Annotated in this window: 46 protein-coding genes; 28 read left to right on the top strand and 18 right to left on the bottom strand. The window is 73.7% G+C overall.

All coding sequences use genetic code 11. The features are described 5' to 3' along the window. The first annotated feature begins 31 nt into the window (after positions 1 to 31). A complete protein-coding gene (locus ACZ3IG_RS23380; protein ID WP_467434443.1) occupies positions 32 to 1,495 on the top strand; it encodes a hemolysin family protein in 1,464 nt (487 codons plus the stop codon). Then, positions 1,492 to 2,694, top strand: a complete 1,203-nt coding sequence (locus ACZ3IG_RS23375; RefSeq protein WP_467434441.1) for a hemolysin family protein — start codon at positions 1,492 to 1,494, stop codon at positions 2,692 to 2,694. Before ACZ3IG_RS23380 ends, ACZ3IG_RS23375 begins: the two co-directional genes overlap by 4 nt. Here the strand turns inward: ACZ3IG_RS23375 and ACZ3IG_RS23370 are convergent. Continuing rightward, positions 2,594 to 4,465: an AAA family ATPase gene (locus ACZ3IG_RS23370; protein WP_467434440.1), complete on the bottom strand. Its 1,872-nt coding sequence runs from the start codon at positions 4,463 to 4,465 to the stop codon at positions 2,594 to 2,596. The two genes, ACZ3IG_RS23375 and ACZ3IG_RS23370, sit on opposite strands and share 101 nt — an antisense overlap. A 457-nt stretch (positions 4,466 to 4,922) precedes the next feature. Then, positions 4,923 to 5,573 carry a uridine kinase family protein gene (locus ACZ3IG_RS23365; protein WP_467434438.1) on the bottom strand — a complete coding sequence of 217 codons (651 nt, stop codon included), beginning with the start codon at positions 5,571 to 5,573 and terminating at the stop codon, positions 4,923 to 4,925. A 166-nt stretch (positions 5,574 to 5,739) separates the two neighbouring features. Between ACZ3IG_RS23365 and ACZ3IG_RS23360 the strand changes: the two genes are divergently transcribed. From ACZ3IG_RS23360 to ACZ3IG_RS23350, 3 genes are all read left to right on the top strand, one after another. Beyond that, on the top strand, positions 5,740 to 7,131 hold the full coding sequence (locus ACZ3IG_RS23360) for a peptidase C39 family protein (RefSeq protein WP_467434437.1): 1,392 nt from the start codon (positions 5,740 to 5,742) through the stop codon (positions 7,129 to 7,131). 143 nt (positions 7,132 to 7,274) lie between these two features. After that, on the top strand, positions 7,275 to 7,415 hold the full coding sequence (locus ACZ3IG_RS23355; protein WP_462703777.1) for an SCO1431 family membrane protein: 141 nt from the start codon (positions 7,275 to 7,277) through the stop codon (positions 7,413 to 7,415). A gap of 64 nt (positions 7,416 to 7,479) precedes the next feature. Next, positions 7,480 to 8,178: a TetR/AcrR family transcriptional regulator gene (locus ACZ3IG_RS23350; protein WP_467434435.1), complete on the top strand. Its 699-nt coding sequence runs from the start codon at positions 7,480 to 7,482 to the stop codon at positions 8,176 to 8,178. 10 nt (positions 8,179 to 8,188) lie between these two features. Here ACZ3IG_RS23350 and ACZ3IG_RS23345 read toward each other — a convergent pair whose 3' ends face one another. Further along, complete coding sequence (locus ACZ3IG_RS23345) at positions 8,189 to 9,418, bottom strand: glycoside hydrolase family 18 protein (protein ID WP_467434433.1); 1,230 nt, start codon at positions 9,416 to 9,418, stop codon at positions 8,189 to 8,191. 349 nt (positions 9,419 to 9,767) lie between these two features. On the opposite strand from ACZ3IG_RS23345, the gene ACZ3IG_RS23340 reads away from it, so the two are divergent. Beyond that, on the top strand, positions 9,768 to 10,940 hold the full coding sequence (locus ACZ3IG_RS23340; RefSeq protein ID WP_467434431.1) for an acyl-CoA dehydrogenase family protein: 1,173 nt from the start codon (positions 9,768 to 9,770) through the stop codon (positions 10,938 to 10,940). Here the strand turns inward: ACZ3IG_RS23340 and ACZ3IG_RS23335 are convergent. Both ACZ3IG_RS23335 and ACZ3IG_RS23330 read right to left on the bottom strand, forming a co-directional pair. After that, complete coding sequence (locus ACZ3IG_RS23335) at positions 10,903 to 11,139, bottom strand: hypothetical protein (RefSeq protein WP_467434429.1); 237 nt, start codon at positions 11,137 to 11,139, stop codon at positions 10,903 to 10,905. The two genes, ACZ3IG_RS23340 and ACZ3IG_RS23335, sit on opposite strands and share 38 nt — an antisense overlap. A gap of 199 nt (positions 11,140 to 11,338) precedes the next feature. Continuing rightward, the gene (locus ACZ3IG_RS23330; RefSeq protein WP_467434427.1) at positions 11,339 to 11,776 is read right to left on the bottom strand and encodes a hypothetical protein; all 438 of its coding nucleotides are present in this window, start codon (positions 11,774 to 11,776) and stop codon (positions 11,339 to 11,341) included. A gap of 225 nt (positions 11,777 to 12,001) precedes the next feature. Here ACZ3IG_RS23330 and ACZ3IG_RS23325 point away from each other — a divergent pair, with 225 nt between their 5' ends. The 4 genes from ACZ3IG_RS23325 to fxsA all read left to right on the top strand — a co-directional run bounded on the left by ACZ3IG_RS23325 (position 12,002) and on the right by fxsA (position 16,120). Continuing rightward, entirely contained in the window at positions 12,002 to 12,442 is a 441-nt protein-coding gene (locus tag ACZ3IG_RS23325) for an Lrp/AsnC family transcriptional regulator (RefSeq protein WP_004002750.1), read from the top strand. 47 nt (positions 12,443 to 12,489) lie between these two features. Next, complete coding sequence (locus ACZ3IG_RS23320; RefSeq protein WP_467434425.1) at positions 12,490 to 14,094, top strand: amidohydrolase; 1,605 nt, start codon at positions 12,490 to 12,492, stop codon at positions 14,092 to 14,094. 558 nt (positions 14,095 to 14,652) lie between these two features. Further along, positions 14,653 to 15,495 carry a polyprenol monophosphomannose synthase gene (locus ACZ3IG_RS23315; RefSeq protein WP_467434424.1) on the top strand — a complete coding sequence of 281 codons (843 nt, stop codon included), beginning with the start codon at positions 14,653 to 14,655 and terminating at the stop codon, positions 15,493 to 15,495. Positions 15,496 to 15,541: 46 nt separating this feature from the next. After that, a complete protein-coding gene (gene fxsA / locus ACZ3IG_RS23310; RefSeq protein ID WP_467434422.1) occupies positions 15,542 to 16,120 on the top strand; it encodes an FxsA family membrane protein in 579 nt (192 codons plus the stop codon). Positions 16,121 to 16,264: 144 nt separating this feature from the next. On the opposite strand, the gene ACZ3IG_RS23305 is transcribed toward fxsA, so the two are convergent. From ACZ3IG_RS23305 to yczE, 4 genes are all read right to left on the bottom strand, one after another. Beyond that, positions 16,265 to 16,639, bottom strand: a complete 375-nt coding sequence (locus ACZ3IG_RS23305) for an RNA polymerase-binding protein RbpA (RefSeq protein ID WP_003977404.1) — start codon at positions 16,637 to 16,639, stop codon at positions 16,265 to 16,267. A gap of 280 nt (positions 16,640 to 16,919) precedes the next feature. Next, positions 16,920 to 18,266 (bottom strand): MFS transporter, encoded by a 1,347-nt coding sequence (locus ACZ3IG_RS23300; RefSeq protein WP_467434421.1) that lies wholly within the window; start codon positions 18,264 to 18,266, stop codon positions 16,920 to 16,922. Positions 18,267 to 18,318: 52 nt separating this feature from the next. Continuing rightward, a complete protein-coding gene (locus tag ACZ3IG_RS23295; protein ID WP_467434419.1) occupies positions 18,319 to 19,086 on the bottom strand; it encodes a glycerophosphodiester phosphodiesterase in 768 nt (255 codons plus the stop codon). Continuing rightward, positions 19,083 to 19,748 carry a membrane protein YczE gene (yczE, locus tag ACZ3IG_RS23290; RefSeq protein ID WP_467434418.1) on the bottom strand — a complete coding sequence of 222 codons (666 nt, stop codon included), beginning with the start codon at positions 19,746 to 19,748 and terminating at the stop codon, positions 19,083 to 19,085. The genes ACZ3IG_RS23295 and yczE overlap by 4 nt, the downstream gene beginning before the upstream one ends. Before the next feature lie 101 nt (positions 19,749 to 19,849). Here yczE and ACZ3IG_RS23285 point away from each other — a divergent pair, with 101 nt between their 5' ends. Continuing rightward, complete coding sequence (locus tag ACZ3IG_RS23285) at positions 19,850 to 21,349, top strand: SCO1417 family PLP biosynthesis transcription factor (RefSeq protein ID WP_467434416.1); 1,500 nt, start codon at positions 19,850 to 19,852, stop codon at positions 21,347 to 21,349. A gap of 72 nt (positions 21,350 to 21,421) precedes the next feature. Here the strand turns inward: ACZ3IG_RS23285 and ACZ3IG_RS23280 are convergent, their stop codons facing one another. Next, positions 21,422 to 23,194, bottom strand: coding sequence for a P-loop NTPase family protein (locus tag ACZ3IG_RS23280; protein WP_467434414.1), 1,773 nt, complete (start codon positions 23,192 to 23,194; stop codon positions 21,422 to 21,424). A gap of 37 nt (positions 23,195 to 23,231) precedes the next feature. After that, positions 23,232 to 23,426 (bottom strand): hypothetical protein, encoded by a 195-nt coding sequence (locus ACZ3IG_RS23275; RefSeq protein ID WP_215167995.1) that lies wholly within the window; start codon positions 23,424 to 23,426, stop codon positions 23,232 to 23,234. Between the two features lie 277 nt (positions 23,427 to 23,703). On the opposite strand from ACZ3IG_RS23275, the gene ACZ3IG_RS23270 reads away from it, so the two are divergent. The 5 genes from ACZ3IG_RS23270 to ACZ3IG_RS23250 all read left to right on the top strand — a co-directional run bounded on the left by ACZ3IG_RS23270 (position 23,704) and on the right by ACZ3IG_RS23250 (position 29,394). After that, positions 23,704 to 24,096, top strand: a complete 393-nt coding sequence (locus tag ACZ3IG_RS23270) for an ankyrin repeat domain-containing protein (protein ID WP_467434413.1) — start codon at positions 23,704 to 23,706, stop codon at positions 24,094 to 24,096. A gap of 328 nt (positions 24,097 to 24,424) precedes the next feature. Next, the gene (locus ACZ3IG_RS23265; RefSeq protein WP_467434411.1) at positions 24,425 to 25,843 is read left to right on the top strand and encodes a HEAT repeat domain-containing protein; all 1,419 of its coding nucleotides are present in this window, start codon (positions 24,425 to 24,427) and stop codon (positions 25,841 to 25,843) included. Positions 25,844 to 26,249: 406 nt separating this feature from the next. Next, positions 26,250 to 27,380 carry a glycosyltransferase family 4 protein gene (locus ACZ3IG_RS23260; RefSeq protein ID WP_467434409.1) on the top strand — a complete coding sequence of 377 codons (1,131 nt, stop codon included), beginning with the start codon at positions 26,250 to 26,252 and terminating at the stop codon, positions 27,378 to 27,380. Then, positions 27,377 to 28,540, top strand: a complete 1,164-nt coding sequence (locus ACZ3IG_RS23255) for a glycosyltransferase (RefSeq protein WP_467434407.1) — start codon at positions 27,377 to 27,379, stop codon at positions 28,538 to 28,540. Before ACZ3IG_RS23260 ends, ACZ3IG_RS23255 begins: the two co-directional genes overlap by 4 nt. Then, positions 28,537 to 29,394 (top strand): SGNH/GDSL hydrolase family protein, encoded by an 858-nt coding sequence (locus tag ACZ3IG_RS23250; protein ID WP_467434406.1) that lies wholly within the window; start codon positions 28,537 to 28,539, stop codon positions 29,392 to 29,394. Before ACZ3IG_RS23255 ends, ACZ3IG_RS23250 begins: the two co-directional genes overlap by 4 nt. A 56-nt stretch (positions 29,395 to 29,450) precedes the next feature. Here the strand turns inward: ACZ3IG_RS23250 and ACZ3IG_RS23245 are convergent, their stop codons facing one another. Beyond that, positions 29,451 to 30,284, bottom strand: coding sequence for a putative hydro-lyase (locus tag ACZ3IG_RS23245; protein ID WP_467434404.1), 834 nt, complete (start codon positions 30,282 to 30,284; stop codon positions 29,451 to 29,453). Then, a complete protein-coding gene (locus tag ACZ3IG_RS23240; protein WP_467434402.1) occupies positions 30,281 to 31,603 on the bottom strand; it encodes an MFS transporter in 1,323 nt (440 codons plus the stop codon). Before ACZ3IG_RS23240 ends, ACZ3IG_RS23245 begins: the two co-directional genes overlap by 4 nt. 128 nt (positions 31,604 to 31,731) lie before the next feature. Between ACZ3IG_RS23240 and ACZ3IG_RS23235 the strand changes: the two genes are divergently transcribed. The 4 genes from ACZ3IG_RS23235 to ACZ3IG_RS23220 all read left to right on the top strand — a co-directional run bounded on the left by ACZ3IG_RS23235 (position 31,732) and on the right by ACZ3IG_RS23220 (position 39,975). Further along, positions 31,732 to 32,427, top strand: coding sequence for a GntR family transcriptional regulator (locus ACZ3IG_RS23235; RefSeq protein WP_467434400.1), 696 nt, complete (start codon positions 31,732 to 31,734; stop codon positions 32,425 to 32,427). A gap of 263 nt (positions 32,428 to 32,690) precedes the next feature. Further along, complete coding sequence (locus tag ACZ3IG_RS23230; protein ID WP_467434398.1) at positions 32,691 to 34,220, top strand: hypothetical protein; 1,530 nt, start codon at positions 32,691 to 32,693, stop codon at positions 34,218 to 34,220. A 184-nt stretch (positions 34,221 to 34,404) separates the two neighbouring features. Next, positions 34,405 to 35,286, top strand: a complete 882-nt coding sequence (locus ACZ3IG_RS23225; protein ID WP_467434397.1) for a hypothetical protein — start codon at positions 34,405 to 34,407, stop codon at positions 35,284 to 35,286. Positions 35,287 to 35,328: 42 nt separating this feature from the next. Beyond that, positions 35,329 to 39,975, top strand: coding sequence for a hypothetical protein (locus ACZ3IG_RS23220; protein ID WP_467434396.1), 4,647 nt, complete (start codon positions 35,329 to 35,331; stop codon positions 39,973 to 39,975). Positions 39,976 to 39,982: 7 nt separating this feature from the next. On the opposite strand, the gene solA is transcribed toward ACZ3IG_RS23220, so the two are convergent. Both solA and ACZ3IG_RS23210 read right to left on the bottom strand, forming a co-directional pair. After that, entirely contained in the window at positions 39,983 to 41,140 is a 1,158-nt protein-coding gene (gene solA, locus ACZ3IG_RS23215) for an N-methyl-L-tryptophan oxidase (protein WP_467434394.1), read from the bottom strand. A 302-nt stretch (positions 41,141 to 41,442) separates the two neighbouring features. Further along, complete coding sequence (locus ACZ3IG_RS23210; RefSeq protein ID WP_467434393.1) at positions 41,443 to 42,045, bottom strand: hypothetical protein; 603 nt, start codon at positions 42,043 to 42,045, stop codon at positions 41,443 to 41,445. A 418-nt stretch (positions 42,046 to 42,463) separates the two neighbouring features. On the opposite strand from ACZ3IG_RS23210, the gene ACZ3IG_RS23205 reads away from it, so the two are divergent. From ACZ3IG_RS23205 to ACZ3IG_RS23180, 6 genes are all read left to right on the top strand, one after another. Beyond that, positions 42,464 to 45,268 (top strand): sensor histidine kinase, encoded by a 2,805-nt coding sequence (locus ACZ3IG_RS23205; RefSeq protein ID WP_467434391.1) that lies wholly within the window; start codon positions 42,464 to 42,466, stop codon positions 45,266 to 45,268. Continuing rightward, positions 45,265 to 45,699 (top strand): roadblock/LC7 domain-containing protein, encoded by a 435-nt coding sequence (locus ACZ3IG_RS23200; protein WP_215167494.1) that lies wholly within the window; start codon positions 45,265 to 45,267, stop codon positions 45,697 to 45,699. Before ACZ3IG_RS23205 ends, ACZ3IG_RS23200 begins: the two co-directional genes overlap by 4 nt. A gap of 9 nt (positions 45,700 to 45,708) precedes the next feature. Beyond that, positions 45,709 to 46,104, top strand: coding sequence for a DUF742 domain-containing protein (locus ACZ3IG_RS23195; protein WP_467434389.1), 396 nt, complete (start codon positions 45,709 to 45,711; stop codon positions 46,102 to 46,104). A gap of 52 nt (positions 46,105 to 46,156) precedes the next feature. After that, positions 46,157 to 46,762 (top strand): GTP-binding protein, encoded by a 606-nt coding sequence (locus ACZ3IG_RS23190; RefSeq protein ID WP_467434388.1) that lies wholly within the window; start codon positions 46,157 to 46,159, stop codon positions 46,760 to 46,762. Positions 46,763 to 46,883: 121 nt separating this feature from the next. Beyond that, positions 46,884 to 47,699, top strand: a complete 816-nt coding sequence (locus ACZ3IG_RS23185; RefSeq protein ID WP_467434387.1) for a M15 family metallopeptidase — start codon at positions 46,884 to 46,886, stop codon at positions 47,697 to 47,699. A gap of 47 nt (positions 47,700 to 47,746) precedes the next feature. Then, positions 47,747 to 48,283 carry an NUDIX domain-containing protein gene (locus ACZ3IG_RS23180; protein WP_467434385.1) on the top strand — a complete coding sequence of 179 codons (537 nt, stop codon included), beginning with the start codon at positions 47,747 to 47,749 and terminating at the stop codon, positions 48,281 to 48,283. Between the two features lie 373 nt (positions 48,284 to 48,656). On the opposite strand, the gene ACZ3IG_RS23175 is transcribed toward ACZ3IG_RS23180, so the two are convergent. Further along, entirely contained in the window at positions 48,657 to 51,041 is a 2,385-nt protein-coding gene (locus tag ACZ3IG_RS23175) for a glycoside hydrolase family 31 protein (RefSeq protein ID WP_467434384.1), read from the bottom strand. A 170-nt stretch (positions 51,042 to 51,211) separates the two neighbouring features. Between ACZ3IG_RS23175 and ACZ3IG_RS23170 the strand changes: the two genes are divergently transcribed. Together ACZ3IG_RS23170 and ACZ3IG_RS23165 are read left to right on the top strand one after the other, a co-directional pair. Beyond that, on the top strand, positions 51,212 to 53,191 hold the full coding sequence (locus tag ACZ3IG_RS23170; RefSeq protein WP_467434383.1) for an acetoacetate--CoA ligase: 1,980 nt from the start codon (positions 51,212 to 51,214) through the stop codon (positions 53,189 to 53,191). Positions 53,192 to 53,269: 78 nt separating this feature from the next. Further along, positions 53,270 to 54,160: a hypothetical protein gene (locus ACZ3IG_RS23165; protein WP_467434381.1), complete on the top strand. Its 891-nt coding sequence runs from the start codon at positions 53,270 to 53,272 to the stop codon at positions 54,158 to 54,160. 87 nt (positions 54,161 to 54,247) lie between these two features. Here ACZ3IG_RS23165 and ptsP read toward each other — a convergent pair whose 3' ends face one another. Together ptsP and ACZ3IG_RS23155 are read right to left on the bottom strand one after the other, a co-directional pair. After that, positions 54,248 to 55,918 (bottom strand): phosphoenolpyruvate--protein phosphotransferase, encoded by a 1,671-nt coding sequence (ptsP, locus tag ACZ3IG_RS23160; protein WP_467434379.1) that lies wholly within the window; start codon positions 55,916 to 55,918, stop codon positions 54,248 to 54,250. Between the two features lie 71 nt (positions 55,919 to 55,989). Next, positions 55,990 to 56,439 (bottom strand): PTS sugar transporter subunit IIA, encoded by a 450-nt coding sequence (locus tag ACZ3IG_RS23155; RefSeq protein ID WP_467434377.1) that lies wholly within the window; start codon positions 56,437 to 56,439, stop codon positions 55,990 to 55,992. Positions 56,440 to 56,851 lie beyond the last annotated feature (412 nt).

The following is a 56,851-nucleotide window of genomic DNA, read 5'->3' as shown; positions in this document are numbered from 1 at the left end:
CCGGTCGTGACACGACACAGGCGGCGGCATCATGACCATCCCCCTGCTGCTCCTGGCAGCCGCTCTCCTGCTGATCCTCGCCAACGGATTCTTCGTGGCGGCCGAGTTCGGCCTGGTGACCGTCGAGCGCGCGGACGCCGAGCGGGCCGCCGCCGACGGTGACCGGCGGGCCCACCGCGTCGTCGAGTCCCTGAAGGAGCTGTCCTTCCAGCTCTCCGGCACCCAGCTCGGCATCACCATCACCTCCCTCGTCGTCGGCATGCTCGCCGAACCGGCGCTCGCCCAGCTCCTGGACGGCCCGTTCACCGCCGTCGGCATACCCGAGGGCGCGGTGCCCGGCGTGGCCGTCGTCGTCGGCATGCTGCTCGCCTCGGCCGTGCAGATGGTGATCGGCGAGCTGGTGCCCAAGAACTGGGCGGTGTCCCGGCCGTTGCAGGTCGCCCGCTTCGTGGCCGGCCCGCAGCACGCCTTCGCCCGGCTGTTCCGCCCGGTCATCGCCGCGCTGAACACCGTCGCCAACCGGCTCGTGCGCACCCTCGGCGTCGAACCGGCCGAGGAACTGGCCTCCGCCCGCACCCCCGGCGAACTGGTCTCCCTGGCCCGGCACTCGGCGCGGGCCGGCGCCCTGGAACAGGACACCGCCGACCTGTTCGTGCGGACCCTGTCCCTGGGCGAGCTGACCGCGCAGCACGTCATGACCCCGCGCGTGAAGGTCAGCGCCCTGCACTCCTCGGCCACCGCCGAGGACGTGGTCAACCTGACCCGCGCCACCGGACTGTCCCGCTTCCCCGTCTACCGGCGGCGGATCGACGAGGTCGTCGGCATGGTCCACCTCAAGGACGCCCTCGCGGTACGGGCCCACGAACGGCTGCGCACCCCCGTCGCGAGCATCGCCCGCCCGGCGCTGCTGGTCCCCGAGACCCTGCCCGTGCGGCCACTGCTGGCCCGGCTGCGCAGCGAGCAGCCCATCGCGGTCGTCGTCGACGAGTACGGCGGCACGGCCGGCGTCGTGACCCTGGAGGACATCGTCGAGGAGATCGTCGGCGAGGTCCGCGACGAGCACGACGGGCAGGACCTGCCCGAACTCGCCGTGGCCCCGCCCGAGGACGGCCGGCCCGCCTGGGACGCCGACGGCAGCTGCCGCGTCGACGTCCTGCGCCGCGTCGGCCTGGAAGTGCCCGAGGGGCCGTACGAGACCGTCGCCGGCCTCGTCGCGGACCTGCTCGGCCGCATCCCCGCCGTCGGCGACCGCGCGGAACTGCCCGGCTGGCGGCTGTCCGTGCGCCGGGTCGGGCACTACCGCGCCGAACGGGTACGGCTCGTGCGCACGGCACCCGCCGCCGTACCGGCCGTGGAGACAGCGGAGACAGTGGAGACCACAAGGACCACGGAGAGCGCAAAGCCCCCAGTGACCCCAGAGACCCCAGAGATCGCGGAGATCGCGGAGATCACGGAGACCGTAGGGACAGTGGAGACCGCGGAGGCCGTCCGGTGAGCGTCCTCCAACTCCTGCTGGCCGCGCTGCTGGTGCTCGCCAACGGCTTCTTCGTGGGTGCCGAGTTCGCGCTGGTCTCGGTGCGCCGCAGCCAGATCGAGCCGCTCGGCACCGCCCGCGCCCGCCAGGTGCTGCACGGCCTGGAGCACCTGCCGCAGATGATGGCCGCCGCGCAGTTCGGCATCACCGTCTGCTCGCTCACCCTCGGCGCCGTCGCCGAACCGACCGTCGCCCACCTGCTGGAGCCGGTCTTCACCTGGATCCACCTCCCGCACGGCGTGATCCACCCGCTCGGTTACGTCATCGCGCTGGCCCTCGTGGTCTTCTGCCACCTGGTCATCGGCGAGATGGTCCCGAAGAACCTGGCGATGGCCGCCCCCGAGAAGGCCGCGCTGTGGCTCAGCCCCGGCCTGGTCGCCTTCGCCCGGCTCTGCCGGCCGGTCACGGCCGCCCTCGGCGCCTGCGCCCAAGGCGTCCTCCGGCTGTTCCGGGTCGAGCCCAAGGACGAGGTCGAGGCCGTCTTCACCAGCGAGCAGCTCAACCGGCTGGTCGAGGACGCGGGACAGGCCGGTCTCCTCGACCCCGAGGAGCAGGAGCGCCTGGAGGACGCCCTGGAACTGGGCTCCCGCCCGGTCACGGACGTGCTCCTCAAGGGCGAGTCCTGGGTGACGGTCAGCCCGTCGGTCACGCCGGGCAGGATCGTCGAGCTGACCGCGCGCACCGGGTACTCCCGCTTCCCGGTCGCCGCCGAGAACGGCGCCTTCATGGGCTATCTGCACGTCAAGGACGTCCTGGACCTGGAGGACTCCGACCGGGCCGTACCCCAGCAGGTCTGGCGCCCCATGACCACCCTGCGGCCCGAACTGCCGCTCGACGACGCGCTCACCGTGATGCGCCGGGCGGCCACCCACCTCGCCCAGGTGGTCGACACGGGCGGCCGGGTGCTCGGCCTGGTCGCCCTGGAGGACGTACTGGAGCTGCTGGTGGGCGAGGTGCGGGACCCGGCGCACCGGGAGACGGCCCAGGCGACCGAGGCGACGGTGGCCGAGCCGCGCGCCGGCGGGTCCCCCGAGGAGGTGCTCGCCCAGACCACGCGCGTCACAGCGCCGACGGGTCCTGGGGCCCGCGTCCGGAGAGCACCTCCCCGTACGCCTGCATCAGGTCCGGCAGCCGCAGCGTGGCCAGATCCTCGCGGGTGAGCGCACCGGGATAGGCGGACAGCCGCAGATCCCGGTACGCGCAGCTCTTCTCGTACAGCGTCCGCAGGAACCGCCCGTTGCCCAGCTCGTCGATCCACCCCTGCTCGACGACGTGCCCGGCGATCGAGCGCAGCTCGTCCAGGGCCTCCTCGTCCCACAGGTCGCCGTTCTCGGCGGCCAGCACCTCGCCGATCGCGGTCAGCTCGGAGGGGCGGTAGGACGGGAAGTCCACGCGGGTGGTGAACCGGGAGGAGAGCCCCGGGTTGGCGGCGAGCAGGCGGTCCATGCCCTCCGGGTAGCCGGCCAGGATCACCACGAGGTGGTCGCGGTTGTCCTCGGCCCGCTTCAGCAGCACCTGGAGGGCCTCGTCGCCGTAGGCGTCGCCCTTGCCGTAGCCGGAGTTGGACAGGGCGTACGCCTCGTCGACGAAGAGGACGCCGCCGAGCGCGGAGTCGATCAGCTCGTTGGCCTTCACGGCGGTCTGCCCGAGGTACTCGCCGACCAGGTCGGCCCGCTGCGCCTCCACCAGGTGGTCGCCGCCGAGCAGTCCGAGGGCGTAGAAGACGCGGCCCAGGATGCGGGCCACGGTGGTCTTGCCGGTGCCGGAGGGGCCGGAGAAGACGAAGTGCCGTTTCGGCGGCTGGACCGGCAGGCCCTGCCCGGCCCGCAGCCGCGCCATGTTCAGCTGTGCCGACAACGCCTTGACCTGCCGCTTCACCGGCTCCAGGCCCACCATCCGCTCCAGCTCGGCGAGCGCCTGCTCCAGTAAACGCGGATCGGTGGGACCGGTGGGCAGGGACGGGTCGGGCGCCGCGGTCTTGTGCCGCACCGAGGGGTCGGCCGCCGCGGGCGGGGCGGAGGCGGACGGTCCGAAGGCGGACAGTTTCAGATCCCGTTCCTCGGTGCCGAAGAGCGGGTCAATGCTGTCGGGGCCCTCGAGGCCGTCCGCGGAGTCCTGCCCGGCGCCGGACAGGGTCAGTGCCGCCAGGTCCCCGGCGTCCTCGTACTCGTCGCCCTCGGCGATCGCCGCCAGCCGCGCCGAGGTGTCCATGAACCCGGGATCGACCCGGTGCACCGCCCGGTACAGCGGCAGGGCGGCGGCGCTGCGGCCGGTGCCCTCGCGGGAGCGGGCCAGCCAGTAGCGCAGCTCCTTGCGCTGCGGCTGCTCGCTGCGGCACCGCATCAGCGCCCTGGCCAGCAGCGGTTCGGCCTGCCCATACATCTCCAGGCGGACCCGGGCCATGCCGCCGAACAGGCCCGCCTCGATGCCCAGCAGCGGGTCGCCGAGCAGCGGATCGGTGTGCCGGACGAGCTGCTCCCAGTCCTTGACGAGATAGGCCCGGCAGGCGTGCAGGAAACGGACGTGGTGGTCGGTGTCCACCGGCGGCAGCCCGGCCAGCGCCCGGTCCAGCTCCGGGACGTGGCGGCCGTCCAGCCAGTGCGAGGCGTGCGCGAGCAGGAGGTCGCGCGGGCTCTCCAGCACGGGCTGCACCCACCAGCCCAGCCAGTACCAGGAGTTGAGCGTACGGTCGTGCCGGGCGCGCTGTTCGCCGAAACGGTCCCGGTGCCGGAACATCCTGAGCAGCGCGGCCGTCGTGTCGACGCGCAGCGCGTGCAGTCCGAGCCATCCGTCGGCCATGCCCGGATCGATCCGCACCGCGGTCCGGAACTCCTCCTCCGCCTGCGGATAGGCGCCCATCGTGTAGGCGTCCACGCCTCGCAGCCAGGCGAGGTCGGCCGGGGCCGGCGGGCCCTGCGTGCCGAAGTCCATCACGTCCCCCACAAACCGTGCCCCCGTCGGTATGCCACCGGGCCGTGGCCCGCCTTGCTCCGACCGCTGAACCGCTGTGCCCCGGAACGGAGTTGCCAGGTGCCCGGGGCAGTCGTCCGCGGGCCGCACCGAGGGCATCGTACCCGCGGGGGTCTTCCCTCCGAAGAGGGCCGTGACATGCGGTTGCGCGGGGTGGGAGCAGACGGGGCGCAGGGGAGCGCGGTGACCGAGGGTAAGCGGTCGGCGCCACCGGGCACGCCGAAAAGGGGTGATGTGGACAGAACGAAGCCCCCGATCACGGGGGAACAACCGGGGGCTTCGTGTCTGTCGGCGACCCCGAAAGGCCGCACATTGAGAACGTAAGACCTGTACGGCCCTTGGGTCAAGCCGAGTTGGGACTTCCCGGGAACTTGCCAGGTGGGCGTCTTCACGAGTTCCACACAATGGTGGTGGCCGGTCACTGCGTGTGAGGGTTCGGCATCTGCGGCCCCGTCCCGGCAGGCCCAGGGAGTACCTCGTACCCCTCTTGTTCCTTTTGCCTCGAACGCACCAGCAGGTCGGCATGGGGGCGCGAAGGGTCACGGAGGAAGTGCTCGCGCTCGGCCGGGACCCACCCGTCCCAGAACTCCCGCTGTTCCTCGCCGTCGCGGGCCCGTCCCCTCGCCCACGCCTCCTCGGGCGGCAGCTCCAGCCACAGCAGCGCGGCGAGCCAGGGGCGCAGCGCCCGCCGGCCCGCGCCCACGCCTTCCATCAGGACCACCGGGGCCGGCGGCAGCGCGCGGGGCGGGCCGAAGCGCCGGGCGCGCCAGTCGTAGGGGGTGTAGTGGGCGGTTCCGCCCCGGCTGAGCGGCTCGATCACCTGGTCGAGGAGTCGGCCGGTCCAGTCGAACAGTTCCCCGTGGCTGGCGATGTCGTCGAGGTGCAGCACCGGCGCGTCACCGAGCGCCCGCGCCAGCCCCCCGGCGAACGTGGACTTCCCGGAGCCCGCGTGTCCGTCGACACCGATCAGACGGACCGGGCCGCAGGACGGGGGCAGCCGGCGCAGGCGGGAGGCTAGTGCGTGGATGACGGGTCCCGGGGGAGTGGGCGGCGGTCGGTCGCGCAGCACTCTAACCGCCGCCGTCCCGCATCCTCCGGGGCGCCTGCGGCGAAGGGCGGTACGGGCGGGCGTGGCGTGGGCGAAACGCTGGCAGCGGCGGGCGGCGGCGGGCCATAGTTGGCGCACAGCCGTGCAAGGACCTGCCCCGACTCGGACACCTGGGGGTCTTCCGCCCATGAGCAGAGCCGAACAGCCGTCCCGCAGAACCGTCCTGGCCGTCGCGGTCGCCGCCGCGGCAGCGGGCGCCGTCACCCCGGCCGCCGTCTCCCCGGCCGCGGCGGTCCCGGCCCCCGCCGGCCCCGCTGCCGACGCGGACACCGGCGGCGCGGACACCGCCCGCCGGGTCGACCACCGTTCCTGGACCACGTACCGCGACTGGCGCGGCGGAACCGCGCGGGGTACCCGTGCCGTCGCGGGCGACCGTCCCGGCCTCGTGCTCGGCAGCCCCGCCGGGACCGTGTCCTACACCGACCCGCACACCGGCCGGAGCGCCGACTGGGAGTACGCGACCTGGACCTCGCCCGTCCACCGGCTCGCCGTGCCCGCGACGGAGGCCGTCGTCTCCTGGAACGCCCACACCCCGGACGGCACCTGGCTCCAGGCCGAACTGCGGGGCACCTACTCCGACGGCACGGACACCCCCTGGTACGTGATGGGCCGCTGGGCCGCGGGCGACCAGGACATCCGGCGCACCTCGGTGGACGACCAGAGCGACGGCAGGAGCAGCGTCTGGACGGACACCTGCTCCATCGACGACGCCTCGACGGGCCTGCGCCTGGCCTCCTGCCGGCTCCGCCTGACGCTGTACCGCCGGCCCGGCACGCCCGCCACCCCCGCCGTCCGGCGGCTCGACGTGATGGGCTCGGACGTCCCCGACCGCTTCACCGTCCCCGCCTCCGCCCCGGGCCTCGCCCGGGAACTGGCGGTCCCGCGCTACTCGCAGGAGATCCACAAGGGCCAGTACCCCGAGTACGACAACGGCGGCGAGGCCTGGTGCAGCCCCACCTCCTCCCAGATGGTCATCGAGTACTGGGGCGGCCGGCTCACGGACGGACAACTGGCCTGGGTCGACCCCTCGTACGCCGACCCCCAGGTGTGCCACGCGGCCCGCCACACCTTCGACCACCAGTACGCCGGCTGTGGCAACTGGCCGTTCAACGCCGCCTACGCGGCCACCTTCGACGGCCTCCAAGGCGTGGTCACCCGGCTCGGCTCGCTCACCGACGTGGAGAAGCTGATCGCGGCCGGCATCCCGGTCATCACCTCCCAGTCGTTCCTGGCCGAGGAGCTGACCGGCGCCGGCTACGGCACCGCCGGGCACCTGATGACGGTGATCGGCTTCACCGCCGACGGCGACGTGATCGCCAACGACCCGGCCTCCGAGAGCAACGAGGCGGTGCGGCGCGTCTACCGGCGGCGCGAGTGGGAGAACATCTGGCTCAGGACCAAGCGGTACAACGCCTCCGGCAACGTCGCCTCGGGCACCGGCGGCGTCTGCTACCTGTTCTTCCCGGCCCAGCCGACCCCGCACCAGCGCGCGGCGCTCGCGGCGGTGGGCGTGCGCTGAGACCGTCCGGTGGCGGGCCCCGGCCGCACGGGCCGGGGCCCGCCCTGTGACCGACATCTCTGCCGCGACGGCGCTTTTCGGTGGCAAGGTGGAGGGATCGGTGGGGGGAAGCCACCCGGTAAGTCCGACCTCTGCGAGAAGCCATGACCGCACACAGCGCCACTGCCACCCGCGTCCGCACCGGCGGCCCCCAGGAGGACGGTCCCCAGATCCTGGAGCACGTCATGGGCTGGACCCTCGTCGTGGTCGTCGCCATGCTCGTGGTCCAGCTCGGCCTGCTGTGACCTGACCCACGTCCCGGCTGCCATACTGCCAAGGTCCGCAGCCCGCCGCAGACCAGGGTCGATCTTGGATACCAGCCAGCAGAGCGCCGAACCGCCCACCCCGGCTCCGCGAGCCGGACACGCCCCGTCCCGGGCCCGCGGTACCGAGCGCTCGCTGGCCCGCCGCGGCGAACTCATCGCCATCGGCCGGAGCCTGTTCGCCGACACCCCCTACGACGCGCTCTCGATGGACGACATCGCCCGCGAGGCACGTGTCGCCAAAGGGCTGATCTACTACTACTTCGGCTCCAAGCGCGGCTACTACCTGGCGATCGTCCAGGACGCGGTGGCCGACCTGGTGACCTTCGCGGCCGGCGGCCTCGATCTCGCGCCGGTGGACCGGGTGCATCGCACCGTCGACGGCTACCTGCGCTACGCCGAGCACAACCAGGCCGCGTACCGCACCATCGTCTCCGGCGGCGTCGGCTTCGACGCCGAGGTGCACGCCGTCCGGGACCAGGTGCGCGAGGCGATCGTCACCACCCTCGCCGAGGGCGCCTACGGCCGCGCCGACATCTCGCCGCCGGCCCGCATGGGCCTGCTCGCCTGGGTGTGCGGGGCGGAGGGCGCCACCCTGGACTGGATCGGCCGCCCCGAACTGTCCCGCGAGACCATGTGCGCCCTGCTGGTGAAGACCCTCGGCGGCGCCCTGCGCGCCATCGAGGAAGTGGACCCGGCCCATCCGGCACCGGAGCCCGCCCGCCGCGACGGAAGGGCTCCCTGAGGCACGAGGGTCAGCTGATCGCCTTGATCAGCTCACCGTCCGCCGTGTCTCCGCTCAGCTCCCAGAAGAACGTGCCGGCCAGGCCCTCCTGCTCCTTGTACGTCATCTTGCCCGCGACGGTCTCAGGGGTGTCGTAACTCCACCAGTCGGCGCCGCACTTGGCGTACGCCGTGCCGGCCACGGTGCCGGTCGCCGGGCACTTCTCCCTCAGCACCTTGTAGTCCTCGATGCCCTGCTCGTACGTCCCCGCCGCCGGGCCGGTCGCGCTGCCGCCCGGAGCCTCCTGGGTGACGCCGGTCCAGCCGCGTCCGTAGAAACCGATGCCGAGCAGCAGCTTGCCGGACGGGATGCCGAGGCCCTTGAGCTTCGCGATCGTCGCCAAGGTGTGGAAGTCCGCCTTCGGGATGCCGTCGTAGGAGGTGAGGGGGGAGTGCGGGGCGGTCGGCCCGGTGGCGTCCCAGGCGCCGAAGAAGTCGTACGTCATCGGGTTGTACCAGTCGACGTACTGCGCGGCGCCCGCGTAGTCGGTCGCGTCGATCCGCCCGCCGGAGGTCGCGTCGGCGGTGATCGCCGCGGTGACCAGGTACTCGCTGCCGAACTCGGCGCGCAGCGCCGCCATCAGCTCCCCGAACGCCTCCCGGCCGCTGGTGTCGCAGGTCAGGCCGCAGGCGTTGGGGTACTCCCAGTCGATGTCGATGCCGTCGAAGACATCGGCCCACTGCGAGTTCTCGACCAGGTCGTGGCAGGACTGGGCGAACGCGGCCGGGTCCTTCGCCGCCTCGGCGAAGCCGCCGGACCAGGTCCAGCCGCCGAAGGACCACAGGACCTTGAGGTCCGGGTGCTTCTGCTTCAGCTTGAGGAGCTGGTTGAAGTTCCCCTTCAGGGGCTGGTCCCAGGTGTCGGCGACCCCGTCGACCGACTCGTCCGCCGTGTACGCCCGGTCGGTCGCCGCGTAGGAGTCGCCCAGGGCGCACTTGCCGCCGGTGACGTTGCCGAAGGCGTAGTTGATGTGGGTGAGTTTCTCGGCCGAGCCGGAGGTCTCGATGTTCTTGACGTGGTACTTCCGGTCGTAGGTGCCCCATTCGGTGAAGTAGCCGACGGCCTTGGAGCCGGCGGCGGCCCGCTCGGCCGTGGGGGCGGCGCTCGCGGTGCCCGCGCCGGCCAGCAGCCCGGCGCCGAGCGCGGCGGTGCAGAGCGCGGAGACGACTCTCCTCAGGCGGGGGTGGTTCGGGAAGTGCATCGGGTTGGCTCCTCGTGGGGGGAGAGGGACGCGCCGATTGGCATGAACGCGGTAAGGCGTTGGGCGGTCACAGTAGGAGGACTAGACCAGTCCGGTCAATGGTTCGGACCATCTTCCGAATGGCCGCGTTCCGTTTGCGGTCCCCGCCGGGCGCCCTCAGCATTTCTTGAAGTGAGCGGTCGTTAACTGGTGACTGGCCGCCGCGGATCGGGCATACTCACCGCACAGTCGCTGGTCAGCGGCTTCCGAGACCCGGAAGCGCGCGCTCTGGCCACGGCTGACCGACCCGGCGAGCCGTCCACCCACGGCGCCGCCCGCCGGTGCGCCCCACAGGGAGGAGAGCGTCGCCATGCACGACCGCGCCCCGCAGCCGGTGGAACGTCACCTGCCCACGGACGAGGCCCGGGACCTGATCTCGCTCGTCCGCGACATCACCCAGCGCGAGATCGCGCCGCAGGCGGCCGAGGAGGAGGACGCCGGACGCTTCCCGCGCGAGGTCTTCACCCTGCTCTCCGCCTCCGGCCTGCTCGGCCTGCCGTACGACGCCGAACACGGCGGCGGCGACCAGCCGTACGAGGTCTACCTCCAGGTCCTGGAGGAACTCGCCGCCACCCGGCTCACCGTAGGCCTCGGCGTCAGCGTCCACACCCTCGCCTCCTACGCGCTGGCCGCCCACGGCACCAAGGAGCAGCGCGTCGAGCACCTGCCCGCGATGCTGGGCGGCGGCCTGCTCGGCGCCTACTGCCTCTCCGAGCCGTCCGCCGGCTCGGACGCGGCCTCGCTGCGCACCCGCGCCGTGCGCGACGGCGGTGACTGGCTGATCACCGGCACCAAGGCGTGGATCACCCACGGCGGCATCGCCGACTTCTACACCGTCATGGCGCGCACGGGAGAGGAGGGCCCGCGCGGGATCACCGCCTTCCTGGTCCCCGGCGACGCCGAGGGGCTGAGCGCGGCGGTGCCCGAGAAGAAGATGGGGCTCAAGGGCTCACCCACCGCGCAGGTCCACTTCGACGGCGTACGCGTGCCGGACGCGCGGCGGATCGGGGAGCCGGGCCAGGGCTTCGCGATCGCCCTGTCCGCGCTCGACTCGGGGCGCCTCGGCATCGCCGCCTGCGCGATCGGGGTGGCGCAGGCGGCGCTGGACGAGGCGGTGCGCTACGCCACCGAGCGGCGGCAGTTCGGCAGGCCGATCGCCGACTTCCAGGGGCTGCGCTTCATGCTCGCCGACATGGCGACCCAGATCGAGGCCGGCCGTGCCCTGTACCTGGCGGCGGCCCGGCTGCGCGACGCGGGACGGCCGTTCGCCCGGCAGTCGGCGATGGCCAAGCTGCACTGCACCGACACGGCGATGCGGGTGACCACCGACGCCGTGCAGATCCTCGGCGGCTACGGCTACACCGCGGACTTCCCGGCCGAGCGGTACATGCGCGAGGCGAAGGTCCTGCAGATCGTCGAGGGCACCAACCAGATCCAGCGCATGGTCATCGCCCGCCATCTCGCGGGGCCGGAGGAGCGCTGAGATCGCCCGGCGGCGCAGCGAGCTCGGCCCACTCGGGGTCGTGGCGCCCGGGCAGGGTGCGACCGCGGTCGGCCCAAGCGCGCATCAGCTCGCGGTAGATCGGCGGGTCCGGAGGCTGGGGCGCCGGCGGAAGCACTCCGGCGGGCACCGGGACGAACACGCGCCGCCGGCGCCCGGTCGCGGTGAACGTGGGGGTCATACCGGGGCAACGTGCGAAACCCCGGACAGGTCACCGGCGCGTGGAATCGCGCGTGAGTTCACCGGGGCCCGGGCGTGCGCCCCCGGTGACGGTGACGGTGACGGTGACGGTGACGGTGAACGGTGGCGTGGAGGTCCGGCGGCCGGACGGAGAGACCGGCCGGCCGTGTCCTCGGCCGGCCGCAGGCCGCGCGCGTCGCTCAGGCGGCCTCGCGCCGCATCACCGGCACGCGCATCGGACGCGAACCCGGGCCGCCGACGTGGGAGAAGGGCTGCATCCGCCAGTCCAGGCCCTGAGGGAGCGTCAACAGCAGGGCGGTGTCCTGCTCCTGGGGCCGGAAGGACTCGTCCGCGGGGCGGGCGTCGGTCGCCCGGCGGCCGGTGCCGGTGCAGACCGTGAGCCCGAACGGGTTCCACGGCGAGGCGCACAGCGCGTGCTCCGGCAGGACCTCCTCGTCCGCCAGCAGGGCGATGGGCTGCGCGCAGTCCGGGCAGATGACCCGGTACATCTCGAAGGTGTCGTAGGCGTCGAGTTCGTCCTCGTCGAAGGCGTCGGGTTCGACACCCTCCGGCGTGGGCTCGACCACCGGCTGCTGCCGCTTGGGCGTGGTACGACCAGGGCGCTGAAGACTCTGCATGGGATTCTCCCCCTCGGGCTGGGCCGTGAAGGCACTGCGGCCTCGACCACAGCAAGCACTTCCCGTCACCCATCGGCGGTAATCACGAGAACATCACGGAGACTGTTCGAGACCTGTGGCGTTCGTCACATGCCGCCCGCAGGTGCCCTCTGCCCCCGCGCACCGGGCGGGGCCGGGGGCATTCAGCTGTCCGGGGAGGTCAAGCGCACTGTAGGTTCTTGCGCCATGGAGGAGCTGGACCGACAGATCGTGCAGCTGCTCGTCAAGGACGGGCGGATGAGCTACACCGACCTGGGCAAGGCCACGGGCCTGTCCACGTCGGCCGTGCACCAGCGGGTGCGGCGGCTGGAGCAGCGTGGCGTCATCCGCGGGTACGCCGCGGTCGTCGACCCGGAGGCCGTCGGGCTGCCGATGACCGCGTTCATCTCGGTGAAACCGTTCGACCCCAGCGCCCCCGACGACATCGCGGACCGGCTGGCCGGCGTCCCCGAGATCGAGGCGTGCCACAGCGTGGCCGGCGACGAGAACTACATCCTCAAGGTGCGCGTCGCCACCCCGCACGAACTGGAGGAACTCCTCGCCCGGCTGCGCTCCCTGGCCGGGGTGTCCACGCGCACGACGGTGGTGCTGTCCACCCCGTACGAGGCACGGCCGCCCCGGATCTGACGGACCTGCGTGCGGGGTGACCCCGGCGAGGGGTGAGACTGGTGTCCATGAGTGAGTCCAGTGCCCCGACCGAGACCGTCCTGCTGCGCCGCGGCGAGGTCCACAGCCCCGCCGATCCCTTCGCCACCGCCATGGTCGTCGAACGCGGCCAGGTCGCCTGGGTCGGCTCCGAGGGGGCCGCGGACGCCTTCGCCGACGGCGTGGACGAGGTCGTCGACCTGGACGGCGCGCTGGTCGCCCCGGCGTTCACCGACGCACATGTGCACACGACCGCCACCGGCCTGGCCCTCACCGGCCTCGACCTGTCCGGCGCTCCCTCCCTGCCGGCGGCCCTCGCCCGGGTGCGCGAGTTCGCCGCCGCCCGCCCCGGCGACCGGGTCCTGCTCGGCCACGGCTGGGACTCGGCCGCCTGGCCTGAGGGCCGCCCGCCGACCCGCGCCGAACTGGACGAGGCCACCGGCGGCCGTCCCCTCTACCTCAGCCGTATCGACGTCCACTCGGCCGTCGTCACCACCGCCCTGCTCGACCTGACGCCGGGCGTCCCCGGGCGGGCGGACGCCCCCCTCACCGGTGACGCCCACCACGCCGTACGCGCCACCGCCCTCGGTGCCGTCACCCCGGCCCAGCGCGCCGACGCGCAGCGCGCCGCCCTCGCCCACGCCGCCTCGCTCGGCATCGGAACCGTTCACGAATGCGGGGGCCCGGAGATCTCCTCCGAGGACGACCTGACCGGCCTGCTGCGGCTGGCGGCCGGTGGGGACGGCCCCCGGGTGGTCGGCTACTGGGCCGAACAGGATGTCGACAAAGCGAGAGAGCTGGGCGCGTCCGGCGCCGCGGGCGACCTGTTCGTCGACGGCTCCCTCGGCTCCCACACCGCCTGCCTGCACCACCCCTACGCCGACGCCGACCACACCGGCCTCGCCCACCTCGACGCCGACGCGGTCGCCTCGCACGTCGTGGCCTGCACCGAGGCCGGGATCCAGGCGGGCTTCCACGCCATCGGCGACGCCGCCCTCACCGCGGTCGTCGAGGGCGTGCGCGCCGCCGCCGAGAAGCTCGGCCTCGCCCGCGTCCGCGCCGCCCGCCACCGCGTCGAGCACGCTGAGATGCTCACCCCGGAGACCATCGCCGCCTTCGCCGAACTGGGCCTGACCGCCTCCGTGCAGCCGGCCTTCGACGCGCTGTGGGGCGGCGCGGACGGCATGTACGCCCGCCGCCTGGACGCCGACCGGGCCCGCACCCTGAACCCCTTCGCGGCCCTGCTGCGCGCCGGTGTCCCGCTCGCCTTCGGCTCCGACAGCCCCGTCACCCCCCTGGACCCCTGGGGCACCGTCCGGGCCGCCGCCTTCCACCGCACACCGGAGCACCGGGTCTCGGTGCGCGCCGCGTTCACCGCCCACACGCGCGGCGGCTGGCGGGCGGTCGGCCGGGACGACGCGGGCGTCCTGGTCCCCGGCGCACCCGCCGACTACGCCGTCTGGCGCACCGGTGACCTGGTGGTCCAGGCCCCCGACGACCGGGTCGCCCGCTGGTCGACCGACCCGCGCTCCGGCACCCCCGGCCTGCCCGACCTCACCCCGGGCCGCGACCTGCCCGTCTGCCTGCGCACCGTCGTCGGCGGACGGACGGTGTTCGTACGGCCGGGCGAGTGATCCCCACCCCCGACGGGGCGACGATCTTTCCTCCGTCCCTGTGTCGCACCGCCCGGCCCGCCTCGCCGCTGACCAGGGCATTGATCCGATCACCGCAGGTCAAACGGCTGTTGACAGGCGACGGAGCCGGGCCGGTAGGTTCGGCGGCGTCCACCACCGGACGCCCGACCGGGGAACTACCGCGCACACGCCGCGGCGCCGCTGGGTCAGGGACGGTGTGCCACACCGGCGCACCGCCACTGTGAGCCAGGCCCAGCACTAGCGCCAGGCGAGGGAACGTTCCGGCCGGTCGGGAGGTGTGACCCGGGTGGGGCCCGGGCGCTCAGTAGACAACGGCTCCAGGTCGATCCGCAGCCGGCGGGTCCCGAGTCGGCCCGAAGGGCGCCGGGCCCCCATCCGCAGTCGAGTCCCGCGGACTTCCGCTGCGGGTCCTGCTCCAAAAGACCGATTACTACCCAGGTCTTGTGAAAACGACACCACCATACGAACGTCCTGTCACGTCATCGCAGGCCCCGGCCACTATGGTGGTGCTCTGCGTACGGACTCGAAGGGGCAGCAGTGAACGACGGTGACGGGACGCGAGCGGCAGCGGGCCAGGAGAGAAGGTTCGGCCCCCTCGGTACGCCCCTGGTGATCATCCCGACGTACAACGAGTCGGAGAACATCAAGGCGATCGTCGCCCGCGTGCGCGAGGCGGTCCCCGAGGCGCACGTCCTGGTGGCCGACGACAACAGCCCCGACGGCACCGGCAAGCTCGCCGACGAGCTGGCCGTCGCCGACGATCACGTCCACGTCCTGCACCGCAAGGGCAAGGAGGGTCTCGGCGCCGCCTACCTCGCCGGGTTCCGCTGGGGCCTGGAGCGCGACTACGGCGTCCTGATCGAGATGGACGCCGACGGCTCCCACCAGCCCGAGGAACTGCCGAGGCTGCTGACCGCGCTGAAGGGGGCCGATCTGGTGCTCGGCTCCCGCTGGGTGCCGGGCGGCCGGGTGGTGAACTGGCCCAAGTCCCGGGAGGTCATCTCGCGCGGCGGCAGCCTCTACTCGCGCCTCGCGCTGGACCTGCCGCTGCGCGACATCACGGGCGGCTACCGGGCCTTCCGGCGGGAGACACTGGAGGGCCTCGGCCTGGCGGACGTGTCCTCGCAGGGCTACTGCTTCCAGGTCGACCTGGCCCGCCGCGCGGTCAAGGCCGGCTACCACGTGGTCGAGGTGCCGATCACCTTCGTCGAGCGCGAGCTGGGCGACTCCAAGATGAGCAAGGACATCCTCGTCGAGGCGCTCTGGCGGGTCACCGCCTGGGGCGTCGGGGAGCGGGTCGGCAAGATCATGGACCGCGACAAGGTGGACCGCGACAAGGCCGACCGCGCGCCGCACCGGCCGTCCTCCCGGACCCCGTGACCGGGCCCTTATCCCGCGCTGAGCCGGGCCCGGGCACACTGGAGACATGACGACTGGCGCGCACACCCCCAGCCACCCCGCCACCCGGCCCCGCCGCTCCCGCCTGCGCACGTTCCTGCCGCTGGGCGTCGCCGCCTGGCTGGTGCTGGAGATCTGGCTGCTGACGCTGGTCGCGGGGGCGTCCAACGGCCTGGTGGTCTTCCTGGTCCTGCTGGCCGGCGTCGTCCTCGGCTCCGTGATCATCAAGCGGGCGGGGCGCCGCGCCTTCCGCAGCCTCCAGGAGACGCTGCGGCAGCAGCAGGGCGGGGTGACACCGGCGGCCCGGCCGAACAGCGAGGGCAACGGCCTGATGATGCTGGGCGGCCTGCTCGTCATGATCCCCGGCCTGGTCTCCGACGCGGCCGGTCTGCTCCTGCTGCTGCCCCCGGTCCAGAAAGCGGTGAGCCGGTACGCGGAGCGCACCTTCGAGCGCCGCCTGCGCGCGGCGGGCCCCGGCACCCTGGGCGACGCCTTCCGCCAGGCCCGTATGCACCGCCCGGACGGCAAGGTCGTCCCCGGCGAGGTCGTACGGGACGACGAGCGAGGCCCCGCGGACCAGGACCCGCGCCCGCCCCTGACCCGCTGACGCCCGGGGGCGGGCCCCGCCACCCGCCCCGTACAGCAAAGACTGCGGGCGCCGTACGTTGTGAAACGTACGGCGCCCGCAGTCATTCACTCACGTGCACAGTCACTCACACGCGCTGCGTCGGGCCCTCAGGCCCCGCAGGGACTACGCACTCTTGCGGCTGTCCCGCGGATGCACCGCGATGTTCATCGCGCCGGAGCGCAGAACCGCCAGCCGCTCCTCGAGGACCTCTTCGAGCTCCTCGCGGGTGCGTCGTTCCATCAGCATGTCCCAGTGCGTACGCGCGGGCTTGGCCTTCTTCTCCTCAGGGCCGTCGCCGTCCACGAGGAGTGCCTGGGCCCCGCAGACCTTGCACTCCCACTCCGGCGGAATCTCCGCCTCGACCGAGAAGGGCATCTCGAACCGGTGCCCCTTCTCGCATGCGTACTCCACGGCCTGGCGCGGGGCCAGGTCGATGCCGCGGTCCGTCTCGTAGCTGGTCACCACGAGGCGCGTGCCGCGAAGAGCTCGCTCACTCATGAATCGTGCCTCCCGGGCTTGTCGCCCACAGGACAGGTGTCGCTGTCGTCGTCATCCGGTCAACGTCCGGTCGGCGGTAAAGATTCCCGTCCCGAGTCCCGTTCCGGGGCCATGTGTCGCCGTCGTAGCCGCAGCCTTTGTCAACCAGTGCAGTACCCACAGGCGTCCGGTATGTCACCTCTCCTCGGAGATGTCACCCGACGTTTCGGCATCTTTGACGCGCAGTAACGGTACGCCTGGCAGGCCAAAGGCGTACACTACAGCCCTTTCCCGCCAAGTGCTAAATCCTTTCGGGAACGGGATTGCCCGCGTCGCGGATCGCCCGTGCGACCGGCACCCGCGCGAGCAGCACGAAGCCGATGACGAAGAACGCCACCAGCGAGATGATCGCGTCCCGGTAGCTCCCGGTCAGCTGGTAGGTCAGCCCGAACAGCAGGGGTCCCAGCCAGCTCATGCCGCGGTCGCTGATCTCGTACGCGGAGAAGTACTCGGCCTCCTTGCCGGGCGGCACGAGGTGGGAGAAGAGCGAGCGGGACAGGGCCTGGCTGCCGCCGAGGACCAGGCCGATCCCGGCGGCCAGGACGAAGAACCACACCGGGGCCCCGGCGGGCAGGAAGTACCCGGCCGCGAGGGTGACCGTCCAGGCCGCCAGCGAGCCGAGGATCGTGCGCTTGGCGCCGTACCGCCGGGCCAGCCGGCCCAGCAGCAGCGCCCCCGCCACGGCCAGCACCTGGACCAGCAGGACGGCCACGATGAGCGTGGACTGGCCCAGTCCCAGTTCCTCGGAGCCGTAGACCGACGCCTGGGAGATCACTGTCTGGATGCCGTCGTTGTAGACCAGGTACGCCAGCAGGAAGGCCAGCGTCAGCGGGTGGCGCCGCATGCCGCGCACCGTGGCCGCCAGTTGCCGCAGGCCCGGCAGGGCCGCCTCCCGCTCGGGGGCCCGGCGGTCCCGCAGCCGGCGCAGCGGGATCAGCGCGAAGGCGCCCCACCACAGGCCCGCCGACGCCAGGCAGATCCGGACCGCCGCGCTCTCGGTGAGGCCGAACGAGTCGTGCGCGGTGTACAGCACCAGGTCGACGACCAGGACCAGCGCCCCGGCCGCGTAGCCGAAGGCCCAGCCGCGGGAGGAGACGGCGTCGCGTTCCTCGGGTGGCGCGATCTGCGGCAGGTAGGAGTTGTACAGCATCATCGCGACCGACTGGGCCGCGTTGGCGATGACCAGGAGCGCGCCGCCGAGCAGATAGCGGTCGCCGTCCAGGAAGTACATGCCGGCCGTGGCCGCCGCGCCGACGTACGCCGCCGCGCCCAGCAGGGGCTTCTTGCGGCCCGTGCGGTCGGCGGCGGCACCCGCCAGGGGCATCACCAGCACCGCCACGATCACCGACAGGGAGACCGTGTACGCGAAGAACGACCCGGCGCGCACGGGTATGCCCAGCGGATGGACGAACCCGTCCCCATCCGCCGCCGACTCGGCGACCGAGGTGAGATAGGGGCCCAGGAACACGGTGAGCACGCTCGTCGAATAGACCGAGCAGGCCCAGTCGTAGAAATACCAGCCGCGCTGTTCGCGCCGGCGCCCGGCGGCCTCGTCGGCCGCCCGTGTCCGCACGGTGTCGGTGCCCACCCGTGCCCTCGCCTTCCCCGTGGACGCGCGACGGCCGGAGCGAACGCGGGTCTCAGACCCAGACGCCGCGGTCCTCCATGACCTTGCGCAGTGTGCCGATGTGATCGGTCATGATGCCATCCACGCCGAGGTCCAGGAGCCGGTGCATGCGCTCCGGCTCGTTCACCGTCCACACGTGCACCTGCAGCCCGCGCGCGTGGGCGGCGCGTACGAAGCGGTGGTCGGCCACCGGGATGCCCGACTGGGCCTCGGGCACCTGAGCGGCCACCGCCGAGCGGCGCGGCGCACCCGGCACGCCCCAGGAGCGCAGCCGCAGCCCCAGTACACCCCGGGTGCCGTACGAGGTGGCGAGGCGGGGGCCGGCCAGCCGCTGGGCGCGTGCCACGCGCGCCTCGGAGAACGAGCCGAGGCAGATCCGGTCCCAGGAGTTCGTGCGCCCCACGAGGTTCAGGAAGGGGAGCAGGGCCGGTTCGGCCTTGACGTCCACGTTCCAGCGGACCTCGGGGAAGGTCTCCAGCAGTTCCTCGAAGAGGGGGAGCGGTTCGCTGCCCGCCACGCGCGCGTGGCTCACCTCGGCCCACGGCAGCTCGGCGATCCGGCCGGTGCCGTCGGTGACCCGGTCCAGCGTCGCGTCGTGGAAGGCGACCAGCTTCCCGTCCCGGGTGGCGTGCACGTCGGTCTCGATGTACCGGTAGCCCGCCTCGACCGCGCGCCGGAACTGGAGCAGCGTGTTCTCCAGGCCGTCGGCCGCGCCGCCCCGGTGGGCGAAGGCGATCGGACCGGGATGGTCGAGGTAGGGGTGGCGTATGGGGGTGGTCACCGACGCAGTATGGCCGCCCGGGGTTGACCGGTGGCAACCACCGTGCTGCCGTCGGATGCCGGGGGGACGGCGAACACGCGCAGGAACAGCTGGGCGAGCGGGCCGATCGTCACCGCGTACAGCAGGGTGCCGATCCCGACGGTGCCGCCGAGGGCGAAACCCGTCACCACGACCGTGATCTCCACCGCCGTACGCACCAGGCGGACGGAGAGGCCGGTGCGCCGGTTCAGGCCCGTCATCAGGCCGTCGCGCGGTCCGGGGCCGAACCGCGCCGCGATGTAGAGGCCGGTCGCCGCGCCGTTGAGGACGATCCCCGCGGCCAGGAACGCGATCCGCGCCGCCGCGGCGTGGACGTCGGGGACCAGCGCCAGTGTCGCGTCCATCGCGGCCCCGACCACCAGGACGTTGGAGACGGTGCCGAGGCCCGGCCGCTGCCGCAGCGGTATCCACAGCAGGAGGACGGCCGCGCCGACGACGGTGAGGACCACGCCCATCGACAGGCCCGTGCGTTCCGCGAGGCCCTGGTGCAGCACGTTCCACGGTTCCAGACCGAGGCCCGAGCGGACCAGCAGCGCCGAGCTGGCCCCGTAGAGCAGCAGACCGCCGTAGAGCTGGGTGAGCCGGCGGGCGAGGTGGCTGCGGGTGGGCCGACGTGCGGACATGCTGTGCCCCCTGGGGTGAAAACGTGGCTTGACCTGTGTCACCCTGTGGCCTGGAAGCAGAAGTCATCCAGGGCCAATTCGCGGAAGGTGGACTGATTCGCATGGCGCAGTGGACTTCGGCCGTGGGAGCCGCGCAGCTCGCGCGGCTGCTCGGCTCGCAGCAGGAGCGCCCGGCCGGACCCGGCACCCGCCGTCCGCCCGCCTACCGGGCGCTGGCCGACGGTGTCCGGCTGCTCGTGCTGGAAGGGCGGGTGCCGGTCGCCGCCCGGCTGCCCGCCGAGCGGGAGCTCGCCCTCGCCCTGTCGGTCAGCCGCACCACGGTCGCCGCCGCCTACGAGGCCCTGCGCGCCGAGGGCTTCCTGGAGTCCCGGCGCGGCGCGGGCAGCTGGACCGCCGTCCCGCCCGGGAACCCGGTGCCGGCCCGGGGCCTGGAGCCGTTGCCGCCCGAAGCGCTCGGCTCGGTGATCGACCTGGGCTGCGCGGCGCTCCCGGCGCCCGAACCCTGGCTCACCCGCGCCGTCCAGGGCGCCCTGGAGGAACTGACGCCGTACGCGCACACGCACGGCGACTACCCGGCCGGGCTGCCCGCGCTGCGCGCCACCCTCGCCGACCGCTACACCGCGCGGGGCGTCCCGACCATGCCCGAGCAGATCATGGTGACCACCGGCGCGATGGGCGCGATGGACGCGATCTGCCACCTGTTCGGGGGCCGCGGCGAGCGCATCGCCGTCGAGTCGCCCTCGTACGCCAACATCCTCCAGCTGATGCGGGAGGCGGGCGCGCGGCTGGTGCCGGTCGCCATGGCGGGCGGCCTCGACGGCTGGGACCTGGACCGGTGGCGCCAGGTGCTGCGGGAGGCCGCGCCGCGCCTCGCCTACGTCGTCGCCGACTTCCACAACCCGACCGGCGCGCTCGCCGGGGAGGACCAGCGGCGGCGGCTGGTGGAGGCGGCCCGGTCGGCGGGGACGGTGCTGGTGGCCGACGAGACCATGAGCGAGCTGCTGCTCGACGAGGACGTGACGATGCCGCCCCCGGTGTGCGCCTTCGACCCGGCCGGGTCGACCGTGGTCACCGTGGGTTCGGCCAGCAAGGCGTTCTGGGCCGGCATGCGCATCGGCTGGGTGCGGGCGGCCCCCGACGTGATCCGCAGCCTCGTCGCCGCCCGCGCCTACGCCGACATGGGCACCCCCGTCCTCGAACAGCTGGCGGTGAACTGGCTGTTCGGCACCGGCGGCTGGGAAAGGGCCGTCGAACTGCGCCGCGCGCAGGCGCGGGAGAACCGGGACGCGCTGGTCGCGGCGGTACGGCGGGAGCTGCCCGCGTGGGAGTTCGAGGTGCCGAAGGGCGGGCTCACCCTGTGGGTGCGCACGGGCGGCCTGTCGGGGTCGCGGCTCGCCGAGGCGGGGGAGCGGGTCGGGGTCCGGGTGCCGTCCGGGCCGAGGTTCGGCGTCGACGGGGCCTTCGAGGGGTACGCGCGGCTGCCGTTCACGGTCGGCGGCGCGGTGGCCGACGAGGCGGCCCTGCGGCTGGCCGCGGCGGCGCGGCTGGTCGAGAGCGGGGGCGTCGGCGGGGCGGAGGCGCCCCGGACCTTCGTGGCGTGACGCGCGGCGCCCCCGGTGCGAGGGGCGCCGCGTGGGGACGGCCGGGAGGTACGGCTACGGCTACGGCTACGGCTACGGCTTGATGAGCGTGGGCACCGACTTCCTCCCTCGCCGCTTACCCCGCCTCTTCGTCTCCTCCTGTGGCCCGGCGAGGGTCGGGACCGGCCGCGCCGGGGCCGGTTCCGGATCGGGGGAGGCTGCTTCCGGCTCGCCGGGCTCGTTGGGCTCGCCGGGCTCGGCCGGTTCGGCCGGTGGAGCCGGTTCCGCCGGGGTCTCCTTCGGGGTCTCCTTCTCGCTGCCCGGCACGTCGGGCACGTGCTCCCCGTCGGCCGGCGTGGTGCGCGGCGGGAGCAGGTCCAGCACCGCCTGCCGGTGGCTGTCGCTGGTGGCGTCGTCGTACGGGTCGGGGGTGGCCGGCACCTGGAGGCGCAGGACCGGGCCGGTGCCCAGCCGGGCGTAGCCGCGGCCGGGCGGGACCTGGTCGACGGGCGTGGTCCCCGGAGGAGCGCCGAGCGCGGCCGTCAGTTCGTCGGGGCCGGCCGCGCCGAGGACCACGCGCGCGCGTGTGTGCTGCCGTACGGCGTCGCCGAGCGTGTCGAGGGTGTCCAGCTGGTCGGCCACCACCACCGTGACGTGCGCGGCCCGGCCGTGCCGCAGCGGGACCTGGAGGAGGGCCTGCGGGTCCTTGCGGCCGTCCACGCCGGCCAGGTGCGTGAAGGCGCTCGGCCGGTCCAGCAGGAGCCACAGCGGCCGCCGGGTGTCCTCCGGCGGCGGCTGCCCCTCCTGCCGGGCCCGGTTGACGGCGATCAGCCGGCGCTCCGTCTCCTGGGCGGCCCACTCCAGGCTGGTCAGCACCCCGGTGAGGCCGCACTCGACGGCCAGGACGCCGTCGCGCCCGGTCAGGCAGGCGTACTCGCCGGTGCCGCCGCCGTCGACGATCACCAGGTCGCCGCCGTGGTGCAGGGCCTGGAGGGCGACGGAGCGCAGCAGCGTCGAGGTGCCGGTGCCCGGCCGGCCGAGGACCAGCAGGTGCGGCTCGGTAGAGCGCACGCCGGTGCGCCAGACGACCGGCGGTACGTCGCGCCGCTCCTCGCCGTGGGTGAGCGGCAGGGTGCGCTGGACCCGGGTGGGGTCGGTGAAGCCGAGGACCGTCTCGCCGGGCGCGGTGACGAAGCGCTGGGCGGCGATGTCGGTGGGCAGCGGGGCGAGGGCGGTCAGGGTGAGGTGGTTGGCCTCCTCGTCCCAGGTGAAGCGGTACTCGCGGCCCCGGCCGGCCTTCGCGGTGAGCAGGTGCTCGATCCGGGCGCGGGCGGCGGCCTCGCCGTCGGTGAAGTACGCCGGGTAGTGGACCACCAGGTGCGCGAGACGGCCGTCGTCGCCGAACTCGTAGGCCGGGAAGGCCTTCTCCCAGCCGCCGCCGTGGGCGTACAGCGGATCGGGGTCCTCGGCCAGCGAGAAGTAGGGGACCAGAGCCTCGTAGAGCGAGGCCAGGCGCCGGGTCCGGGCGTCGTCGGCTTCCCCGGGCGCGGCCGGGACGCGGTTCCTGCCCTGCCAGGCCGCCGCCGCCATCAGCGCGACGGCGGCGAGCAGCGGGCCGTACGGCATCAGGCCCACGACCAGGACGACCGAGGCCACCAGGAAGAGCAGCGCGCCGCGCCGGTCCTTGGGGGTCTCGGTCCACCTGTGCCGCGCGGCCGCGACGAGCCGGCCGAAGCCGCGGGCGATCGTGATCAACGGCTGGAGGACGTCGGTGGCGCTGTCGGCCGCCGTCCGGGCCAGCTCCCGGCTCCGGGCGAGCTGTGCGCCGCCGTTGCTCAGAATGCGGGGGAGGGGGCGCCGGGCCACTGCTGCCTCCTGGAAGTGCGGACGGGGGTACGGGCGGTCAGAACTTGAGTCCGCCGAGGAGGCCGGCCAGGCTCTCGCCGCCCGCCTTGATGCTCGGGGCGACGGCGGTGCTCGACAGGTAGAAGCCGAACAGCATGGCCACCACGGCGTGCGACGCCTTCAGGCCGTCCTTGCGGAAGTAGATGAAGACGACGACGCCGAGCAGGACGACGCCTGAGATCGAGAGGATCATGTGAGTTCTCCTGGTTCGCGGGGACAGTCACCATGAGTACTTCCAGGATCACAGCATGTATCCATATGATTAAAGGTGCAAGTGGGTGAAAATCGGGTGTTTTGCCCCGCGTGGCGGAGCGCCTCTTGACCCGGTCGGGCCGTGGTGATCTTTACCTCGGGTGCCCCCGGCCATGTGTCCCACGAGCCAGTACCCTGGCGATTCACTCGCACGGCCGCCCTGCTCGCGGCCGCGCCCCATGGATGAGCGTCCGAGAGACGAGAGAGGTGGTCCGCCGATGACCGAAGCCCCTGACCCCGAGGTCGTCGAGCTGGCGACCAAGATCTTCGACCTGGCCCGGCAGGGACAGACCGAGCCGCTCGCGGCCTACGTCGACGCGGGCGTCCCGGCCGACCTCACCAATGACCGCGGCGACTCCCTGGTGATGCTCGCCGCCTACCACGGCCACGCCGGCACGGTGCGCGCCCTGCTGGAGCGCGGCGCCGAGGCCGACCGGGTCAACGACCGGGGGCAGACCCCGCTCGCCGGGGCCGCCTTCAAGGGCGAGACCGAGGTCGTCAAGGCACTCCTGGAGGCCGGCGCGGACCCCGCGGCGGGCACCCCCTCGGCCGTCGACACGGCCCGCATGTTCGACCGCAAGGAACTGCTGGAGCTCTTCGGCGCGCAGTGAGGCGACCCGGGAGCCGTACGGGGGCCGGCCCTAGGGGAGTCGGCTGTACGAGGGCCGGTCGTACGGGGGCGGCCGATATTTCGGTCGCGGCGGGACGAAGCGCGGGGTCATCATGACGACGTGGTTCACGGACGTGACGGCTGGGCAGGTGTTGCCGCACCGCGCGGACCGTGACCCGGTCCGCAAGGGCCACCGACGAGAGGCAGAGGAAAATGGTCTTCGGCAAGCAAGAGGCGGCGGGCGCTCCGACGTGTTGTCGCGCGGTCAGGTGAACGCGTGCTCACCCGGTTGCGTCGACGCTTGATGTCTTGATGTGAGGCTGTTTCCCATGTTCGATCCGGTCATAGCGCCCAGCGGTACGCTGCTCGGCCTGCTCCAGCGGGGCCGCGGCGACGGCACGCTGCACGCGCTCACCGCGCCGCGCCCCGAGGCGCTCGCGGCCCTGCACCACTGCGTGCTGCACGACCCGCGCCACGACTGGCAGGTGGAGAACCGCTCCCTCTACTACGCCCGCCTCTTCCTCGACCTCGACGGCGAGCTGGATGCCGTGGAGGCCCACCTCTTCGACGCCGAGGACGTCCTCGACCCCGAGGAGTCCCGTACGGGGCTGGCCCTGGCGTTCCTCGGGCACCTCGCCTCCTACGGGCGGCGGGACGCGCTCGACCTGCTGCGCCGGTACGCCGCCCGCGGCACCAACTGGGCCTGGGCCCTGGACGAACTGGCGCTGCGGGACGACGACGCGGGACTGCGCGCCCTCGCCGAGCCCGTGCTCGCGCGGTTCACCACCGACCCCGAGGGCGAGGCCGAGCTGGCCGCCGCCGTGCGGGACGCCTTCGAACCCAGGCCCTGGCGGCTGTGGGCCGAGGACAGCCGCGAAGCGATCGCCACGCGCGTACGTGGCGCCCAGGAAGCCGGCTGTTTCGACCGCTGGCAGCGGCAGCTGCGGCCCACCGGACCCCGCCCGGGCTGGAGCGTGGCCGCCGTCTTCGAGTGGGCCCAGCAGGGCCTGGAGCGTGGCACCGCGCTCCATGTGCCGGCCGCCCGGTGCCTCACCGCCGTCGCCGGTCCCGAGGACCGGCCCGAGATCGTCGAGGCCGCCCGGTCCGGTACCGAGGGCGCCCGCTGCACCGCCTTGCGCTATCTCGCGGACAGCGACGATCCCGGCGCCCTCGGCCTGATCGAACACGCCGTGGCCACGGGTACGGCGGGGGTGGTGGAGGCGGCCGTCGCCGCGTTCGAACGGATGAGTGCTCCCGCCGCCGTGGACCGGGCCCGCGGCTGGGCCCGCCGTCCCGACGCGCTGGGCGCCGCCGCCGGCCGGGTACTGGCCTGTCGCGGCGGCGCGGCCGACCGTGACCTGGTCCTGGCCGCGCTGCGCGAGGCGGTACGGGGCGAGGGCCCCGACGCGCCGACCCTGTGGACCCTCGTCGACGGCGCCGGACGGCTCGGCATCGGCTGCGCCGCCCCCGTGCTGCGGCACGTCTACCGGGAGACCGGCTCCTCCCACCTGCGCGGCCGGGCCGCCCGTGCGCTGGCCGCCACCGACCCCTCCTTCCCGGCCGGGTTCGCCGTGGAGTGCCTGTGGGACTGCGAGGAGACCACCCGCGAACTCGCCGCCCGGCACGCCGAGACCGGTGACAACCGCGTCGTGGAACGGCTGCGCCGGCTCGCCGCCGACCCGGCCGAGGAGGCCGAGGTGCAGACCGCCGTACGGAGCCGGATCGGGCCGGACGCGTCCGCGGTGTGAGCCTGTGCCACGGGTCTCGTCCGGTGAGTCTCGTCCAGTGAGTTCCGCGCGGTGAGTTCCGCGCGGTGAGTCCGGTGGGGCCGTCCTCGACGCCGTGCGCCGGGCGCGGGGCTGTCCGTGCGCCCGGCGCAGGATTGTTCGTATGCCGTATGCCGTATGCGTACGCCGTGCTGTCCGTGCGCCGGAGACGCCCGCGTGAACGGGGAGCGCGCTGTCGCGCACGGGGGTGTCCGAGCAGGACGGGACAAGCGTGCGCGCACCGGATGAACGAGGGGTGGCCCGCGGGTCAGGCGGGCGTGGACACGGTCTGACCTGCTCGGGCGGGCAGTCCAACGCTCACGGGCCGTTCCTCGGCCGGAAAGATCGACGTTGACGCGACCACGTCCAGCACGGCGACAACACGGGTATGCGTGTCGTCATCGTGACCGAGTCCTTTCCCCCCGATGTGAACGGCGTGGCTCACTGCGCGCTCCAGACCGCCCGACACCTCGTCGACAGCGGTCACGTTCCCCTCGTCGTCGCCCCCGCCCCGGCGCCGGGCACCCGGCCCGACCCCCTCGCGGTGCCGTGCCCGGTCGTCCACGTCCCCTCCCTTCCGCTCCCCGGCTACCCCCAGGTCCGCGTCGCCCTCCCCAGCCGACGCCTCGCCGCCGCGATCGCCGCGCACCGTGCCGACGTGGTCCACCTGGCCAGTCCCTTCGTCCTCGGCGTCCGCGGCATGGCCGCCGCCGCCCGGCTCGGCGTCCCCGCCGTGGCCGTCTACCAGACCGACCTCGCCGGATACGCCCGTACGTACATGGGGGCCGGCGAGACGGCGGCCTGGCGGCGCATCCGCTCCGTGCACTCCGCCGCCGACCTCACCCTCGCCCCCTCCAGCGCCGCCCTGCACGACCTCCGGGCGCACGGCGTGCCCCGGGTCCGGCTCTGGCCGCGCGGGGTGGACACCGCCCGCTTCCGGCCCGAACTGCGCGACGAGGCGCTGCGCCGGGAACTCGCCCCGAACGGCGAGCTGATCGTCGGCTACGTCGGCCGGCTCGCCCCCGAGAAGCAGGTCGAGCTGCTGTCCGGGGTCTGCGCCCTGGACGGCGTCCGCGTCGTGGTCGTCGGCGACGGTCCCAGCCGCGCCGGCCTGGAACAGGCCCTGCCCGGCGCCGTCTTCCTCGGCCGCCGCACCGGCGACGACCTGGCCCGGGTCTTCGCCTCCCTGGACGTCTTCGCCCACACCGGCCCCTTCGAGACCTTCTGCCAGACCGTGCAGGAGGCCATGGCCAGCGGGGTCCCCGTCGTCGCGCCCGCCGCGGGCGGCCCGCTGGACCTGGTGGACCACGGCCGCACCGGACTGCTGGTGCCGCCCCGGGACGCGGACGCCGTACGCGACGCGGTGGCGGCGCTGGCCGCCGGCCCGGCGCTGCGCGCCGCGTGCGGCAGTGCCGGACGGGCGGCCGTCGAAGGCCGTACCTGGGCGGCCGTCGGCGACCGGCTGATCGGCCACTACACGGACGTCCTCGCCGCGCGGAAGGCGGTGCTGGCCGCATGAGCGCCCTCAGGATCGTCCGGCTCGCCAACTTCGTCGCCCCCGCCTCCGGCGGCCTGCGCACCGCCCTGCGCGAGCTGGGCAAGGGATACCTCGCCGCCGGACACGAGCCCGTCCTCGTCGTCCCCGGCGAGCGGGCGAGCGACCAGGAGACCGAGCAGGGACGGGTGATCACCGTGCCCGGCCCGCTGCTGCCCGGCACCGGCGGCTACCGCGTCCTCACCGACAAGCGGCGGGTCGCCGCCCTGCTGGAGGAACTCGCCCCCGACCGCCTGGAGGTCTCCGACCGCACCACACTGCGCTGGACCGGCAAGTGGGCCCGGCGGGCCCGGATCCCCGCCGTGATGGTCTCCCACGAGACCGCCGACGGCGTCCTGCGCACCTGGGGCCTGTCCGAGGGGGCGGCCCGCCGTGCCGCCGACGCGCTCAACATCCGTACGGCGCACACGTACGCGCGCGTGGTGTGCACCACCGAGTTCGCCGAACGGGAGTTCCTGCGGATCGGCGCCCGCAACGTCGTACGCGCACCCCTGGGCGTCGATCTCGTCGCCCGGCACCCGGGGCTGCGCGACGCGCGGGTGCGGGCGCGCTACGCGCGCGAGGACGAGACGCTGCTCGTGATGTGCTCCCGGCTGTCCGTGGAGAAGCGGCCCGGGACGGCCCTGGACGCCCTGGAGGCGCTGCGCCGGCGCGACCGGCGGGCGGTCCTCGTGGTGGCCGGGGACGGCCCGCTGCGCGCCCGGCTCGAACAGCGGGCCCGTGAACGCCAGTTGCCCGTCGAGTTCCTCGGGCACGTGGGCGACCGCGGTCTGCTCGGCGCGCTCCAGGCCTCGGCCGACGTATGCCTGGCGCCCGGGCCCGCCGAGACGTTCGGGCTCGCCGCGCTGGAGGCGATGGCCTGCGGCACGCCCGTGGCGGTCAGCGCCTCGTCCGCGCTGCCCGAGGTGATCGGCTCCGCCGGGGCCGTCGCCGCCGACCACGGGAAGGCGTTCGCCGACGCCGTGGACCTGCTCGCCGGGCGCCCGGAGACGGAACGGCGGGCGGCGGCACGCGCGCGTGCGGAGTGCTTCGGCTGGGACACGGCGGTCGCCGCGTTCCTCGCCGCGCACGACGCGACGGCGGTGGTGCCCTCCCGCCGGGGCGTGACGGAGGGCGTGGCATGAGACGGCCGCGGTACGTGGCGCTCGGCGACTCGCTGACCGAGGGGGTGGGCGACCCGGTCGCGGGCGGCTGGCGCGGCTGGGCGGCGCTGCTCGCCGGGTCGCTCGCCGGGGAGGACGAGCGGCCCGTGGAGTTCCGCAACCTCGCGGTCGGCGGAGCGCAGACCCGGGACGTGCTGGAGGCGCAACTGCCCGCAGGGCTGGCGCTGCGGCCGGACCTCGTCTCCGTCGTGATCGGCGTCAACGACACCTTGCGCTGCACCTTCGACATCCACGCCGTGGCCGCCCGGCTGGACGAGGTGTACGCGGCGTTCACCGCCCAGGGCGCCGCCCTGCTGACGGCCTGTCTGCCCGACCCCGGCACCATGCTCGGGCTGCCGGGAGCGCTGGCCCGGCCGCTGGCCCGGCGGCAGCGGGCCGTCAACACGGTGGTCCACGCGCTGTCCGAGCGGTACGGGGCCCTGCACCTGCACGCGGGCGACGGCGACTGGGTCACCGACCGCGCGATGTGGAGCGCGGACCGGCTGCACCCCGGTGAGCGGGGGCACCGGCAACTGGCCGTGCGCGCCCACGCGCTGCTCGCCGCGCACGGGCTTGCCCGGGGGCCCGCGCCCTCACCCGAGCCCGGCTCCCCGGCGCCCACCCGGTCGGCGAGCCTGTGGTGGCTGGCCACCGCCGGCACCGGCTGGGTGGCCCGGCGCTCCACCGACCTGCTGCCGCAGCTGCTGACCCTGGCCGCCGACGAACTGCGCCACCGCGCGCGCGGGACGAGCGCCCGGCTCGACCTGCGCGCGTCCGCGGCGGTCTCGGCGGCCCTGGCGGCCCTGTCGGTCACCGACCGCAGGGAGGCCGCTTGAGACACCGAGGGGCGGTGTGCCGCTGGTGACGGGTGGGGCGGTGCGGGTAGCCGTGGTCACACCACCCGGTACTGCTCGTCACGCGCGTCCGTGACGAACATCTGGCCGGGCGCGTGGGTGATCGCGAACGGCGGGCGCGAGGCCATGACCGCCGCCTGCGGCGTCACCCCGCACGCCCAGAACACCGGGATGTCGTCCGGCTCCCGGTCCACCGTGTCACCGAAGTCGGGCCGGTCCAGGTCCTCGATGCCGAGCGCCGACGGGTCACCGCAGTGCACCGGGCCGCCGTGCACCGCCGGGAGCAGGCTGGTCTCCCGGATCGCCGCGGACAGGTACCGCGGCGGCACCGGACGCATGGACACCACCATCGGCCCGTGCAGCCGCCCGGCGGGAGCGCACTGCCGGCCGGTGACGTACATCGGCACGTTGCGGCCCTGCTCGACGTGGCGGATCGGGACGCCGGCCCGGGACAGCGCCGACTCGAAGGTGAAGCTGCACCCGATGAGGAACGAGACGAGGTCGTCCCGCCAGTGGGCCCGCACGTCGGCCGGCTCGTCCACCAGCTCGCCGTCCCGCCACACCCGGTAGCGCGGCAGGTCCGTGCGCAGGTCGGCGCCGTCGGCCAGCGAGGTCGTCCACCCGCCGGCGTCCGTCACGTCGAGCACCGGGCAGGGCTTCGGATTGCGGGTGCAGAACAACAGCATGTCGTAGGCCCAGTCGGCGGGTACGGAGATCAGATTGGCCTGGGTGTGACCGGCCGCGACCCCCGCCGTGGCGCCGGTCAGCCCCTCCCGGAAGCGGGCCCGGGCCGTTTCCGGCCGCCACGCGTGCGCGTGCTCGTCGACGAGCGTCACCGCGCGGTCCTCCGTCGTCCGGTGCGTGCTGCTCATGCCAGCTCCTTTCCGCGCGTCTCGGGCAGTCCGAGCAGCGCGATCGCCGCGACGCCGTAGCCGATCGCGCCGAAGACCAGCGCGCCGCCCACGCCCCAGCTGTCGGCCAGGAAACCGACCGTCGTGGGGAAGACGGCGCCCACGGCCCGTCCGGTGTTGTAGGTGAATCCCTGCCCGGTGCCGCGCACCGTCGTCGGGTACAGCTCGGCCAGGTAGGAGCCGAAGCCGCTGAAGATCGCCGACATGCAGAACCCGAGCGGGAAGCCGAGCACGAGCAGGAGGGTGTCGGCGCCGGCCGGGATGTTGGCGTACGCCAGGACGCACAGGGCCGACAGCAGGGCGAACAGCCAGATGTTGCGCCGGCGCCCCAGGCGGTCGGTGAGGTAGCCGCCGGTCAGATAGCCGATGAAGGCGCCCGAGATCAGGAACGTCAGGTACCCGCCGGTGCCCACCACCGACAGGCCGCGCTCGTCCTTCAGGTACGTCGGCACCCAGGTGGCCAGCGTGTAGTAGCCGCCCTGGACACCGGTGGACAGCAGGGCGGCGAAGAGCGTGATCCGCAGCAGTCCGTCGGCGGCGCCCGTGCCCGGTGCGAAGATCGCCCGGAACTGGCCCTTGCCGGGGCTCCGTTCGCGCGCGGCGGCGGCCTCGGGGGCGTCGTGCACACTGCGCCGCACCCAGACCACCAGCAGCGCGGGCAGCGCGCCGGTCCAGAACATGATCCGCCAGGCCAGCGCGTCGTCGGCCACCGAGAACACCACCGTGTACACGATCGCGGCCAGCGCCCAGCCCACCGCCCAGGAACTCTGGATCGCGCCCAGGGTGCGCCCCCGGTGTTTCGCGCTGGCGTACTCGGCGACCAGGATCGCGCCGACCGCCCACTCGCCGCCGAAGCCGAGCCCCTGGAGCGCCCGGAAGACCAGCAGCGTCTCGTAGTTGGGCGCGAAGCCGCAGGCCACCGTGAAGACGGCGTACGTGATCACCGTGAGCAGCAGCGCCCTGACCCGGCCGATCCGGTCCGCCAGTACGCCCGCGAGGGCGCCGCCGACCGCCGAGACGACCAGCGTGACGGTGGTGAACAGCCCGGTCTGGCCGCTGTCCAGGCCGAAGTACGCGGCCAGCGCGACCATGCTCAGCGGCAGCGTGAAGTAGTCGTAGGAGTCGAGGGCGTAGCCGCCGAACGCGCCGGCGAAGGCCCGGCGGCCCCGCGGGCCGAGGGCGCGCAGCCAGCCCAGGGCCCCGTCGTCGGCGCCGCGGCCGTCGTTGCCGGGCCGTGGGACGACGGTGAGCGGGGCCTGCGGTGGAGGAGTTGTGCTCATGGGCACCTCGCAGAAGGAGGACGGAGGGTGCGTGCTGATGAGCTGATGTCCAGCACCGTAGGGGATTGTTCAACGATCCCTCAATACCCCTGTTGTTTCGTTCTTGTGTCTGAGGTTGAATTCCGGGCATGGCAGAGCAGCTGGCGCAACTCGCCGACGACCGTGCCCTCCTGGGGCGCACCAGTACCGCGGAGCGGGTCTCGGACATTCTGAGGAGCCGCATCGCCGACGGTTTCTTCCCACCCGGCACCCGGCTGTCCGAGGACAGCATCGGCGGCGCGCTGGGGATCTCCCGCAACACGCTGCGGGAGGCGTTCCGGCTGCTCACCCATGAACGCCTGCTGGTGCACGAGCTGAACCGGGGCGTCTTCGTCCGGGTCCTGACCGTCGACGACGTCGAGGACATCTACCGCACCCGCGCCCTCGTCGAGTGCGCCGTGGTCCGCGGGCTCGGCGAGCCGCCGTACCGGCTCGAAGGGCTCGCCGGGGCGGTCGAGGACGGGCGCCGGGCGGCCCGGGAAGGCGACTGGAAACGGGTGGGCACGGCCAACATCCACTTCCACCGGGAACTGGTCGCCCTGGCGGGCAGTGAGCGCACCGACGAGGTGATGCGCAGCGTCTTCGCCGAACTGCGCCTCGCCTTCCACGTGGTGGACGACCCGCGCCGCCTGCACGAGCCGTACATCGCGCGCAACCACGAGGTCCTCCAGGCCCTGGAGGCCGGCGACCGGGAGACCGCCGAGCGGCTCCTCGCGGGGTACCTCGCGATGTCGCTGGAGCGGGTGCTGGAGGTCTACCGGCGACGGGTGGGCGAGGACGGCTGACCGGGAGGGCGGTGGCGGGGCGGGGCTGCCGAACCGGCGCGGACGGGGCGGCTCTGCCGGGGAGCGCGCGGACGGCTCTGCCGGGGAGCGAGCGAACGGCTCTGCCGGGGAGCGAGCGGGACCGCCCTGCCGGGTGAGGGCGCGGACCGCTCCGCCGAGGGAGGGCGGGGACCGCTCCGCCGGAGGAGGGCGCGGACCGCTCCGCCCGGGGACGTCTACGGTCGTTTGGGTCGTTGTCAGACCTAGGACCTAGTCTGTGCACCGTGACTTCGCCTGCATCGACGGACAGCGCTCCGCCCCAGCTCAGCGCGGGGCCGCGCCCCGCCCTGGGGCCGGCCGCCGACGAGGGGCTGGCGCGGCGGCTGCGCGCGCTCGCCTGCACCGCCCCGCTGCACGACCTGGACGCGCGCAAGGCCAACCTCGCCGGCGAGTACTCGGTGTACGGCATGGCGGAGGTCGCCCTCGCCGCCATCGACCTGGTCACCCTGAACATGGACTTCGACACGGGCGCCGACCACGACCAGATAGTGGCCCGGCTCGTCCCGCGCGTCGCCGCCCAGGCCCCCCGCAGGCCCGCCGCCGAGCACGAGCGGGTGGCCCGCTGGGTCCTGGAGAACCTGATCAACGTCGGCAGCGTCGACCGAGGCTTCCGCGCGGTGTACGGCACGTTCGAGCCGGACGGCAGCTATGTGCGCCGCGACTACGACTTCAAGCTGATCGAAGAGGTCCCCGGCCCCGGCGGCACCGTCTACCTGCGCACCACCGACGAGGCGGTCAACGTCCTGGTCGGCGCCCTGGACACCGACGTCACCAGCGCCCAGATCGCCGCCGAGGTGAAGCTGGAGGTGCTGATCAGCCGAGGCCGGCTCGCCGACGCCCAGCTCGCCGCCGAGCAGGCCCGCTACCGCACCGTGCAGTACTCGGAGACCCTGCGCCGCGCCCTGGACGCCACCCGGCGCAACGTCCGCGCGGTGGACTGGCTGGAAACCGTCCCCGACATGATCGCCGAGGCCCTCGACCACGTCGCCGACCGCTACCGCCACGAGAACGCGATCCTCACCAACATCCGCAAGGCCCGCGACGAGTCCGAGGAACCCGAGCACAAGCGCCGCGCCGCCGAGCTGGTCGACATCGTCAAGGACTGCATCCGCCGTCACACCCAGCTCCAGTCCCGGCTGCTGGAAGCGGGCCCGCTGTTCCGCGCCGAACAGGACCGGCAGGCATTCGCCACGCCCCTCGCCTCCTCGGGCATCGACCTCTACGGCCACCTCGTCGCCCCCGTCCTGCCGCTCCCCGTGGAGCGGGCCCTGCGCGTCACCGACGCCTTCTTCGCCCACGGCACCGGTCTGCGCACGCCCGTCTCGGTCCGGGTCGGCGACCTCGTCGACCTGCTGCTGACCCCGCCTGTCGAGCGTGAGCACCTGGGCGCCGAGATGCCCGAGCCCGACCTGATCGCCACCCCGGACGACAGCCGCTTCAGCGAGGAGCAGCTGGCGGCGGCCAAGGAGCTGCTCGACCTGCCGCACGACGCCCCGCGCCGGCTCTCCGGCCTGCTGGCCGAGGCCCGCCGCCGCGAGGGACCCGACCTGGCGTACCTGGTCGCCCTGCTGGCCGTGCACGCCGCCAGTCCGCCGGTCGGCACCGCCTACCGGCAGGGCGAGGAGAAGCTGCTGTTCGCCGTGGACGACGGCACCGAACTGGACGACCCCGAGTTCGGCGGCGCCGACCTCATCGTGGGCACGGCGCTGCTGGACGCGGCCGGCATGGCGGCGGACCGGACGGAGGCGGCGTGACCGGGGCCGGACGAAGGGACGAGCGGGCGGCGGCGACCACAGTTCTGCCCGTAGGCGCGGGGGCGGTCCCCGGGTCTCGGCGTGTGGCATTCGTGTGCCGGGTGGCGGGGTGCCCCGGACGCCGTGGCGCCACCCCGGACGGCAGCACCACAGAGAAGCGTCAGCACACCGAGGAGTACCGACCGTGACCGAGCCCGTCGACTGGAGCGAAGCCGAGCCGGCCGCCGCGGAGAAGGCCCCCGCCGTCACGCCCGCCGACGCCGCCGACGCGGCCCGGCTGGTCGCCTTCGGCCTCCAGCCCAAGCTGCTGCCCGCCCGCGACCAGGAGTACGCCGACCTGCTGCGCCGCTACCGCGAGGACCCGCCGTTCGCCCGGCTCGCCGACGCCGTCGCGACCGGCCTCGGCCTGATCGTGCTGGAGGTGTCCCCACGCGCGGGCATGGCCGTCACCGCCGCCGAGGACTCGGTCTTCGCCGTCCGCATGGGCGACTACGCGCGCCGCGCCGCCACCGACTCCGCCGACCGCTTCCTGCACGGCCTCGCCCACCTCGCCGTCGCCGCCATGGCCTTCCCCCGGCCCGAGGACCTCGCCGACGACGGCTACATCGGCCGCGTCACGGTCAACGGCGTCGACGGCTTCGTCCGCCAGGCCTGCCGCCGCCTGGAGGAACGCGCCGAGGAACAGGGCGAGAACACCGACCCCGTCAGCGACGCCCCCGGCCTGGAGTCCGCCTGGCGGATCTGGGCCAGACGCAGCGCCACCGGCGCCACCAAGGACGCCCGCCGGCTGCCCGGCTCGACCACCGGCATCGTCGCCAAGGCCATCGCGTTCCTCACCGACTCCGGTTTCCTCCAGCGCACCGCCGACGACCACGGCGGCACCTACCGCACCACCGCCCGCTACCAGCTCCAGGTCCGCGACCTGGCCGGCAGCGCCGCCATGGCCGAGCTGCTGGACCTGGGCGTGGTCCCCGTCACCGACGGCACCCCCACCCTGCTGCCCGCCGAGGAGACCGACGACCTGGAGCTGGTCGCCGACGCCGGCCTGCCGTTCCACTCCGCCTGACCACCGCCCCGCCAACTACCCGAAGAACCACGAGAGTCCGCCATGTACGAGCTGTCCCGGGTCCGCCTCTACTCCATCGGACCCGCCGGTGCGCGTTACGCCGACACCGTGCTTGACCTGCGAGGAGTGGGTCGGCCGGTGCCCGACCCGGCGCCCGCGCAGGCGGAGTTCTTCGAGGAGGAGCCGGTCGGCCCGCCGCGCCGTCCCGCCCCCGCCGGCGTGCTCTTCCTGGAGAACGGCGGCGGCAAGTCCGTCCTGCTGAAGCTCATCTTCTCGGTGATGCTGCCGGGCCACCGCAACACCCTCGGCGGCGCCAGCTCCGGCGTGCTGCGCAAGTTCCTGCTCGCCGACGACTGCGGACACGTGGCCCTGGAGTGGCAGCACGTGCAGACCGGCGAGTGCGTCGTCGTCGGCAAGGCCAGCGAGTGGCGGGGCCGCCAGGTCTCCAACGACCCGCGGAAGTTCGCCGAGGCCTGGTACTCCTTCCGGCCCGGCCCCGGACTGACCCTGGACAACCTCCCGGTGGCCGAGTCCACCGCCGTACGCCCGCCCGTCGAGGGCGCCTCCGGGGCGCGGGGCCGGCGGCGCACCATGAAGGGCTTCCGGGACGCGCTCACCGAGGCCGGGAAGGCGTACCCGCACCTGGAGGTGCACTGGGAGGAGATCCACGACCGCTGGATCGAGCACCTCGGCGACCTCGGCCTCGACCCCGAACTCTTCCGCTACCAGCGCGAGATGAACGCCGACGAGGGCGAGGCGGCCGGCCTCTTCGCCGTCAAGAAGGACGCCGACTTCACCGACCTGCTGCTGCGCGCCGTCACCGACACCCGGGACACCGACGGACTCGCCGACCTGGTCAGCGGCTTCGGCAACAAGCTGGGCCGGCGCGCCGAACTGATCGCCGAGCGGGACTTCACCGCGGGCTCCGTCGACCTGCTCGGACGGATCGTCGAGGCCACCGAGGCCCGCGCCCGCGCCCGGGAGATCCACACCGCCGCCGAGCGCCGCACCCGCACCCTCGCCCGCCGGCTCTCCGCCCGCGGCACCCGCGAGCGGGCCCGCGCCGCCGACCTGGCCCAGCGGGTCACGGCCGCCGCCTACGCCGTCACCCACGCCGAATCGGCCCGCGAACGCAGCGCCCTGGTCGCCGCCGAACTCGCCTACCGGCACGCCTCCCTGGCCCTGGCCGCCGCCGAGAAGTCCGCCGCCGCGCAGAAGCGCGAGCTGGCCGACGCCCGCACCCTGTACTCCGCCTGGCAGGCCGCCGAGGCCGTACTGCGCCACCGCGCGGCCACCGACCGCGTCACCCGCGTCTCCGCCGCCATCCAGGAGGCCGAGCGGGACGCCGCTCCCGCGCTCGCCGCCCGCGCCAAGGCCGCCGTCGACCTGGTCCGCGCCCTGCACGCGGCGGCCGGGAAGGCCGAGAACCACGCCAACGAGGAGGAAGAGCGGTCCGCCACCCTCCAGGACACCGGCGACGCCGCCCACCGGGACGCCACCGCCGCCGCCACCGAGGCGCAGCGCGCCCGCAGCGAGGCCGGACATCTGCGCCAGCGGCTGGCCGAGGTCGAGCAGGAGACCGCCGAGGCGGTCCGCGCGGGCTGGCTCGACGACAGCGCGCCCGACGCCGACCCGGCCCGCGCCGCCCTCGCCGCCAGCGACGCCGAGAAGACCGCCGTCGCCACCTGGGACACCGCCCGCGAGGCGGCCCGCCGGGCCACCGAACACGCCCGTGAGGCGGCCGCCGCCGAGAGCCGCGCCGAACTGACGGCGGCCCGCGCGGCCGACGCCGCCACCGCCGCACGGCAGGCCCGGGACGCCGAACACCGTACGGCCGGAGCCCTGGCGGCGGAGGAGCGCCTGGCCGAACTGCTGGGCCTGGCCGCCGGCGCCCGCCCCGGCATCCCGGGCCCGCGCCGCGACCGGCCGGACTCCGAACGCGACCCGGTCCACGGCGCCCCGTCCGACCCGCCCGCCCCGGACGAGACCCCCCTCACCCCCGAGCAACTCGACCACTTCGCCGAAGAGTTGGGCGAGCTTCTCGACGACTCCGTCTCCTCCGCCGAACGCCAGCTGTTCGACCTGCGCACCGCCGCCGCCGACGACGCCCGCATCCTCGGCGCCCTCGGCGACGGCGGGCTGCTGCCGCCCGGCCCGGACGTGCTGGCCACCGTCGAGTTCCTCGGCGAGCACGGCATCCCCGCCCTGCCCGGCTGGCGCTACCTCGCCCAGGCCGTCGACCCCGCCGACCACGCGCGCGTGCTCACCGCCCGGCCCGAGCTGGTCGACGGCGTGATCATCACCGACCCCGACTCGCACGCCCGCGCCCGCGCCGCCCTCGGCGACGCCGCCCTGCTGCCGCGCTCCACCGTCGCCGTCGGCACCGCCGCCGCCCTGCTCGCCCCCGCCCCGGCCGCCGGCTCGGCCGACGAGGACGTCTTCCTCGTACCGCCGAACCCCGCCATGCACGACGAGCACGCCGCCGACGAGGAACGGCAGGCGCTGCGCGCGCGGGCGACCGAGCGGGACGAGGAGATCCGGCGGCTGGCCGCCCGGCTCGGCAAGGACCGGGAGCTGGCCGCGCGGCTCGCCTCCTGGCGCACCGGCTGCCCGGCCGGCCGCCTCACCGAGCTGGTGCGGGCCGCCGAGGAGGCGGCCGCGTTCGCCGAGGAGTGCGAGGCCGAGCTGGCCGAGGCCCGCACCGCGCGGGCGGAGGCCGACGAGATCGCCGCCGACGCCGTCCACGTACGCGACGAACGGCAGGAGACGGCACAGAAGGCCCGCCGCGCCGCCGACGCCCTCGCCGGGCTCGCCTTCCGGCTGCGCGAACGCGCCGGCTGGCAGGCGAAGCTGCGGGAACTGGCCGACGAGGCGGCCGAGGCCGAGGCCCGCGCCCAGCTCTGCCTGGAGAAGGCCCGCGCCGCCGACGAGGACCGCCGCGCCGCCCAGCGCGCCGCCGACGACGCCCGCCGCACCGCCCGCGCGCTGCGTGCCGAGCGCGCCGAGATCGCCGGCGCCCCCGACGACGTACCGGAGGACGGCACCGAGGCGCCCACCGCGTCGCTGCCCGCGCTCCGCGAGGCATACCGGGCCGCCTCCCAGCTGTACGAGAAGGTCGGTGTCGGCGCCGACCTGCGCGCCGAACAGGCCCGCGCGGAGAGCGACGAGAGCGCGGCCCGCGCCGAGCTGGACCGGCTCAGCAACAAGGTCCGCACCCGCGCCGAGCAGCTCCTGCAGTCACCGGACGGTTCGGACGGGCCCTCCCGGCAGGCCGCCGCCGCCCGCGCGGAGGAGCTGGTGCAGCTCCTGGAGACCCGGATGTCCACCGCCAGCGAGCAGCTCGGCCGGCTGCGCGGCGAGGCGGAGCGGCTGGCCCCGGAGGACGCCGAGTCCCACACCGACCTGCCCGAAGAACTGATCCCTGGGGACGCCGAGCACGCCCAGGCCCTGCTGCGCACCGCCACCTCCGAACTGGCGTCCCGCACCGAGGCGTTGAACCAGTCCCGCGAGGCGCACGCCGAACTCCTCGACGCGCACCGCGCCGCCGAGGACGCGGCCGGCGGCTTCGACGAGATCGCCGCCCTCCTGCGCGACCTGCTGCGCGAGCAGCCCGCAGAGGAGGAGTACGAGGACCCCGAGCCGTACCCCGGCACGCTGGAGGAGGCCCGGCACTCCGCCGCCGAGGCCCGCCGCTCGCTGCGCGGCTGCGCCGCCGACCTGTCCGCCGCCGAGGGCGCCGTGCGCGAGGCGAGCGACATCCTGGTCCGGCACGCCAACTCCACCCGCTACGAGCAGGTCCGCACCCCCGCCCGGCAGCAGATCCGCGAACTGCCCGCCGCCGCCCTGCCCGAGCACGCCCAGAAGTGGGCCGACGCGTTCGCCCCCCGCCTGCGCGTCCTCACCGACGAACTGGCCCAGCTGGAACGCAACCGCGACTCGATCGTGGACCGGCTGCGCGGACTGGTCGAGTCCGCCCTCGCCACCCTCCGCTCCGCCCAGCGCCTGTCCCGGCTGCCGGAGGGGCTGGGGGAGTGGTCCGGGCAGGAGTTCCTGCGCATCCGCTTCGAGGAACCCGACCAGGCCACCCTCACCGAGCGGCTCGGCGAGGTGATCGACGAGGCGACCCGGGCCGCCGTCAAGAAGAACTCCGACCTGCGCCGTGACGGCATGTCCCTGCTGCTGCGCGGCGTCGCCGCCGCCCTCCAGCCCAGCGGCGTCGCCGTCGAGATCCTCAAGCCGGACGCGGTACTGCGCGCCGAGCGCGTCCCCGTCGGACAGATGGGCGACGTCTTCTCCGGTGGCCAGCTGCTCACCGCCGCCATCGCCCTGTACTGCACGATGGCCGCCCTGCGCAGCAACGACCGGGGCCGCGACAAGCACCGTCACGCCGGCACGCTCTTCCTCGACAACCCCATCGGCCGCGCCAACGCCACCTACCTGCTGGAGCTCCAGCGGGCGGTGTCCGACGCGCTCGGCGTCCAGCTCCTTTACACCACCGGGCTGTTCGACACCACCGCGCTCGCCGAGTTCCCGCTGGTCATCCGGCTGCGCAACGACGCCGACCTGCGGGCCGGACTGAAGTACATCAGTGTGGAGGAGCACTTGCGGCCCGGCCTGCCCCAGCAGTCCGAGGGCGAGGCCGTGCGCAGCGAGATCACGGCCACCCGGATGTTCAAGCGGCCCGCCTGACCCCGGGTCACTGGCCGGACGTGGCGAAGCGGGCGGGATCGAACAGCCCGATGGGGTGGGCGGTGGTACCGGTCAGCGCCAGATCGGCGAGGATCTCCCCGACCACGGGCACGAACTTGAAGCCGTGCCCGGAGAAACCGCACGCCACGGTGACCGAACCGGGGTGCGCCGGGTGCGGGGCGATCACGAAGTGCTCGTCGGGAGTGGTGGAGTACATGCAGGCCGCCGCCTTGAGGAAGGTGCCCGGCAGACTCGGGAGAAGCCCGGAGACCTGGTCGGCCATCGCCCGGACCTCCTCCGCGCGCACCGTCCGGTCGATGGTCTCGGGCGTGGTGGGCGCCGACTCCCGGCGGAAGAAGGCGACCTTGGCACCGCCGTCGGGACCGTCGATCGCGGGGAAACCGTAGACCTCGACACCGGCCGCGTCCTCCCAGATGTAGACGGGGTGCCGCTCGGGACGGTAGGGCTCGATGCCTCCGGTGGGCCGGAACCAGTACATGACCTGCCGCTCGATGGTGATGTCCACGCCGATGTCGGCCAGCAGCCGAGGCGCCCACGCGCCCGGGCAGATCACCAGCCGGCCCGCCGTGTAGGTGTTCTCGGCGGTGTGCACGATCACGCCGTCCCGGTACGGCGTCCAGCGGGTCACCGGCTCGTCGAAGTGCAGGTCGGCGCCCTGCCGGGTGGCGAGCTGCAACTGGGCGGCGACCGTGTTCTCGGGGCGCAGCAGTCCCGCCTTCGCCTCGTACAGCGCGACCTCGTCGTCGCCGGGCGTCAGCGTCGGGAAGCGGCGGCGGATCGCGGCGGCGTCCAGCATCTCGTGCGGCAGGTCCCACTCACGGGCCGAGCGCAGTGCGCCGGACACGGGCCGGGAGTCCGGGCGGCCGACCATCACCCCGCCGCACAGCACGGCGATCTCCCGGCCGGTGGCCCGCTCCAGATCCTCGTACAGCTCGTAGGCGCGCAGCAGCAACGGCACGTACGCCGGGTCCTCGAAGTAGGACTGCCGGGTGATCCGGGAACCGCCGTGGCTGGAGCCGCGGTTGTGCACCGGCCCGAACTTCTCCAGGCCCAGCACCCGGACGCCGCGCGCGGACAGGTGGTGGGCGGCGGAGCTGCCCATTCCGCCGAGGCCGATGACGATGACGTCGTAGGTGGGGGACATACGGGGGCGCCTCCTGGCGGCGGGTGCGGATCTGCTCTGCTCGGGTGCGAACAGTCGTTCGGCGTGTCTCCTTCCCCGCACGGCGGCGTTTCCCTCGTACCGTCCCCGGCGCATCGGCAGGACGCCACCCATGCGCCGACCAGCTCGACGCCGTGAGGCGACCGCGTGACCCACTACGGGCCGGCCTACCGCCCGTACCCCACACGGCGAGCCCTCGCAGAGGGCGGAACACACCCCCTCGGCCCCGCCCCGAACCCCACCCGGCGCCACCGCGCGCACCGGCCGTCGGGAACCGCGCGGCCTCAGGGATGCGACAGCTGCTGCCCGCCGCGGCCCCGACGCCGTATCCGCTCCTGGGCGCGCTCGGCGGACCGCGCCTGCCGCCGGGCCCGGCGGCGTTCGCGCCGCAGCGCCCGCGCCGTGCTGTTCGGCATCGAGATCACGCCGTGCCGCTGGTTCCAGACCTGGCGCGTGACCCACACGTCGAGCACGCCCCACGTCGCCGCCACGGTGCTGGCCACGCTGCTGATCAGCATGGGGAAGGCCAGCCAGGACCCGGCCATCGTGCACAGGAAGGCCACCATCGCCTGGATCAGCGTCACGGCGACGATGATCACCGCCCGTACGGCCGCCGTCCGCACAGGGTCCGGCAACCGGCGCCGCCGTGCCGGCTCCTCCACCCACAACGGCCGGTAGCCCGGCCGCTCCCGTATCGCACGGGCCCCGTTCCCCGACGACCCACCACCACCGACGGATGCCGCGCGCGCACCGCGAGCCGCCCCGCCCGTACCGCCACCGTGCCTCGCCGCCGGAACACCGTGACCCGGCCCCTCCGGCCCTGTCTCCCCGCCCGGTCGCGCCGCCCCGTCGTTCCCGGGCGCCTCGTGCCGCTCCGCCGTGCCCATCAACGTGTCACTCCCCACCACCAGCAGACCGCTCGCCCGTCCCCGAAGACCCGGTTCCCCTGTGGCTGCCCGGCTTGCGCTGTTCTACGCCGCATGGATGCGGCATGCGGCACCCTGCGGCCGATTCCGCCCCCGTCTCCCACAAAGAAAGACGATCGACGCCCCCTCAAGATTCCCGCCGGACGCGGAAATCCGGCCGACCTCTCCACCACGCCGGACCCGCCCGCCCCCGCACCGACACCCGGCCGCGGGCCGCAATCTCCCGTCATGAGCGGACAACTCGGGATCTCGCGGCGTGGGTACGGAAGTGCAGCTTCCGGACGGGTCTTCGAACCATCAGCCCGTCAGTAGTAGGCTCACGCCGTTTGTTGACGTGAATCGGCACCCCCGTCCGGTGGGGGTCGAACTGGGGGAGGCCATGCGCTTTCGCGGGAATTCCATCCGCCGGAAGATCGTGGCGCTGCTTCTCGTGCCGCTGGTCGCCCTGACCGCGGTCTGGGCCTTCGCCGCCGTGCTGACCGGACGGGAGGCCGGCCGGCTGTTCAGCGTGTCGACCCTGGTGGAAAAAGTCGGCTACCCCGTAGAGGACACCGTCCGCGTGCTCCAGCAGGAACGCCGCCAGACCCTCGTCTACCTCGCCGACCCGCGCGCCTCCAACGCCCTCTCCGCCCTGCGCCGCACGCGCACCGTCACCGACGAGGCGATCGCCGACGTCCGCCGCCACGCCGCCGACCCGGACGTCCGCGACGCGCTGAGCCGGGGCGAGGACGAGCGGCTGACCGCGGCACTGGACGCCTTGGCCGGCCTCGGATCGCTCCGGCGCAGCGTCGAGGGCGGCGTCGTGAACCGGTCCCAGGCCCTCGGCTTCTACAACCGCCTGGTCGATCCCTGCCACCTGCTGCTCGCCGACCTCAACGTCATCGAGGACGTCACGCTGGACAAGCAGTACCGCGCCCTCGTCAACCTCTCCCGCGCGCGTGAGCTGCTCTCCCGTGAGGACGCCCTCCTCGGCTCCGCCCTGGTCACCGGCGGACTCGGCAGCGACGAGATCGACGACATCTCCGACCTGGTGGCCCAGCGCACCCTGCTGTACGACGTGACGCTGCCCCTGCTGCCGGCCTCGGAGCGGAAGCGCTACGAGCGGTTCTGGCAGGAGGCCTCCTCCGCACCGTTGCGCGCGGCCGAGGAGACGGTCGTCGCCTCCGCCGCCGGCATGCCCGGCGGCATCGACGCCAAGAGCTGGGACACCGTCGCGGGAGACGCGCTGGAGGAACTCGGCGCTCTCGACGACGGGGCCACCGACCGCTACGAGAACCGGGCCGAACCGGTCGCGATGGCCGTCATCACCAAGGCGGTCGTCGCCGGCACCCTCGGCGTCCTGGCCCTGTTGTTCTCCGTCTTCCTGTCCGTACGTATCGGCCGCGGCCTCATCCGCGACCTCAAGCGGCTCCGCCAGGAGGCCCATGAGGCATCCGACGTACGCCTGCCCAGTGTGATGCGCCGCCTCTCGGCCGGCGAGCAGGTCGACGTGGAGACCGAGGTCCCGCGCCTGGAGTACGACAAGAACGAGATCGGTGAGGTCGGCCAGGCGCTCAACACCCTCCAGCGCGCCGCCGTCGAGGCCGCCGTGAAGCAGGCCGAACTCCGCTCCGGTGTCTCCGAGGTCTTCGTCAACCTCGCCCGTCGCAGCCAGGTCCTGCTGCACAAGCAGCTCACCCTGCTCGACACCATGGAGCGCCGCACCGAGGACACCGAGGAACTCGCCGACCTGTTCCGCCTCGACCACCTGACCACCCGTATGCGCCGGCACGCGGAGGGCCTGGTCATCCTCTCCGGCGCCGCCCCCTCCCGGCAGTGGCGCAAGCCCGTCCAGCTGATGGACGTCGTACGGGCCGCCGTCGCCGAGGTCGAGGACTACGAGCGCATCGAGGTGCGCCGGCTGCCGCGGATCGCCGTCACCGGCTCCGCGGTCGCCGACCTCACCCACCTGGTCGCCGAGTTCCTGGAGAACGCCACGGTGTTCTCGCCCCCGCACACCGCCGTGCAGGTACTGGGCGAGCGCGTCGCCAACGGCTTCACCCTGGAGATTCACGACCGCGGCCTCGGCATGGCGGCCGAGGCCCTGCTGGAGGCCAACCTCCGGCTCGCCGAGACACCCGAGTTCGAGCTGTCCGACACCGACCGGCTCGGCCTGTTCGTGGTCAGCCGCCTGGCCCAGCGCCAGAACGTCCGCGTCTCCCTCCAGCCTTCTCCGTACGGCGGCACCACCGCGGTCGTCTTCATCCCGGACGCACTGCTGACGGAGGACGCCCCGGACACCAACGGCGTCGGCTTCCGACTCGACCGCCCTGACCGCGCCGACCATGCCGGCCGTCCCGACCGCGCCGCAGCTCGCGAGGAGAGCCGCCGAGCGGCCCTTGCCGAGGTGCCCGTACGACTGCCCGGCGGACCCCGGCCGCCGCTCGACGGCCCGGTCGAGCTGGAGCCACCGCTCGACTCCGCCGGCACCGGCGCGCTGGACGAGCCGACGGCCCGGCACGACCGCCACCACCGGGAAGAGCCCGACCCCCGGGGCGGACCCGGCCGGCACGACACCCAGGGCCGCTACGAGCCACAGGAAGCGACCGGCGGCCCCGCGCCGCTGCCTCGGCGCCGCACCCCCAAGCTGGTCAGCTCCCACGGCCGCCCGGTCCCCGAACAGCCCCGCCGGGGCGGACCGGACGACACGCCCGCACCGGACGAGGCCCATGACGCACTGCCAGCCCTCCCCTCCCGCCGCCGCGGTACGCCCCGCACGGACACCGGAGCGACGGAAAGCACCCCGGGCACGCCGAGAACCCCGTCCCTGAATACGTCGAATACGTCGAATAGGTCGGACGCCCTGGGCGCGACCGACGACGGCTCGCTCCCCCTGCCCCGGCGGGTACGCCAGGCCAGCCTCGCCCCCCAGCTGAAGCGCGAACGGGAACGCGAGCGGCCCGCCGGGGACCGCACCGACGGCACCGACCTCGCCGACCGGGACGCCGAGGAAGTACGCAGCCGCATGGCCTCCCTCCAGCGCGGCTGGCAGCGAGGCCGCCGGGAGAACGCCGCCGACGACACCGGAAACGACGCGGCACCACAGCCACAACGAGCACCACAACCAGAACAAGCACCACCGGCACCACAAGCACCACAAGCACCACAAGCACCAAAAGGAACGAACAAGGGGGACGGTCGATGACCGCACCGAAGACGACCGGCCACAGTGCGACCGGCGCCAGGGAGCTGAACTGGCTCCTCGACGACCTGGTGGACCGGGTCGCGAGCATCCGCAAGGCCCTCGTCCTCTCCGGCGACGGCCTGGCCACGGGCGCTTCCAAGGACCTGACCCAGGAGGACAGCGAGCACCTCGCCGCCGTCGCCTCCGGCTTCCACAGCCTCGCCAAGGGCGTGGGACGCCACTTCGAGGCGGGCAGCGTCCGGCAGACGGTCGTCGAACTCGACGACGCCTTCCTCTTCGTCACCGCCGCAGGTGACGGCAGCTGTCTCGCCGTCCTGTCCGACGCGGACTCCGACGTCGGCCAGGTCGCCTACGAGATGACCCTCCTCGTCAAGCGGGTCGGCGCGCACCTGGGCGCCGCGCCCCGTACCGATCTGCCCTCGGGCGGGTAGTGACGTGACATGAGCGCAGACGGTCAGGGAAGACACCACTGGTTCGACGACGAGGCCGGCCCGGTCGTCCGTCCGTACGCCATGACCCGGGGCCGTACCACCAGTCCGGCCCAGCACCGTCTCGACCTGATCGCGGTGGTGGTCGCCGAGGACCGGGCGGACGATCCGGAGACGGACACCGCCCTGTCCCCGGAACACGTCGACATCGTCGGACTGTGCCGGGACGAACCCCAGTCGGTCGCCGAACTCGCCGCCGGCCTCGATCTGCCGATCGGAGTGGTACGGGTTCTCGTCGGAGACCTCGTCGACGCCGGATTCGTGCATGTCAACCGGCCCGTGCCGCCGGCCGAACTCCCGGACGAAAGCATTCTGCGCGACGTGATCGCCGGCCTCCGGGCGCTGTGACCGCCGTATCCCCCCATCCAGCACAGCCAGCACCGAGCAGGAGAGAAGACCGATGATCTTCGGGCGTTCCGAGCGTGGCAAGCCCCCGGTCGAACCCGTCACGCTCAAGATCCTGGTGGCCGGCGGCTTCGGCGTGGGCAAGACCACTCTGGTCGGCTCGGTCAGCGAGATCAGGCCCTTGCGCACCGAGGAACTGCTCACCGAGGCGGGCCGCCCGGTCGACGACCTCAGCGGCGTGGAGGGCAAGCACACCACCACCGTCGCCATGGACTTCGGCCGCATCACGCTCCGCGAGGGCCTGGTGCTCTACCTCTTCGGCACACCCGGCCAGGAGCGGTTCTGGTTCATGTGGGACGAACTGTCGGAGGGCGCCCTCGGCGCCGTGGTGCTCGCCGACACCCGCCGCCTGGAGGACTGCTTCGCCGCCATCGACTACTTCGAACGGCGCGCCATTCCCTTCGTGGTCGGCGTGAACTGCTTCGACGGCGCCCCCCGTTATCCGGTGGACGCCGTCCGCCGCGCCCTCGACCTGGACGAGGAGGTACCGATGGTCATGTGCGACGCCCGCGACCGGGAGTCGGTGAAGAGCGTCCTGATCGACGTCGTCCAGCACGCGATGGCGTCCACGGCCGACCGCCGCAGCACCGTCACCACCTGAGCTGATCCTCCGCCAGCCCGCGGCACTCACAAGGCGTCGACGTCGCCGACGACACCGGTCGGACACCCCGACCGCATACAACCGCTTCCGCGGCGGAACGCCGTCCAGATATGCAAGAGCCATGACACGACAGGCAAGAGACACCTGGGCGCGCCGGATGGTCACCACACTCGCCGCCCTGCTCGCCGTGACCACCGTCCCCGCCACCGCACACGCCGGCACCGAACCGCAGGCCCCCGCGGACTTCGTCGCCCTGAGCAGCGTCGCCCCGACGATCCTGGAGGAGATCCGCTACTCCACCCCGCACAACTTCGTCGGCGAGCCCATCGACGGTTACCGGCAGCCCCTGTGCATCCTCACCCGCTCCGCGGCCCAAGCCCTCGGCGAGGCCCAGGCCCGCCTGCTGCGCCAGGGCTACTCACTCAAGGTCTACGACTGCTACCGCCCGCAACGCGCCGTCGACCACTTCGTCCGCTGGGCCCAGGACCTCGACGACCAGGCGATGAAGGCGGAGTTCTATCCGAACGTCGACAAGACCCGGCTGTTCGCCGACGGTTACATCGCGGAGAAATCCGGCCACAGCCGCGGCTCCACGGTCGACCTCACCCTCGTGCGGCTCCCGGCGCGGCCGACCCGCCCCTACCAGCCCGGAGAGCCCCTGGTGCCCTGCACCGCTCCCCAGGCCGAACGCTTCCCCGACAACTCCGTCGACATGGGCACCGGTTTCGACTGCTTCGACACCCTCTCCCACACCGCCGACCCCCGCGTCCAGGGCACCCCGCGCGCCAACCGGACGCTGCTCAGGACCACCCTGGAAGACCTCGGTTTCGTCAACCTCGCCGAGGAGTGGTGGCACTACACCTTCAAGCCGGAGGCATACCCCGACACCTACTTCGACTTCCCGGTGTCCACGGCGTCCCTGACCGGCCGCCCCTGAACCGCCCACCGGAGACGACGATTCCGCCATCGGCTACAGTCCGCCGCGTGTCCGAAACTCCGACCTCCGTTCCCAACCCCGTACCGGGCTCGCACTGTTCGAGCTGCGGGACGCCCTACGGAGAGGGCGTCTCCGGCTGGCCCCGCACCTGCCCGGCCTGCGGCACCACGGCCTACCGCAACCCTCTGCCGGTCGCCGTCGCCCTCCAGCCCGTCTACGACACCCAGGGCACCGCCCTGGTCGTCATCACCCGGACCGTGTCTCCCACGCGCGGGGGCACGGCCCTGCCCGGCGGCTACGTCGACGACCGCGAGGACTGGCGGCAGGCCGTCGTCCGCGAACTCGAAGAAGAGACGGGCATCGACGCCGCGAGCCGCGACGTACGCCTCGTGGACGCCCTGAGCGCGCCCGACGGCCACCTGCTCCTGTTCGGCCTGCTCCCCGAGCGCCCGGTGGAGGGCCTCCCGCCCTCCACCGCCACGGACGAGACCGACGGCTGGCACCTCCTGCGCCGCCCCGGGGAACTCGCCTTCCCCTTGCACACCGTGGCCGCCCGAGCCTGGTTCGACGGCCGCTACGTCTGACCGCCCGCCCCACTCGAACACTCCCGACGCGCCACACCTGCCCGCCCACCCGGTGCGGACGCGTCCGCGCGTGGGGCACGGCCCCCGCAGTCATCGCGCCGGGCGCGGCTCCCGCGCCCTCGCGCGCGACGCGGCACGCCCACCACACCCGAACGCCCCGCCCCGCCCCAGCCAGCCCACGAACCGGAGCGCCCTCACCGCCCTGCCGCCCGAGCACGGCAGCCACGCCGTCCGACACGACGCGCCCCACCGCCTGCCCGACGCCCTCACACCGGGTCCCGCCCCGCTCGTCCGGCCCCGCCTCGCCCCCACACCGCAGCCCGCCCCGCCCCCACAACGGACCTCGATGCCCCACACCTGACCCCGACGCCCCCTACACCCGCCCCCGCCCCGCCCCAAGCCCACGCACCCGCACCGGATAGGGCGCGGGCGCCTCACCCGAGCCCCCCTCGCCCTCCCGCACGACGACCACCCGCTGCCCCCGCCACCGCGCGGCGTACCGCTCGGTCTCGGGCTCCGCCCAGCCGTCGCCCAGGTCCGGCACGACCAGCCCGCCCCCGGTCCGTCCCCGGCCCGGCGCCCACACCTCCAGCTCAAGTCCGCCGTCATCGCCGCGCACCGGAATCACCGCACCCGCGCGCGCGAACACCGGAATCCGCTCCAACGGGGCGTCGACCAGCACCTGCCCCGGCCCCTCGTACGCCCGCTCCGTCACCGTGTCGTACCACCGCCCCCGCGGCAGCCGCACCGCACGCCGGTCCGCCCCCGGATCGAGCACCGGCGCCACCAGCAGACAGTCCCCGAGCAGAAACGCGTCCTCGCAGTCCCGCAGCGCCCGGTCCTCCGGCGCCGACCACCACAGCGGCCGCGCATAAGGCGCCCCGGTACGCCGCGCCAGATGAGCCAGCATCATGAAGTACGGCAGCAGCCGCCGCCGCTCGACGAGCGCCACGCGCGCGTGCTCCAGCACCTCGCCCCCGAACTCCCAGGGCTCCCGGCGCCCCGCCCGCTCACCCGCGTGCGTCCGGAACAGCGGCAGATACGCCCCCAGCTGCAACCACCGCAGATACAGCTCAGGCGACGGACTCCCGTCCCGGCCCCCGATGTCCGGCCCGGAGTACGGCACCCCGCACAGCCCCAGCCCCAGCACCATCGCCAGCGACGCCCGCAGCCCCGGCCAGCCCGTGGCCACCTCGCCCGAGCAGGCACCGCCGTAGCGCTGCACGCCGGCCCACCCCGAGCGCGAGAGGACGAACGGCCGCTGCTCCGGCACCAGCTCGCGCAGCCCTTCGTAACCGGCCTGGGCCATGCACAGCGCGTACACGTTGTGCGCCTCCCGGTGGTCGCCGCCCCGCCCCTCCAGCCAGTGCCGGGCCGACCGCGGCAGCGTCGGCTCACCGAAGGCGGCGAACGACATCGGCTCGTTCATGTCGTGCCAGAACCCGGCGAAGCCCTGCCCCAGCCGCTCCTCGTACCGACCGCCCCACCACGCGCGTACGCGCGCGTGCGTGAAGTCCGGGAACACCGCGTCCCCCGGCCCCGCCACCCCCCGCACCACCTGGCCCCCGGCGTCCCGCACGAACGCGTCCTCGTCGACGCCACCGTCGTACACCGGATCACCGGGCTCGGCCGCCACCGCCGGACCGACGACCGACACCAGCCGGATCCCCTCCTGCCGCAACTCGTCGGCGAGCTGCGGCAGCTTCGGGAACCGTTCCTCGTCGACGCTGAACAACCGGTGACCGTCGTGGTGACCGAATCCCAGGTGCACGGCGTCCAACGGCAGCCCGCGCTCCCGGTACCCGGCGACGACCCGACGCACCTCCCGCTCGCCGCCGGACCCCGACCACGCGTGATGATGACCGAGCGCCCACGCGGGCGGCAGCGCGGGCGCCCCGGTCAGCGCCGCCCAGGCCAGCAGCACCCGCGCGGGCGTCCCCACCGACACCCAGCAGCGCAACGGCCCCCCGTCCATCCGCAGCACACTGGTGCCCGGCCGGTCGTGACCCGACCCGGCACCCTCCTCGCCCTCCCGCAGCACCACCGTGCCGTCCCACGAACTGTCGTAGAACACCAGGTGTGTCCCCGCGTCGGCCACCACCAGCTGCACCGGCATCGTCAGGGACGGCGGATCGTCCTGCGGACCGAAGGCCCTCCCCGGCCCGGTGTTCCACAGCCGGTACCGCCCGTCCCGCAGCCGAGGACCCGACGCCCGCCCCCCGAGCCCGAAGAACCGCGCGTCGGCGGCCACCTCCGCACGCTGCATCCACCGCGCCCGGCCGCCACCGGCCGGCTCCCACCACCGGGGCGGCAGATCCCGCCGCAGCGTGACCCCGCCCGGCGTCCGCACCTCGATCGCGCCGTGCCGCGACACGGCGACCGTGGCCCGCTCGGCCACCACCCGCCAGCCCCCGTCCTTGTCCGGCTCCAGCGCCGCCCGCGGATCGGGCTCGGGACACCGCCCGGCCAACGCGTACGAGGGTTCGGGACCGGCCCCGTCCCAGCCCCAGAAGACCGCCCCGTTCACCGCCACCAGGATCCGCAGCTCCGAGCGGTCGAACCGGATGACACCGCCCCCGGCACCCGGCTCCACCTCCCGCAGCAACCCGGGCACCCGTGCCCGCTCCGCCCCCCGCGGCTCCAGCCCCACCGCGTCGGAACGCCGCCTGCGCCACGCCGCCCGCACGGTCCGCAACCCCTGACCCGTCCCCACCGAACCGACCAACTTCACCGAACGCACCAGGTCACGACCGTCCATGCTGCTCACCCTGTCACCGACCGCCCCGCACACGGGCACCGTTCAACTTCCGTTCACCCGTGCCGGGCCCACATCTTCACGACACGGACCGCGCGGAGCACACTCTGGTGCAGAAGTCGATCACATGGCATCGTCCCTGTCAGCCGCCGCACAGCCCGGGAGCCGCCCCCATGACCACCGAGAATCCCCAGCCACAGCCTCTCTGGCAGCCCGACGCGCGACGCGTCGCCCGGGCCCGGATCACCGCGTTCCAGCGCTGGGCCGCCGACCACCACGGAGCCCCCGCCGACGGCGGCTACCCGGCCCTGCACCGCTGGTCCGTCGACGAGCCGGAGACCTTCTGGCAAGCCGTCACCGAGTGGTTCGACGTACGGTTCTCGGTCCCCTACGCGCGCGTACTGGGCGACCGCGCCATGCCCGGCGCCCAGTGGTTCCCCGGCGCGAAGCTGAACTACGCCGAACACGCCCTGCGCGCGGCGGCCGACCGCCCGGACGAACCCGCCCTCCTGTACGTCGACGAGAGCCACGACCCCCACCCGGTCACCTGGGCGGACCTGCGCCGCCAAGTCGGCTCCCTGGCCGCCGGACTCCGCGCCCTCGGCGTCCGCCCGGGCGACCGCGTCAGCGGCTACCTCCCCAACATCCCGCAGGCCGTCGTCGCGCTCCTCGCCTCCGCCGCCGTCGGCGCCGTCTGGACCTCCTGCGCTCCCGACTTCGGCGCCCGCAGCGTCCTGGACCGCTTCCAGCAGGTCGAACCCGTCGTCCTGTTCACCGTCGACGGCTACCGCTACGGGGGCAGGGAACACGACCGCCGGGACGTCGTCACGGAACTCCGCCGCGAACTGCCCGCCCTGCGCGCGGTGGTCCACATCCCGCTCCTGGGCACACCGGCCCCCGAAGGCGCGCTCGACTGGACATCCCTCACCTCCGCCGGCACCGACCCCGTCTTCGAACAGGTCCCCTTCGACCACCCCCTGTGGGTCCTGTACTCCTCCGGCACCACCGGCCTGCCCAAGGCCATCGTCCAGTCCCAGGGCGGCATCCTCGTCGAGCACCTCAAACAGCTCGGCCTCCACTGCGACCTGGGCCCCGAGGACCGCTTCTTCTGGTACACGTCGACCGGCTGGATGATGTGGAACTTCCTCGTCTCCGGCCTCCTCACCGGCACCACGATCGTCCTCTACGACGGCAGCCCCGGCTTCCCGGACACCGGCGCCCAGTGGGGCGTCGCCGAACGCACCGGCGCCACCCTCTTCGGCACCTCCGCCGCCTACGTCATGGCCTGCCGCAAAGCCGGCGTCCACCCCGCCCGCGACCACGACCTCTCCACCGTCCAGTGCGTCGCCACCACCGGCTCCCCCCTCCCGCCCGACGGCTTCCGCTGGCTCCACGACGAGGTCGGTGCCGACCTGTGGATCGCCTCCGTCAGCGGCGGCACCGACGTCTGCTCCTGCTTCGCCGGCGCCGTCCCCACCCTCCCCGTGTACATCGGCGAACTCCAGGCACCCGGCCTCGGCACCGACCTCCAGTCCTGGGACCCCGACGGCAACCCCCTCACCGACGAGGTCGGCGAGCTGGTCGTCACCGCCCCCATGCCGTCGATGCCGATCCGGTTCTGGAACGACCCCGACGGCAGCCGCTACCACGACAGCTACTTCGACACCTACCCCGGCGTCTGGCGGCACGGCGACTGGATCACCCTGACCTCACGGGGCTCCGTCGTCATCCACGGCCGCTCCGACTCCACCCTCAACCGGCAGGGCGTCCGCATGGGCTCGGCCGACATCTACGAGGCCGTCGAACGCCTCCCCGAAATCCGCGAGTCCCTCGTCATCGGCGTCGAACAGCCCGACGGCGGCTACTGGATGCCCCTCTTCGTCCACCTGGCCCCGCAAGCCACCCTCGACGAAGCGCTCCTCACCCGCATCAAGCAGACCATCCGCGCCCACCTCTCCCCCCGCCACGTCCCCGACGAGGTCATCGAGGTCCCCGGCATCCCCCACACCCTCACCGGCAAACGCATCGAGGTCCCGGTCAAACGCCTCCTCCAAGGAGCCCCCCTGGACAAGGCCGTCAACCCCGGCTCCGTCGACAACCTCGACCTCCTCCGCTTCTACGAGGAACTGGCCCGCTCCCGCAACCGCCCGTGACCCCCGCTGTCAGTGCCCCCGGTTACTGTGAGTGAGCATTGATCGACGTGCACCGACCGACCGCGTACTGGGGGAGACATGACGTACACCGACCGGACCGCCCGGCGCGTCCTGCGCCGCGAGATCGCCGGCACCATCGGCCTGCTCACCGACGAGCACGACTTCCGCGTCATGCGGCGCTACCGCACCTTCACCTTCGACGACCATCCCACCTACCTACGGCACGTCGAGGCGGTCCTGCGCACCCGGGCCGCCCAGGGCGCCCACACCACCATCGCCCTCTTCGACCCGGAGGAGTACGCCGCCTACTGCGCGGAGGCGGGCCTCGACCCCGACGCCCCCGGCAGCCGCACCCGCTTCACCGCCGAACTCGCCGCCACCGGCCTCACCGTCCCCTACGAGGGCCAGCCCCTCACCGACGTCGTCCCCACCCTCATCGACGAAGCCGTCCGGCAGGCCACCTGGGAGTACGCCGCCACCCTCCTGGCCCGCCTCGGCTCCTGCGCCTCCTGCGGCCAGGACCTCGGCCGAGCCGCCTACGACCGGGCCCGCGCCCTCATCACCCGCGTGATCACCACCGCCCCCGCGGGCCGGCGCCACCTCGTCTGCAGCGTCTCGACGGCCCCGGAGACCCTCCTCTCCGTCCTCCACGCGGACGACGACGAGGACGGCACCCCGCACCTCGACGAGGCCGAACTCCTGGAGTTCACCAGCGTCCTCGCCCTGGGCCTGGCCACCCACTGCCCCGGCGGCCTCGTCATCCGCACCAGCGCACCCGCCACCCCGGACCGCATCTACGGCTGGCGCCTGCGCGGCTACGGCCTCACCCCGCTCACCGCGGCGGAGGTCTTCGACGCCTACTGCACCGACGCCGAGTCCGGCGACCTCATCTCCCCGGAGTCCAACGTCGACTACTGCGACCCACCGGACCTCGGCGACGAGGACCCGGCCCCGGGACACCACCACTGAACACACCACCACTGAACACAGACTGAACGCAGGAGGGGCGCCCCACCACCGGTGGAGCGCCCCACGGAACACCTGCCTGTCCGTCCCCTACTCGCCGGACAGCACCGCCTGCGCGGCCTCACGCGCCTCCTCGGCGCTGTCCGCGGCCCGGGCGGCGGCAGCGGCCCGCTCGCACTGGGCGAGCGTGAACTTCGCCAGCATCGCACGCACATACGGGATCGAAGCCGCGCCCATGGAGAGCGAGGTGACCCCCAGACCGGTCAGCACACACGCCAGCAGCGGATCGGACGCGGCCTCCCCGCACACGCCGCAGCTCTTGCTCTCGGCCTTCGCCGCCTCGGCGGACAGCGCCACCAGATCGAGCAGCGCGGGCTGCCACGGGTCCTGGAGCCGGGACACCGCACCGACCTGCCGGTCGGCGGCGAAGGTGTACTGCGCGAGGTCGTTCGTCCCCAGCGACAGGAACTCGACCTCCTGCAGCACCGACCGGGCCCGCAGCGCGGCGGACGGAATCTCCACCATCGCGCCGAACTTCGCCCGCAGCCCGGCCGCCCGGCACGCGTCCGCGAACGCCTTGGCGTCGGCACGGTCGGCCACCATCGGCGCCATGACCTCCAGGTGGACGGGCAGCCCCTCGGCCGCCTTCGCCAGCGCCGTCAGCTGCGTACGCAGTACGTCCGGGTGGTCGAGCAGCGTCCGCAGCCCCCGCACGCCCAGCGCCGGGTTCGGCTCGTCGGCCGGGGTGAGGAAGGCCAGCGGCTTGTCCGCGCCCGCGTCCAGCACCCGCACGACGACCCGGCCCTCGGGGAACGCCTCCAGGACCTGCCGGTACGCCGAGACCTGCTTCTCCTCGTCCGGCGCGCTCTCACTGTCGTCGAGGAAGAGGAACTCGGTCCGGAACAGACCGACCCCCTCCGCCCCCGCCTCGACCGCGGCGGCCACGTCCGCAGGCCCCCCGATGTTGGCCAGCAGCGGCACCTTGTGCCCGTCGGAGGTGGCCCCGGGACCGGACGAGGCGGCCAGCGCGGCCTTGCGCTCGGCCGCCTGCGCCTCCAGCCGCGCCCGCTCCCGCGCACTCGGCTCGACGAAGATCTCGCCGCTGCTGCCGTCCACGGCGATCACCGTGCCCTCGGCCAGCTCGCCGGCGCCCGGCAGCGCCACCACGGCCGGCACCCCCAGCGCACGCGCCAGAATCGCGCTGTGGCTGGTCGGCCCCCCTTCCTCGGTGACGAAACCGAGGACGAGAGCGGGGTCCAGCAGCGCCGTGTCGGCCGGCGCCAGGTCCCGCGCGATGAGAACGTACGGCTCGTCGCTGTCCGGCACCCCCGGCATCGGCACCCCGAGCAGCCGGGCGACGATACGATTCCGCACATCATCGAGGTCGGCCACCCGCCCGGCGAGATACTCACCGGCGGCGGCCAGCAGCGCCCGGTACGCCGCGAAGGCGTCGTAGACCGCGCGTTCGGCCGTGCTCCCGACGGCGATCCGCCGCTCCACATCCGCCATGAGCTCAGGATCCTGGGCCATCATGGCCTGCGCCTCAAGCACGGCCTGGGCTTCGCCCCCGGCCAGATTGCCGCGCGCCATCAGATCGGCCGCCACCGCTTCCACGGCCTTGCGGGCCCGCCCCTGCTCGCGCTCGGCGTCCTCGGCCGGAATCTGTTTGGCCGGCGGCTCCAGCACCGCCGTGCCCATGTGCCGGACCTGGCCGATCGCCACGCCGTGACTGACGCCGACGCCTCGCAGCGTTGTCTCCATCTCACCCGTCTCCGATAGCGCGGCGGCCCCAGCCGCCGCGGTGTCTGTCCTACCAGCCGTCGTACAAAAGGTCACTGCCAGACGAAGAGGTCCTCCCCGACCCTGACTTCGCCGTCCTCACGGAGCTGGGAGAGGGACTCGGCCGTGGCCTCCAGCGCCACGACCGGGCACACCGGGGACTTGCCGGCCGCTTCGACGGCGGCCGGGCTCCAGCGCACGATCGCCTGTCCACGGGTGACGGTGTCGCCCTTGTTCACCAGCAGTTCGAAACCCTCCCCGTTGAGCTGCACGGTGTCGATACCGAGATGAGTCAGCACGCCGTGCCCGGTCTCGTCGACCACGACAAAGGCGTGCGGGTGCAGGGAGACGATCACCCCGTCCACGGGCGCGACCGCCTCCGACGGCTCACGTACGGGGTCGATCGCGGTGCCCGGGCCGACCATGGCCCCGGAGAAGACCGGATCCGGCACGGCGGCCAGTCCGATGGCGCGTCCTGCCATCGGGGACGTCACGGTGGTCATGGGGAGCCTCCAGGAGTGGGGATGGAGAGGGGCCGTCACTGTCTGTGCCGGACGGCACGTTGTGCAGCAGGGTATGACATAGGAAGTACCGGTTCCGCATGAGTGACCCGGCGGGAGGTCTAGACCTTAGCCGCCAACGATTTGCGCCCGTTCAGCGGGCCGATGTAGAGTCGTTACTCCTGCCCGAGGTTGAGGAACGCGAGCAAGTGTCCTCAGGTGGCAGACCCCAACTCATCAGATCCTCTTCTCGGATCCTCATCTGCATGCCCGTCAACGGGTGGTCAGAGGGACTGGAAAAGCCTGATAGTGTTGGAAACACCGAAGGGAAGCGCCCGGAGGAAAGCCTGAGAGAGTCTCTCGGGTGAGTACAAAGGAAGCGTCCGTTCCTTGAGAACTCAACAGCGTGCCAAAA

The sequence above is a fragment of the Streptomyces sp. NPDC016677 genome (assembly GCF_055562815.1).
This window is presented reverse-complemented; position numbering and strand designations above follow the sequence as displayed.

Coding starts and splice junctions, on each gene's coding strand:
- ACZ3IG_RS23195 (WP_467434389.1), top strand. CDS start 45,709: ATGAGCGCAGACGGTCAGGGAAGACACCACTGGTTCGACGACGAGGCC.
- ACZ3IG_RS23260 (WP_467434409.1), top strand. CDS start 26,250: ATGCGTGTCGTCATCGTGACCGAGTCCTTTCCCCCCGATGTGAACGGC.
- ACZ3IG_RS23205 (WP_467434391.1), top strand. CDS start 42,464: ATGCGCTTTCGCGGGAATTCCATCCGCCGGAAGATCGTGGCGCTGCTT.
- ACZ3IG_RS23235 (WP_467434400.1), top strand. CDS start 31,732: ATGGCAGAGCAGCTGGCGCAACTCGCCGACGACCGTGCCCTCCTGGGG.
- ACZ3IG_RS23270 (WP_467434413.1), top strand. CDS start 23,704: ATGACCGAAGCCCCTGACCCCGAGGTCGTCGAGCTGGCGACCAAGATC.
- ACZ3IG_RS23250 (WP_467434406.1), top strand. CDS start 28,537: ATGAGACGGCCGCGGTACGTGGCGCTCGGCGACTCGCTGACCGAGGGG.
- ACZ3IG_RS23155 (WP_467434377.1), bottom strand. CDS start 56,439: ATGACCACCGTGACGTCCCCGATGGCAGGACGCGCCATCGGACTGGCC.
- ACZ3IG_RS23255 (WP_467434407.1), top strand. CDS start 27,377: ATGAGCGCCCTCAGGATCGTCCGGCTCGCCAACTTCGTCGCCCCCGCC.
- ACZ3IG_RS23355 (WP_462703777.1), top strand. CDS start 7,275: ATGACCGCACACAGCGCCACTGCCACCCGCGTCCGCACCGGCGGCCCC.
- ACZ3IG_RS23175 (WP_467434384.1), bottom strand. CDS start 51,041: ATGGACGGTCGTGACCTGGTGCGTTCGGTGAAGTTGGTCGGTTCGGTG.
- ACZ3IG_RS23335 (WP_467434429.1), bottom strand. CDS start 11,139: ATGACCCCCACGTTCACCGCGACCGGGCGCCGGCGGCGCGTGTTCGTC.
- ACZ3IG_RS23220 (WP_467434396.1), top strand. CDS start 35,329: ATGTACGAGCTGTCCCGGGTCCGCCTCTACTCCATCGGACCCGCCGGT.
- ACZ3IG_RS23245 (WP_467434404.1), bottom strand. CDS start 30,284: ATGAGCAGCACGCACCGGACGACGGAGGACCGCGCGGTGACGCTCGTC.
- ACZ3IG_RS23305 (WP_003977404.1), bottom strand. CDS start 16,639: ATGAGTGAGCGAGCTCTTCGCGGCACGCGCCTCGTGGTGACCAGCTAC.
- ACZ3IG_RS23165 (WP_467434381.1), top strand. CDS start 53,270: ATGACGTACACCGACCGGACCGCCCGGCGCGTCCTGCGCCGCGAGATC.
- ACZ3IG_RS23185 (WP_467434387.1), top strand. CDS start 46,884: ATGACACGACAGGCAAGAGACACCTGGGCGCGCCGGATGGTCACCACA.
- ACZ3IG_RS23380 (WP_467434443.1), top strand. CDS start 32: ATGACCATCCCCCTGCTGCTCCTGGCAGCCGCTCTCCTGCTGATCCTC.
- ACZ3IG_RS23265 (WP_467434411.1), top strand. CDS start 24,425: ATGTTCGATCCGGTCATAGCGCCCAGCGGTACGCTGCTCGGCCTGCTC.
- fxsA (WP_467434422.1), top strand. CDS start 15,542: ATGACGACTGGCGCGCACACCCCCAGCCACCCCGCCACCCGGCCCCGC.
- ACZ3IG_RS23285 (WP_467434416.1), top strand. CDS start 19,850: ATGGCGCAGTGGACTTCGGCCGTGGGAGCCGCGCAGCTCGCGCGGCTG.
- ACZ3IG_RS23240 (WP_467434402.1), bottom strand. CDS start 31,603: ATGAGCACAACTCCTCCACCGCAGGCCCCGCTCACCGTCGTCCCACGG.
- ACZ3IG_RS23370 (WP_467434440.1), bottom strand. CDS start 4,465: ATGGACTTCGGCACGCAGGGCCCGCCGGCCCCGGCCGACCTCGCCTGG.
- ACZ3IG_RS23275 (WP_215167995.1), bottom strand. CDS start 23,426: ATGATCCTCTCGATCTCAGGCGTCGTCCTGCTCGGCGTCGTCGTCTTC.
- ACZ3IG_RS23200 (WP_215167494.1), top strand. CDS start 45,265: ATGACCGCACCGAAGACGACCGGCCACAGTGCGACCGGCGCCAGGGAG.
- ACZ3IG_RS23345 (WP_467434433.1), bottom strand. CDS start 9,418: ATGCACTTCCCGAACCACCCCCGCCTGAGGAGAGTCGTCTCCGCGCTC.
- ACZ3IG_RS23340 (WP_467434431.1), top strand. CDS start 9,768: ATGCACGACCGCGCCCCGCAGCCGGTGGAACGTCACCTGCCCACGGAC.
- ACZ3IG_RS23360 (WP_467434437.1), top strand. CDS start 5,740: ATGAGCAGAGCCGAACAGCCGTCCCGCAGAACCGTCCTGGCCGTCGCG.
- ACZ3IG_RS23325 (WP_004002750.1), top strand. CDS start 12,002: ATGGAGGAGCTGGACCGACAGATCGTGCAGCTGCTCGTCAAGGACGGG.
- ACZ3IG_RS23210 (WP_467434393.1), bottom strand. CDS start 42,045: ATGGGCACGGCGGAGCGGCACGAGGCGCCCGGGAACGACGGGGCGGCG.
- solA (WP_467434394.1), bottom strand. CDS start 41,140: ATGTCCCCCACCTACGACGTCATCGTCATCGGCCTCGGCGGAATGGGC.
- ACZ3IG_RS23170 (WP_467434383.1), top strand. CDS start 51,212: ATGACCACCGAGAATCCCCAGCCACAGCCTCTCTGGCAGCCCGACGCG.
- yczE (WP_467434418.1), bottom strand. CDS start 19,748: ATGTCCGCACGTCGGCCCACCCGCAGCCACCTCGCCCGCCGGCTCACC.
- ACZ3IG_RS23330 (WP_467434427.1), bottom strand. CDS start 11,776: ATGCAGAGTCTTCAGCGCCCTGGTCGTACCACGCCCAAGCGGCAGCAG.
- ACZ3IG_RS23190 (WP_467434388.1), top strand. CDS start 46,157: ATGATCTTCGGGCGTTCCGAGCGTGGCAAGCCCCCGGTCGAACCCGTC.
- ACZ3IG_RS23320 (WP_467434425.1), top strand. CDS start 12,490: ATGAGTGAGTCCAGTGCCCCGACCGAGACCGTCCTGCTGCGCCGCGGC.
- ptsP (WP_467434379.1), bottom strand. CDS start 55,918: ATGGAGACAACGCTGCGAGGCGTCGGCGTCAGTCACGGCGTGGCGATC.